Annotated in this window: 33 protein-coding genes and 2 pseudogenes (1 of these 35 running past the window's edge); 10 read left to right on the top strand and 25 right to left on the bottom strand. The window is 34.4% G+C overall.

The annotated features are described in order from the left end of the window. Positions 1-182: 182 nt before the first annotated feature. The 7 genes from FQU23_RS08415 to FQU23_RS08385 all read right to left on the bottom strand — a co-directional run bounded on the left by FQU23_RS08415 (position 183) and on the right by FQU23_RS08385 (position 11669). Positions 183-1544, bottom strand: a complete 1362-nt coding sequence (locus tag FQU23_RS08415) for an amidohydrolase (protein ID WP_147673473.1) — start codon at positions 1542-1544, stop codon at positions 183-185. A gap of 13 nt (positions 1545-1557) precedes the next feature. Continuing rightward, positions 1558-2157, bottom strand: coding sequence for an ankyrin repeat domain-containing protein (locus FQU23_RS08410; protein ID WP_245181088.1), 600 nt, complete (start codon positions 2155-2157; stop codon positions 1558-1560). A gap of 241 nt (positions 2158-2398) precedes the next feature. Further along, on the bottom strand, positions 2399-3271 hold the full coding sequence (locus tag FQU23_RS08405; protein ID WP_147673471.1) for a helix-turn-helix domain-containing protein: 873 nt from the start codon (positions 3269-3271) through the stop codon (positions 2399-2401). A 528-nt stretch (positions 3272-3799) separates the two neighbouring features. Beyond that, on the bottom strand, positions 3800-6427 hold the full coding sequence (locus FQU23_RS08400) for a LamG-like jellyroll fold domain-containing protein (protein WP_165425746.1): 2628 nt from the start codon (positions 6425-6427) through the stop codon (positions 3800-3802). Between the two features lie 183 nt (positions 6428-6610). Beyond that, a complete protein-coding gene (locus FQU23_RS08395) occupies positions 6611-8161 on the bottom strand; it encodes a sulfatase (protein WP_147673469.1) in 1551 nt (516 codons plus the stop codon). Positions 8162-8167: 6 nt separating this feature from the next. Beyond that, a complete protein-coding gene (gene galA, locus FQU23_RS08390; RefSeq protein ID WP_147673468.1) occupies positions 8168-10615 on the bottom strand; it encodes a beta-galactosidase GalA in 2448 nt (815 codons plus the stop codon). A 226-nt stretch (positions 10616-10841) separates the two neighbouring features. Next, entirely contained in the window at positions 10842-11669 is an 828-nt protein-coding gene (locus FQU23_RS08385; protein ID WP_147673467.1) for a glycoside hydrolase family 16 protein, read from the bottom strand. Between the two features lie 532 nt (positions 11670-12201). Here FQU23_RS08385 and FQU23_RS08380 point away from each other — a divergent pair. Continuing rightward, a complete protein-coding gene (locus tag FQU23_RS08380) occupies positions 12202-13854 on the top strand; it encodes a beta-N-acetylhexosaminidase (protein WP_147673466.1) in 1653 nt (550 codons plus the stop codon). Positions 13855-14012: 158 nt separating this feature from the next. Here FQU23_RS08380 and FQU23_RS08375 read toward each other — a convergent pair whose 3' ends face one another. After that, complete coding sequence (locus FQU23_RS08375; protein ID WP_165425745.1) at positions 14013-17018, bottom strand: two-component regulator propeller domain-containing protein; 3006 nt, start codon at positions 17016-17018, stop codon at positions 14013-14015. A 413-nt stretch (positions 17019-17431) separates the two neighbouring features. Between FQU23_RS08375 and FQU23_RS08370 the strand changes: the two genes are divergently transcribed. From FQU23_RS08370 to FQU23_RS16185, 3 genes and pseudogenes are all read left to right on the top strand, one after another. Next, positions 17432-20590 (top strand): SusC/RagA family TonB-linked outer membrane protein, encoded by a 3159-nt coding sequence (locus FQU23_RS08370; RefSeq protein WP_147673464.1) that lies wholly within the window; start codon positions 17432-17434, stop codon positions 20588-20590. 11 nt (positions 20591-20601) lie between these two features. Next, positions 20602-22377 carry a RagB/SusD family nutrient uptake outer membrane protein gene (locus FQU23_RS08365; protein WP_147673463.1) on the top strand — a complete coding sequence of 592 codons (1776 nt, stop codon included), beginning with the start codon at positions 20602-20604 and terminating at the stop codon, positions 22375-22377. Positions 22378-23066: 689 nt separating this feature from the next. Then, positions 23067-23195 (top strand): annotated as a pseudogene (locus tag FQU23_RS16185) (hydroxyisourate hydrolase); the annotation flags it as partial. Positions 23196-23461: 266 nt separating this feature from the next. Here the strand turns inward: FQU23_RS16185 and ppdK are convergent. The 11 genes and pseudogenes from ppdK to FQU23_RS08310 all read right to left on the bottom strand — a co-directional run bounded on the left by ppdK (position 23462) and on the right by FQU23_RS08310 (position 43236). After that, positions 23462-26284, bottom strand: a complete 2823-nt coding sequence (gene ppdK, locus FQU23_RS08355) for a pyruvate, phosphate dikinase (RefSeq protein ID WP_147673462.1) — start codon at positions 26282-26284, stop codon at positions 23462-23464. A gap of 669 nt (positions 26285-26953) precedes the next feature. Further along, on the bottom strand, positions 26954-27901 hold the full coding sequence (gene trxB / locus FQU23_RS08350) for a thioredoxin-disulfide reductase (RefSeq protein ID WP_147673461.1): 948 nt from the start codon (positions 27899-27901) through the stop codon (positions 26954-26956). Between the two features lie 2 nt (positions 27902-27903). After that, on the bottom strand, positions 27904-29439 hold the full coding sequence (locus FQU23_RS08345) for an aminotransferase class V-fold PLP-dependent enzyme (protein ID WP_147673460.1): 1536 nt from the start codon (positions 29437-29439) through the stop codon (positions 27904-27906). An 85-nt stretch (positions 29440-29524) separates the two neighbouring features. Further along, positions 29525-30538 carry a TlpA family protein disulfide reductase gene (locus FQU23_RS08340; protein WP_147673459.1) on the bottom strand — a complete coding sequence of 338 codons (1014 nt, stop codon included), beginning with the start codon at positions 30536-30538 and terminating at the stop codon, positions 29525-29527. A 2-nt stretch (positions 30539-30540) separates the two neighbouring features. Next, a complete protein-coding gene (locus FQU23_RS08335; protein WP_147673458.1) occupies positions 30541-32619 on the bottom strand; it encodes a protein-disulfide reductase DsbD family protein in 2079 nt (692 codons plus the stop codon). 133 nt (positions 32620-32752) lie between these two features. Then, on the bottom strand, positions 32753-35569 hold the full coding sequence (locus tag FQU23_RS08330) for a M16 family metallopeptidase (RefSeq protein WP_147673457.1): 2817 nt from the start codon (positions 35567-35569) through the stop codon (positions 32753-32755). 279 nt (positions 35570-35848) lie between these two features. Continuing rightward, positions 35849-36880: a TlpA family protein disulfide reductase gene (locus FQU23_RS08325; protein ID WP_147673456.1), complete on the bottom strand. Its 1032-nt coding sequence runs from the start codon at positions 36878-36880 to the stop codon at positions 35849-35851. Positions 36881-36991: 111 nt separating this feature from the next. After that, positions 36992-38410, bottom strand: coding sequence for a RagB/SusD family nutrient uptake outer membrane protein (locus FQU23_RS08320; protein WP_147673455.1), 1419 nt, complete (start codon positions 38408-38410; stop codon positions 36992-36994). Positions 38411-38422: 12 nt separating this feature from the next. Next, positions 38423-41425, bottom strand: a pseudogene (locus tag FQU23_RS08315) (SusC/RagA family TonB-linked outer membrane protein); the annotation flags it as partial. A gap of 12 nt (positions 41426-41437) precedes the next feature. After that, a complete protein-coding gene (locus FQU23_RS16180; RefSeq protein ID WP_245181086.1) occupies positions 41438-41926 on the bottom strand; it encodes an STN domain-containing protein in 489 nt (162 codons plus the stop codon). 152 nt (positions 41927-42078) lie between these two features. Next, the gene (locus tag FQU23_RS08310; RefSeq protein ID WP_147673454.1) at positions 42079-43236 is read right to left on the bottom strand and encodes a FecR family protein; all 1158 of its coding nucleotides are present in this window, start codon (positions 43234-43236) and stop codon (positions 42079-42081) included. 109 nt (positions 43237-43345) lie between these two features. Here FQU23_RS08310 and FQU23_RS08305 point away from each other — a divergent pair, with 109 nt between their 5' ends. From FQU23_RS08305 to rluF, 5 genes are all read left to right on the top strand, one after another. Further along, positions 43346-43975, top strand: coding sequence for an RNA polymerase sigma factor (locus FQU23_RS08305; RefSeq protein WP_147673453.1), 630 nt, complete (start codon positions 43346-43348; stop codon positions 43973-43975). A gap of 157 nt (positions 43976-44132) precedes the next feature. Continuing rightward, complete coding sequence (locus FQU23_RS08300; RefSeq protein ID WP_147673452.1) at positions 44133-45227, top strand: Nif3-like dinuclear metal center hexameric protein; 1095 nt, start codon at positions 44133-44135, stop codon at positions 45225-45227. 3 nt (positions 45228-45230) lie between these two features. Next, the gene (locus FQU23_RS08295) at positions 45231-46010 is read left to right on the top strand and encodes a zinc ribbon domain-containing protein (protein WP_132110355.1); all 780 of its coding nucleotides are present in this window, start codon (positions 45231-45233) and stop codon (positions 46008-46010) included. Positions 46011-46183: 173 nt separating this feature from the next. Further along, positions 46184-47026 carry an alpha/beta fold hydrolase gene (locus FQU23_RS08290; RefSeq protein ID WP_147673451.1) on the top strand — a complete coding sequence of 281 codons (843 nt, stop codon included), beginning with the start codon at positions 46184-46186 and terminating at the stop codon, positions 47024-47026. Positions 47027-47209: 183 nt separating this feature from the next. Further along, positions 47210-48022 carry a 23S rRNA pseudouridine(2604) synthase RluF gene (gene rluF, locus FQU23_RS08285; protein WP_147673450.1) on the top strand — a complete coding sequence of 271 codons (813 nt, stop codon included), beginning with the start codon at positions 47210-47212 and terminating at the stop codon, positions 48020-48022. Here the strand turns inward: rluF and FQU23_RS08280 are convergent. The 5 genes from FQU23_RS08280 to argS all read right to left on the bottom strand — a co-directional run bounded on the left by FQU23_RS08280 (position 48019) and on the right by argS (position 54500). Next, positions 48019-49359 carry a TlpA disulfide reductase family protein gene (locus FQU23_RS08280; protein WP_147673449.1) on the bottom strand — a complete coding sequence of 447 codons (1341 nt, stop codon included), beginning with the start codon at positions 49357-49359 and terminating at the stop codon, positions 48019-48021. The genes rluF and FQU23_RS08280 overlap by 4 nt on opposite strands. Positions 49360-49588: 229 nt before the next feature. After that, positions 49589-49996, bottom strand: coding sequence for a DUF1801 domain-containing protein (locus FQU23_RS08275; RefSeq protein ID WP_147673448.1), 408 nt, complete (start codon positions 49994-49996; stop codon positions 49589-49591). Positions 49997-50040: 44 nt separating this feature from the next. Next, on the bottom strand, positions 50041-50922 hold the full coding sequence (locus FQU23_RS08270; RefSeq protein ID WP_147673447.1) for a bifunctional 5,10-methylenetetrahydrofolate dehydrogenase/5,10-methenyltetrahydrofolate cyclohydrolase: 882 nt from the start codon (positions 50920-50922) through the stop codon (positions 50041-50043). A gap of 96 nt (positions 50923-51018) precedes the next feature. After that, positions 51019-52380, bottom strand: a complete 1362-nt coding sequence (gene ffh / locus FQU23_RS08265; RefSeq protein WP_147673446.1) for a signal recognition particle protein — start codon at positions 52378-52380, stop codon at positions 51019-51021. Positions 52381-52721: 341 nt separating this feature from the next. Next, entirely contained in the window at positions 52722-54500 is a 1779-nt protein-coding gene (gene argS / locus FQU23_RS08260; protein WP_147673445.1) for an arginine--tRNA ligase, read from the bottom strand. Between the two features lie 288 nt (positions 54501-54788). On the opposite strand from argS, the gene FQU23_RS08255 reads away from it, so the two are divergent. Continuing rightward, complete coding sequence (locus tag FQU23_RS08255; RefSeq protein ID WP_147673444.1) at positions 54789-57203, top strand: outer membrane beta-barrel family protein; 2415 nt, start codon at positions 54789-54791, stop codon at positions 57201-57203. Positions 57204-57298: 95 nt separating this feature from the next. On the opposite strand, the gene FQU23_RS08250 is transcribed toward FQU23_RS08255, so the two are convergent. Further along, positions 57299-57671, bottom strand: partial view of a 3-oxoacyl-ACP synthase III family protein gene (locus tag FQU23_RS08250; RefSeq protein ID WP_147673443.1) — the 3' end only. The gene runs 635 nt beyond the window's last position; only the last 373 of its 1008 coding nucleotides appear in the window; its start codon lies beyond the right edge, outside the window — the gene reads right to left on this strand; it ends in the stop codon at positions 57299-57301.

Genomic DNA, 57671 nt, shown 5'->3' with positions numbered 1-57671 from the left:
CTCTAAAGAATTGAATAAGAAATGTAATTTCGAAAAAGTATTACATTTTAAAATAGTTCGCTACCTTAAAAACCTTCTTTAAAAAAACAAAACAAGTTTAAATTCAGAAAACTATACTTTGTATTCTGAATTTAAACTTGTTTTTTTAATCTTGAAAACCAACTAATAGATCGAATTTGAATCTATGCATTCATTTCCCCAGCTATTAGTTTTCCTTTAAAGAAAACGCCTTCTCTTTTAGGTAGACGCGCAACTGCTTCTGCAGAACAACTGGCTTTTACCAAAATAAAATTGGCTTCAGCATCCACCGTAGGCCATACCCGAGCACCAGCATCATTAAGTGGCAATATCTCGTTAGTAGTAGCAATATGTAAGGCGCGACTTAGACTATACTCGTCTGTCCAACCGTAAAGTTGGGCACATAATTTTGCTTTTTCAAGCATATCACAATTTCCAAAAGGTTGCCAATGATCTACGATACTATCAGTACCAGTCATTAATTTTACACCGTGCTTTTTTAAAGTTGGAATTGGCATTATTGTGCGGCCAATAGGCACTGTAGAAACCACTCCAATACCAAGTACCCCCATTTGTTCAGCCATTTTTTCTAATTCGTTTGCTTCCATTCTGGCAAGAGCAAAGCCGTGACTTATGTATGTTTTTCCCTGTAGCTGTTTATTCTCTTCTGTTTTTTTAATGATGTATTCTATGGCGGCTTTACCTGTTGGTAACCCTTCATGCAAGTGAATATCAATTCCTTTATTGTTGTCAATTGCAATTTGAAACATGGCATCAAGAGATTTCTCAAGATTACCATCGACAGTCGTTGGATCTAGGCCACCAATAAAGTCAACACCCATTTTTGCAGCTTCGCGCAACAGCGACTCTGACTGGGAATACAAAATTCCATGTTGTGGAAAAGCGACAATTTCCCAAGCAAAACTATCCTTATTTTTATCTAATGCTGCTAATAAATGCTCTAAACTTTTTAACCCGCTTACGGGATCAATATTAGTCTGGCAACGAGCAAAATAAGTACCTTGGCTTTTCATCAGTTCTATCGCTTCTTCGGCTTTGTGTTGGGAATCTGTCAATAACTGTGGAATAATTTTTTCCTCCAATACAATCATATCTTTCACTGTATACCCTTTTCTTGGTGCCGCATTCCATTTCCCACCATAAAATGTTTTATCAATATGAATGTGCATATCACGCAATCCCGGAAGCATTAAAAAACCTTTGGCATCGATTGTCTTCAGCTTTAAATCAAGTTTGCCTTTTACAATCTTTTTGATTTTGCCATCGGAAATATGCAGGTTATATAAGGCTGTATTTGTGGCTATGACTTCCTTTTTTTCGTTGTACTCAAACCCTTCTTCCAGTCTTACATTCGTTAAAATATAATCTTTTAAAGCAGCTGTGTTTGTATCCTCAGCTCCCTGTGGTGTCATTGCTGAAGTACCAATACCTGAGAATAATGCAGCTCCAGTAGCGGCTGCACTCAATCCTAAAAATCTTTTTCTACTAATATGATTCTGTTCCATTTTTATCTTTTAATTATTTTGCTCCCGCTTTTTCTAATAATTTCACCATCTCAGCGTATCCTTGCTTCTTTGCAAGTCTCAAAGGTGTCATTCCGTTTTTATCCGCTATGTTTATATCACAGCCGCCTTCGATCAAGGCAGCTACTATATCAATATGAACTTGACCTCCATCACTCAACAAAACAGCTTCTAATAAGGCAGTCCATCCAAGATTGTTTATATGATCTTTAGGAAAACCCGCAGTATTTACCAATAGTTTTACAATTTCTAAATGTCCTTTTTCAGCAGCAGGAATTAGTGCCGTACCTCCGTAGCGATTGTATATCTTGAAATTTGCACCATTATTCAATGCCATTTTTACAATCTCCAAGTTACCTTCGGCACCAGCGTATAAAAAAGGACTGTTTTTAATTCCATCCTGAGCATTGACGTCGGCTCCAGCGTTTATAAGCAATACGGCTATTTTGTTATCACTTTTATAAACTGCTTCCATCAGTGCTGTTCTCCCCTTATCATTTTTCAGTTCTAATGATGGCTTATCTTCTAAAATCTTTGCCAGCATTGTTGCATCGCCACGATCAACAGCTTCAAAAAGCGCTTTATTTAAATCCATATCCTCTAATTTTAATTCTGTTTGTTTTGATGAGCAACCCAAAATTAACACAATGACTAAAATCAACTTGCTTAATAAAACGCTCCTATTTCGTTTCCTTGTCATAACTCATTTCTTTTTGAATTAATAAAACTGATTCTTTACCAGAAAAGCAACTTGCACTTTCTTTTATGTGCACACATTTTTAGTAATTTTTATCAATTACAAAAATCGATTAGAAAATCAATATTGAATGGTATTATTAGTGGTAAGGATGGTAAAATTTATAACTTTCTCTAAAATCGCTCGGTGACTCCCCTGAAAGTTTTTTAAACACTTTGCTAAAATAGCCATTGTCATTAAAACCCAGTTGGTATGCGATTTCTTTCATGGATAAGTTAGTACTGGCAAGCAAGCGCTTAGCTTCCAGCATGCTTCTGTCTTTTATAAAATCTCCTGCAGCCGTTTTTAAATATTTTTGAGACAGGATGTTTAGATAGTTAGCTGTGATCTTTAGCTGCGTGGCATAAAACTTTACCGCGGGTTCTTGATGAAAATGCACTTCTACTAACTCAACGAATTTTTGTATTAATTTTTCAGGTCTGACAACACTATCGCGTTCTGGAAATTGAATTAGATAATTTTTTTCCAATAACTTAAGCAATAAATGCAGCTGAAGCGCTACAATTTCCTTTGTCACTATATCATTATTAGGAAGTAACCCTTCTATATCGTTAAGCTGTTTTATAAACTCTTGGAAAACTGTTTCTGTTAACGAAATACAGGATAAGGAACTGGGTTGAAAAAAAGAAAGTGGCGATAAATTATAAAAAATATTTACTATTTCGTTAGAAAGCATCAACTGAAACCCAGTAGTCCCCTCTTTAAGAGACCAATTGTGTATTTGTCCAGGTCGAACAAAATAAACCTGATTATCAGCAACTGTATAATGTGTGAAGTCGATGTCGTGAACTCCAGAGCCTCTTTCCACAAAAAAAACAAGAAAGAAATCGTGTTTATGGGGCTGCTCAAATTCATTTCGCCCCTTGACACTATGACGGAATAGGGTAACGCCCAAATTATCTTCGCCAAGTATATTACCAATAGATAAAGTAGGGAACGAAATTTTGCTCAACTGGTTTTATTTTTAATTATTTGCTTTCAAAAATAAAGAATTAAAGGAGACGGCACAAATAACCACGCTATCGATACATCTAAAAATGTAAAAACACTCTAGCATTATAAACTAGAGTGTTTGGGCAATAATTATAATAGGCATTTTTTTATAAGTCAGCCAGCAAAAACGATGTACCCTTATAGATCGATTAACGACGATTAATATTACAATATCTTTTATTCTGTATTCCTACAATAATTGGAAAAATCAGTTTTTGTCAAATATAGTTGTGTTCTTAATAACTCCTATCCTTCAACAGTTTACTGTGTTTATTGTGATCATTATTTCTCAACAGATTTATTCTTAATAGAAAAAATTATACTTGAAACACATCTTTCTTTTGAACAACTAATATTCAGCCGATAAAAGCAAATTTTCATCAACTTAATACAAAAGCCCCCCTTTTTCCACATAAAAATTTAGCTGCTGCATCATAGATGTGAAAAATAAGTTGAAAAATCTCCTTGTCTAAAAATTATATTAAAACTACTCGATCATTAGTTTAGTTGTTTTAGAGTTCCCTTTTTCATCAAAAAATTTAATTATATAAACGCCTGGCTTAAAGTTGCTGCTATTTATACTGACTTTTTCCTGATTACTTATGGGGTGGCTAAATAATTGCTGACCTGTTAAACTAAATATTTTAATATTTCCTTTTTGTTCTGTAGGAAGCGCAACAGTAAAAACATTTTTGGCCGGGTTTGGATACAGCCAAAAATCAGAATGCACTGGAGGAATACTATGTTCTAATTTTAAACTATTACTATTTTGATTTGTTAAAGCTTCCAGAGGAAATTCCTGGACGTTAGCATTCATTATGCTATTTAATGCTCTTAGAAGAGACAATTGGTTTGTATAATCGACATCAGTTGCCATATCCCAATACATCACACCAGCCAATTCCCTGTCTCTTACATATTTTGTTTTATTGATGATGGTTTGTTGACCATTATATGTGATGCTTTTAGACTGTAGCTGGCTAGTTGCTCCGCAACCGTTCCCAGTCGTTACGTTCACATCCATAGTTGCTTGATCTGATATAGGGTCAAGCGAGGGGAATTTATTTACAATCCCTTTATAACTGACCGTAATTTTGGAATTATCAGTAGTTACGCCATAAAATGGCAATCCCATGATGAGTTTTTGCGCAGGAAATCCATAAGCGAGCATGGCATCCACATTGTTTACAAATTCATTGTATGGATAACGATCGGGGCTTGGTCCATAAGACTGAATCGATACATAATCAAGAGCTGCTATTGCAGCCGGACTGATTTTATAGTACAAGGGATGTAGGGTTACACTAAAATTGGAAGTTGGACCTAAAATACTGTTCAAAGTCAATATAGTTGCGCTATAATCAGACCATTCCTGTGTGGTGGCACACCATTCAAAATCCAAATCTACCCCATCAAAACCATAGGTTTCTACAATGTTTTTCACTTTATTGGCAAAATTAATTCTAGCTGTCTCGGTCTTAATCATAGTTTTCCAATCCCCGCCGATAATTCCCAGACGAATTTCTACACCATCATATCCCGTCATTGTTTGTTTTAGGTCTTCTAAAACACTGATCCATGTTCTGGAATCCTTTGCTGGTTTTGAGGCATCATCGTATTTCCAGTAAGCAGCAGTTTTGGTTTCATTCCATGTATCTACTACTATTTGATTGTTCATCAGTGCATTAATCTCGCCGCTACTCAGACTAATTTGACTGACACTGGTTTCATCGAGTTTGCCGTCAAAGTTTACTCCTAATTCAAAATTTGATCTGATAAAGGGACCCGTTGTGGACAGTAAACCATCCCCATTTTTATAAGATATTGGTACAGCAAGCCCATCAACATATATTTTTACTTGTTGATAGGCGCAAGTATTTCCTGAATAAGTTACGGCAACGTGGTGCCATCCCCCTGTGGCAATTCCTGAATTATAGGCTGTTATATAATTAGCGGTCCCGTTTGAAAGGTGAAAGATCAATTGATTTGTGGCTGCCGCCCCTAACTGCAAATCAAAATTTTTAGTTGCCGATTCGTATTTTCTAAAAATACTGCTATTCTCCACCCATTGGTCAATATACACCCATGATGCAAAAGAAAAAGTTGCTGCCCCTCCATTCGCTTTATTGAGCAAATCTCTACCGCAATTCATTGAAGCCCCAATACCCAAAAAATCCATCACTCCATTTCTTGAATCAAAATTTGACATATAAGCGGCATTATTTAATACCCCATCATTGACGGGGAAATCAAAGAATAAATCCCCATTGGCATAAGGACTAGTTGCCATATATATTATATCATTATTGTTTCGAATATACTCCTCACTGATTTGGCCGCTTTCGTAAAAATTAGACCGTATATAACTACTGACAATCTTATACTTGAAGGTGTTATTATCCGTAACCGGAGAAAATGAAGCACTTGAGAGCGTACCATTATAATTGTTTTTTGTATTAATTACGGATGTAGCATTTTTGTCCATCTTCCAATAGGAAATCAGATTAGCATACAAAGGATGGTATTTATTAATCGTGTTCTTCCTATCAATATCTGATGCTGTTAGGGCATAATTCCACAGCCTAACCTCGTCAATCTTACCATTAAAGTTTTTTCCTAATTCAAAATCAGCTGTGGTGACAGGAGTTGTTGCAGCAAGCAATCCATTCCCGGAAGAATACCAAATGCCCGTGGTAGCTTGAGTACCGTTTATATAAATGCGGATCCTATTATAAGCGGACTTCGTACCATCATAAGCCATTACAATATGGTTCCATTGCCCCAGATTAATCGCTGAATTATCAAGAGCAGCATAAGTATTAGCACCGTTTGCCACATGAAAATACAATCTCTTAGTCGCTATAGGTCCTAACTGAAGATCAATTCTACTGGCTGTAGAAGCTGTTTTTCTAAAAATATAACTATTTTCATTCCATTGATTGATATATACCCAAGCTTCAAAAGAGAATTGATTGACTCCGTTTAATTCATTGATATTACCAAAGGAGGCCAGACTATTTGAAGTGCCCGAAAAGGAGATACTCTGGTTGATTGTCTGACTTTTTAGCAACTGATTAATCATCAGTAGGCAAGCAATAAGTAGCACTTTTTTCATCATTATAAATTTTATTTGTTAATAGTTCCATTATGGTATTTTTTGCCTATTGGGAACGAACTAATTTATTGGTGTTTGCAAAGGCAAGCTTGCTATTATAGTCCTTTTGGTAAATAATGTTTACTGGTTTATTATTCAGTCACAATTCATTTATGACACATTCTTTTCTGTAGATCATCAAACTTAATCCTCCGCCAAGATTTTTCTGGCATCCTGATCGTCATATTGGTCAATCAGCTTATGGAGTTCCAGTTTCATCTGGGCGGTGATTTTTTCATATTTCTTTTGCCCGTACAGATTATGCATCTCATTGGGGTCTTTCTTTAAATCATACAATTCCCAAGAACTAACTCTCTTGTAAAAACGAACCAATTTATAGCGCTTGGTTCTTACACCAAAATGGGGGGATACCGAATGTTCTCCATTTTCATAGTAGTGATAATAGATAGCATCACGTCCTTTGGCTTTTTTATCGGTAAACAAAGGCAACATCGATTTCCCTTGTTCGTCTTTTGGTATCGCAACACCCGCAGCATCAAGCATTGTAGGAGCAATATCTAAATTCATCACTAAATCATTAGAAACCGTTCCCGGCTTAATAACTCCCGGATAACGCATCACCATTGGAGTTCTAAAAGATTCTTCATAGATAAAACGTTTGTCAAACCAACCGTGCTCACCCAAATAAAACCCTTGATCCGACATGTAAATCACGATTGTATTTTCTGTTAGATTATTTTTGTCCAAATAATCCAAGGTGCGGCCAATATTTCTATCCAAAGAAACTGCGGTACTCAAATAATCGCGCATGTAGCGTTGAAATTTCCATTCTGTCAATTCTTTTCCCTTTAGATTACGAGCTTTGAAATCGGCTGCTATGGGCAAATAATAGTCGTCGAATTTTTTACGTTGTTCGGCGTTCATTCTACCTATTGTTCCTTCAAGAGTAGCTGCAGCATCGTCCTTAAAAACTTTAAGGTCGTATCCCATAACCATCGTTTCAGCTATTGACATATCCTGTACTTTGGCCGCTTCCCGGTTTTTATAATCATCATAAAAATTGTGAGGTAGAGGGAAGGTAACATTGTCAAAAGTTCCCATGTCTCTTGCATCTGGAATCCAAGTACGGTGTGTTGCTTTATGACCTATTACCAAACAAAAAGGTTTGTCTTTGTCACGGTTATCCAACCAATTTTCTGAAACATCTTCTACTATATCCGAAACGTAACCTTCAGTTCTCTTTTTGGTTCCGTCCATCATTTGGAAATCTGGATTGTAGTAGTGCCCTTGTCCAGGTAGAATTTGCCAATAATCAAAACCTTGTGGTTGGGATTCTAAGTGCCATTTTCCAATCCATGCCGTTGAATAACCTGAACCTTTTAGTTGTTTTATAAAGCTATCTTGACTTCCGTCAAAGTGAGAGTTCTCATTGTCCTTAAATCCATTTTTATGACTGTATTTCCCAGTTAAAATTACGGCACGACTTGGGCCGCAAATGGAATTGGTTACATAACCTTTATTAAATAGTACTCCTTCTTTAGCAATACGATCAATATTAGTGGTCTTTGCATATTTATTACCGTAAGCACTTATCGCCTGAAAAGCATGATCGTCAGAAATGATGATTACTATATTAGGTCTTTTTTTAGTTTCTGCTTTATTCTGCGCTAGTAATGGAGCAGAAAAAGAACATGCCAGTGCTAGAACTAGCGTTGATGTTTTAAATATTTTCATCTTTATTTATTTTTTCATTTGAATAGTTGCCATAGCATTTTGTAAACCTTCACTAGTTGCTGAAAGCGAAAAATCACCTTCCTTATCCATAGATTCTAAAATAATTTGGCATTTTCCGTTAAACAGGGAACGCTTCCAGTTACCATCTAAACATTTATCAGCCTCATGCGAACTTGGATCACCGTTTCCTACTCCTAAAATAGTTGCATTTCCATTTAATTTAAACTGAATCATATTCATTGCATCTGGAATTTCTCTTCCTTGTTTGTCAAGAACAGTTACATTGATTACAGAAACATCATTTCCGTCAGCAGTTATCGATTTGCGATCTGGTGTTAAAACAATTTGGTAAGGAGCAGTAGTAGTTTCGACAGCAGTGCGAATTGTTTTTCCATTTTTTGTACCGATAGCTTCTAATTTTCCAGGCTCATAAATAACATCCCATTCCAAATGTCCGTTGCGTGGCATAACTTTTTTACCAAGACTTTTTCCATTTAAAACTAGTTCGACTTCATCGGCATTACTGTTACACCATACATTTACTATGTCACCAGTTTTGTGACCGTTCCAATGTGGATAGATTTTAATAACGTCTTTATCCGTCCACCAGCTTTGGTAGTAATAGTAGGTGTTTTTAGGAAATCCGCAAACATCCATTATTCCAAAATGAGAATTTACATTTGGCCAGGTAAACGGTGTTGGTTCTCCACGATAATCAAAACCAGTCCAGACAAAACCGCCCATTAACCACGGTCTGTCTACGGTAAATTTCCACCATTCTTCGGCATTTTGTCCCCATCCTGGCTTATTCATGTCGTAATCTGGTAAATATCCTTTTTCTGGATCTTTTACATACATTCCTCTTGAACTTACCATACTTGAAACTTCGCTAAAAACGATTGGTTGTGTAGGATGTTCTTTGTGGTAATCATCTAATTCTTTAATGTGGTAGTTAAAACCTCTCACATCCATTTCCTGATTAATTCCTTTGAAATTAATTCCGTTATTTCCGCCATACGTACTCAAACGTGAAGGGTCTAATTCTCTTTGACGTTGTACTAAAGTATGCGCCATGCGTCGTCCTAAATCTGTGTTTTGAACCCCAGTTTCTTCGTTTCCTAAGCTCCAAAGCATAATGCTGGCATGGTTGCGGTCTCTTTTTACCAATCGCTCAAATTGGTCTAGATTTTCCTTACCCGTTCCGATCACACGAATCTCATCCATCACCATCATGCCCAGCTTGTCACAGGCTTCCAAAACTGATTTTGAAGGCGGATTATGGCTGCAACGGTACGCATTAACACCCATTTCCTTCAACAATTTAATTCTGTAATACACCAAAGCATCCGGCACTGCTGATCCTACGCCTGCGTGATCCTGATGCACACACATCCCTTTTATCTTCATCGATTCTCCGTTTAGAGAAAATCCTGTCGTAGCGTTATAATCAAAAGTTCGAACTCCAAATTCTGCTGAAATAGTATCAATTATTTTCCCGTCTTTTTTTACGATAGACACTAATCGATATAAATTAGGCGTGTTAAGACCCCACAATAGCGGATTTTTGATAGAAAAATTCTGTTCAACTTGTTGTGTTTCGTTGTTTTTTATCTTTAATTTCTCTGTTCTAGTTGGGGTAACTTGTGTTCCTTTGGCATCCATCACATAAGAAGATACCGTACATTCTGCAGTTTTACCTTCTTGATTTTTTACCGTTGTTTGAGCAACTACTTTTGCCTGTGATTTCTCTACTTTGGCATATACATAAACACCATATTCCGGTATGTGAACGGGAGTAAAAGTTTCTAAAGCTACATTTCTATAGATACCCGCTCCTTCATAAAACCAACCTTCATATTGAGTCGCATCAACGCGAAGAACGATTAAGTTTTCTTTGTCAAATTCGATAAAATCTGTGATATCGAAAGAGCTTTCGGTATAGCCACCAAAATTGCCTCCAATGTAATTATTGTTTACAAATAACTTAAAATCACGGTACACCCCTTCAAATCGAAGCACAAAACGTTGGCCTTCTTTTTCTTTATCTACATTAAAACGTTTTCTGTACCAACCCACGCTGTTCTCCGGGTAAAAACCACCAACAGGTCTGTAACCATGACTTTGAACGTCAAAATGCTTGTGGTATTCAAACGGTAGTTCAACTGCCCAATCATGAGGCACATTTACGCTGCGCCATTTGCTATCGTCAAATTTTGGAGATACTGCACCGCCACCGCCGCCAGCAATAGTAAAATTACGAACAATGCCGTAGCTGAAATCTTTTTCAGGATTACTAGCACTGCCTAAATGGAATTTCCAGTTTTTATTAAGGGATTCGGTTTGTCTCGATACAGCGGTTTCATACTTGTTCTGAGCAGAGGAGTCTTGTGCAAATAAGCATAAAATAACAATACAAATTCGCAATAAGTAGTTGTTTAAAAAAGAGATAGTCATATTTAAATAATTATAAGGTTCTTGTGTAATCTAACTTTAAAAAATTATCTGTTTCGTCCTGCGATACTCTTAAAACCTATACTGCCTGTTTGACATGAAAGTGTTACGTACCATTGTTTATTTGCCATATTCAATTTTAAAATTAATAGCAATCTTGTTTTTAAATTTATGTCCTCTTTTACGTGTATTAGAGCACTCAAACTAATTATAATCTTAGCTTATTAACTTACTCTACATACTTCCAAACCTTTACATAATCAATCCTCATTTCATAGGGGAAATTTTCTGTAGAAGTAACATTACCGGGCCAAAAATAAACGCCTGACTGCCCTTTATCTGCGCAAGCATAATTTAGAATAATATAAAAATCCGTTTCAAAGGGCCATCTTTTTGCAAACTCTCCTTTTGGCTCATGTACCATCGTTAATTCATTATTTACATAAAACTCTATTCGGTTAGGTAACTTTATTAAACTGTAGGTATTATATTCAGAAGGTGAAATTACAGGAGATTTAGCTGCTGAATTTTTTTTAGCTTCGCCATTAGTTTGATGCACAACCTGATGTATAAAAGCGTCATTATTCAAGCGTTCCATAATATCAATTTCACCAGCATTTGGCCATCCAGGATAGACTTCGTTTTGTGGCATTAGCCATATTGCAGGCCATCCACCTTGACCTGCCTTAGTAAATTTTGCTTTAACTTCAATTTTACCGTACTTAAAACTAAATTTGTCTTTAGTTTGTATAGCACCCGTTTCTGGATAATCAGTTTTGGAATTCCAACGCGCTCTAAGGTGTAGATTACCATCTTTAACTTCCGCCAATTTAGCATCGTCCATCACATACTTGTTCCAAGGAGATTTTCCATTTTTTGTTTGGTAGCTACTCCAATATTTTTTATTGTAGAATTTGCCATTAAATTGATCCTCAAAAACCAACTTATATTTTGGATCGATATTTTTTTCATCCAAATTTTTAGTGGACGAACAAGATATCAAACCACAATACAGAATCACTAGCCCTACTATTCTATCAAGGTATTTCAATTTCATATATTTTCATCTAATTTGCTTCATTTTGTAATTACCATTATAGTCCTTCCTATTTTGTGGGAATTTTGGTTAAAGCTTGCTAAATTAGGATACTGCAGCGGCTTTATAACACTCACTATATCAGAGTCCATAATTTTCAAAAATAGAAATTTTGAACATAACATTCCCTATTGAAAAGGCTAACTTTTAAGTTACAGCAGCGTTACATTAAGGTTACTAATGATCAATTTTAGATAAAAAACTTCCTAATTTATTTTGAAAACAAAGTTTAAATGTAACTTAGAAGTAGACCTCAACAATAGTAAAAAACGACTCTAATTAGATAAATTTGTAGGGTCAGCTATATTTAGAAGGTTAATATATTGTACTACCATCTAAAACAACTACTTCTAAAGATTTCCTCTCCATTCAAAATGAAGAAAGAATGCGTATAAGTCTAAAAAATGTAAACGCTAAAACATGTAATTAGTTTATTACACCCAAAGGTAAGAAGCTATGCTACTGCAATAAATTTAAATCTTTATATATAATCATGAAAAAAAACTTTCTTCTCTTAACGACTTTCTTATGTAGCTTGTTTATACAGGCACAGTTGATTCCAGCACCAGAACAGCTAACGTTTCAAAAAGGACAATTTATATTAGATAATTCAGTAGGAAGCATTGTCCTTGCAAAAAATAAAGTGGAAATAGCTAAACTTAGTAAATATCTTATTGAAAAAATTGAAACCGAAACAGCTGTTGTCGTTTCTTCAAAAAAAGAAAACAACAAAAATATTTTGTTTGAAATATTAAGTCAACCCAATGAAAATTTAAAAGAGGAAGGTTACATCTTGACTATTTCCTCAAAAGAAGTCCGTATCGCTGCCAATACCAAAGCGGGACTTTTTTATGGCATACAATCCCTATTGCAATATGTTATAGCAAATAATAAACAAACACCAATACAACTACCAAACCTCAGCATTTCTGATAAGCCCAATGTGGCATGGAGAGGAATGGTATTGGATGTAAGTAGGCATTTTTTCAATGTGAACACCATCAAAGAGACCTTAGATCTGATGGCATTTTACAAATTAAATGTGTTCCATTGGCATTTGACTGATAATGAAGGATGGCGTATAGAGATTAAAAAATACCCTAAACTTACTTCAGTTGGAGCTTGGCGAACAGAGATTCCTGGTAGTGTATTTTACAAAAAAGATGCTACTTACAGTAAAAAATTAGATGGCACGCCCTATCAATATGGAGGGTTTTATACACAAAAGCAAATTAAGGAAATTGTTGCTTATGCAAAAGAGAGAAATATTAATGTGGTTCCAGAAATTGATGTTCCTGGCCATTCTGGTGCGGCTTTAACGGCCTATCCCGAATTTTCTTGTGAAAAGCACCAACAAGATAGCCCAAATTCAACTTTGTGGAATGGAGCTGTAAACGTGGAAAATATAAACTTAAACTACTGTGCAGGACAAGAAGAAACTTTTCACTTTTTAGAGGATGTTTTTACCGAAGTTATGGCCTTGTTTCCATCAAAATACATTCATATTGGTGGCGATGAAGTTGATACCTCTTATTGGAAAAAATGTGATAAATGCCAAAAAAGAATGAAGGACAATAATCTAAAAGATGAACATGAATTGCAAAGCTATTTTATAAAACGCGTCGCTAATTTTTTAGAAAAGAACGACCGTCAACTCATTGGTTGGGACGAAATATTAGAAGGTGGATTAGCCGAAAATGCTACCGTAATGTCATGGCGTGGTGAAAAAGGAGGTATTAAAGCTGCAAAAATGAAACATGATGTTATTATGGCACCAAGTGATCCCTTTTATTTTAACAGATACCAGGATAAGCCAGAAAACGAACCCTTTGCGGCAGCTTATAGTATTAATACCTTAGAAAAAGTATATCAATACAATTTAATTCCTAGTCAGCTGTCTAAGGAAGAGCAAAAATACATTTTGGGGGGAGAATTTGGTGTTTGGACCGAATTTATTTCTTCGGTCGAGCATCTTGAATATATTTTGCTTCCTCGAATGCCGGCTTTTTCAGAAAATTTATGGTCTGTTAAAAAGCAAAAAGACTATACTAATTTTGTAGAACGCTTGAACCTTATGCATTTTGATTATTGGAAAGCAAACGGGAAGCGATTTCATCCAAAATTATACACAAAATCGAATTATTAATTCTTTATATTATAATATTAAAAAAAAATAAGATAGCTCAAGGTGAAGCCTAGAGGTAGTACTACCTAATTTTCAAATTTTATTTTTCACATTGAAAATCAATATAAGGGAAGGTTTCGATTATATATTCGAAGTCTTCCCTTTTATTATACATTTTTTCAAACCATCGATATGTCCAGCATAAACTCTTTGGCAGATTTACTAGTATCTATATTTAATTTTTTTCGCAATCTATGTCGTGCCACTTTTACAGAGGTTAATGAAATTCCAAAAAGTGTTGCTATATGCTGAGAAGAAAAATCGATTAAAATTAGAGCACACAATCTAATTTCACGTTCGCTTAATAAAGGATATTGTTGCTTTAAACTTTTAATGAATCGAGGATGAACCTGATTAAAAAGAGTATAAAAACTTTCCCAATCTGCATCAAGTATGAAGCTATCATTTATATGATCTACTATATCCACCAAATTCTTTTTATCAATAATTTTATTTTTTAATTCCACTTTCAGTTTATCTTTTATATCGGTAAGCAAATTATTTTTATGCATGGCTCGTAATGTATTATTAGTAAGCTCATCTATTTTAAAATGCAATTCGTCTTCTAATTTTTTCTGTTTTAGCACTTGATTTTGTTTTTCAATCTCTAACATCGAAATCTTGCTTTGAGAAATACTTTGCTCCTGCTCTTTCACTTCAATCGTTTTCAAATCAAGAAGCTTCTGAAGCTTTTCTTTTTGCTTTTTTATAGATGATGTCCTTAAGCGATACACAAAAATTAGCATCGAAATAAAGCCTACACCTAGAAAGAATTTAACTAACGATCTTTGCAAAAAAGAAGGTCTAATATTCAAGTTTAGTGTAGAGTATTTGTCGCTCCACAATCTTGCATTATTAGAAGCCCTAACTCTAACCTGGTATTTACCTGGATCTAAATTAGAGAAGGAAATTTTATTTTGACCTCCTAGGTATTGCCATTCCTTATCTAAGCCAACAATGAGATATTGATAGTTAACACTGCTTTTTGAATACAATTCTGAAGAAGCAAAGTTTATATTCAGTAGTTTATTGTTAGGTTCTAGCACCACGGTATCGCTTGATAATTCTGAATAAGAATAATTTACTTCCGTTGTTTCATTTACTGCTTTAACTGAAGAAAAGTAAACATTTGGAAAATAATTTTTGTACTGAAATTTTGAAGGATTAAAATACGACAATCCGAATACACCTGCCATTAATATTTTTCCCGAGGAGTCCAAACTTGCAGCACCGCCATTAAATGGAAAGATACCATCTACAAGCCCAAAATTAGTTACATTATTTTTCAAATTTATTCTCGTCAATCCCACATTTGTACTTAGCCAAGTATTCTTTTGATGATCTTGTAAAATGCCACGTATTATTCCTCCATTAATTTTATCTCCATTAATAACCTTTTCAAATTTACCGGTTTTTCTATCATATTTACTTAGTCCATGCCCATGGGTTCCTATCAAAACAGAATAATCGTAGGTTTCTCCTATTGACAATATGTCACTACTAGATAAGGAATTAACATCATTCTTATTTTGTTTATAAATACTCCTTACAAAACCATTTCCCTTCTTATCGTATTTAAATAGACCGTTAGTCGTTCCAATCCACATAGAATTAGCAATATCTTTATAAATACAAGTTACATGATTTGAATTTGAAGAAGTTTGCTTTGATAAATTAATTTTGTTAATTAATTCCAACTTTTTATTATAAATAGTGATCCCATTTCTATGACCCACCCATATATTTCTATCACCATCTTCTGCTATGGCAAAAACACCTTTTAGATCTTTACTTTGAGGCAAGTCTATAAATTTATCCTTTGTTAAATCATAAACGTTCACCCCTTCTCTAAGTGTTCCCACCCAAAGTCTTTTAGTATTATCCTCAAAAAGTGAAAGGACAATATTTCCTTTAAAGCTAGAATTAGATGTTTTGCTTGAAAATATAGTTACAGTCTTTGTAATTGGGTTATATCTACGAAGACCTGCTCTACCTGCTGACAACCAAATATTCTTAAAGCTATCTTCGATTACTCTCGATCCTTGAGGGTCTTGAGCTAAAAATTTAAAATTTTTGGCGGGTATATTTTTTACTCTATAATTATTACGAAAAATAGATACTCCACCATGTACTGTCCCTAATAAAATAACATCATTTAGCCCTGGCTGTATGTCAGTAACTGAGTTATCAGAAATAGAAAACTCATTACCAAAATCATACATATAATAGTTAAAACTATTCTTAGCTTGATCATATAGATTAAGCCCTCCTCCATCAGTACCAATCCAAACATTTTTTCCTTCGGTATATACTTTTGTAGTGACATTATTATTGATGGTTTGTCCATCTATACTTTCGTCTTTATAAAAATGTTTACTAGTGTTATTTTTAGTATCGTATCGAAAGAGTCCATCACCGTTTGTTGCAATCCATAAATGACCAAAATTATCACTTGCAATATCATTTATAAATAGGCTACTACTCAATTTTAAAAAGCTAGAACTCTTAATAATATTATTTTCTATGTTCAAAATTTCACCTCTATTTGTAGCCAACCAAAACCTCGAATTAGAATCTTTTACTATCTTAATAACATTTCCATACTTACTATCTTTCTTTAAAAATTTAATTGATTTCTCAAAAATCCGCCCTTTTTCATCTACCTTAAACTTAATCAAATAATCTCCCTGCCCACTTATTAAAAGTTCATTTTTTTGCACTTGTAAAACACACAAAACATTAGAATCAAATAATTTATTTACCTTTTTAATATCGGATTTAATTTTAACAAAACCATCTTTTTCTTTATTAAAAAGATAAAGCCCAAACTCTGTAGCGACCCAAATATTGTTATATGAATCTTCAAAAAACTGATTAATACCATTATTTTGATCTAAATGATACGCTTTAGTATTCTCTCCATCAAACCTATTTATTGCAATTTTATTCCCAACCCAAAGAGCTCCCTCAGAATCCTGAATTACTGCAGTAACCTTATTCTCTGATAAACCATGATGGGAAGTAATGCGTTTAAATCTTACAACATCTGTTTGAGAATGTAAAATAGTTCCTGGCATGAGAAAAACACAAAAAATAATACTTAATAACCTTAATTGTAACACCATAACTTGACTCATTTAAACCTTCTGCGAATTAACAACTATATATTTAAAACTTAAAGATGTAACCTGAAAGTTTAAGATATGTAACCTTTATGTATACCTACAATATTAACAATAATTTAGTATATCATATAAATTTGTAATCAATAATTTTTATTGCATTAATAATTATTCTGTTAAAATTATAGTAAATAGATTCTGTTTTCATTTGATATAACACCACAATTGTGTTTAAAGTCAGACTGAAAATTCACTTTTTTAAAAAAGTAAAATAACAATTCAAAACAAGTAGATAAATGATCCCTTCAAATACATAAGATAATAATACCGAGAAAATTTAGGTAAGACTGAATAACTATTAAACTTTAAAACAACCAAATTCAATTCATTTTTTAAACCAACTTAAAATCAAATTTATGAGCAAAAGAATTTTGATACTATCATTTCTTTTTATTATTATGGCTAGCAGTACTTTGTTGGCACAAATAAAAGAGGTAACCGGGAAGGTTACAGATGAGAAGGGATCGCCTATACCTGGCGTAAATGTTCAGATTAAAAATACCTCCAAAGGGACGTCAACTGATTTTGACGGGAAATACAAATTAGAAGCCAAAAAAGGTGATGTATTGTTTTTTGCTTATTTAGGCTTTAGCAATCAACAAAAGACAGTGGGTACAGATCAGGTGATCAACGTATCTCTTAGGGAGGATGCCCAACAATTAGATGATGTTGTTGTGGTGGGCTATGGTTCTATGCGTAAAAAAGATCTTACCGGGGCTATTGTTTCGTTAAAACCAAACCGAGATGAAGCTGCAATTGCCACGTCTATTGATGACTTACTGCAAGGGAAAGTGGCTGGTGTCAGCATATCTACAGGAGGTTCTACTCCTGGATCGGCTGGTTCAATCACTATTCGTGGCGCTAATTCCTTGCAAGGAGACAGTCAACCTCTATATGTCATTGATAATGTTCCGCAATCTTCTACTTCACAAGGCATGCGTAATTCAAGTGGAGATTATCAACCTCCGCTAGATCCTTTGGCTGGTATAAACCCTAATGACATTGAAGACATTCAAATCTTAAAGGATGCCTCTGCAACAGCTATTTATGGTTCACGTGGTGCTAATGGTGTTATTCTAATTACTACCAAAAAGGGCAAAGCAGGTAAAGCAACTATTCGTGTAAGTGCAAATTTTTCTATGGCAGAAGCAACAAAATTTTTAGATCTTATGAATCTTAGAGAATATGCAACTTTCTGGAATACTAAATACCCAACTGACCAACGATTTATTATTGGTGACCAGATAATATACTCATATGTTGGTGCGAACACAGATGGACCAAATACTCTCAAGCAAACTCTACTTACCGATAGAGATTGGCAAAGAGAAGTAACAAGAGCAGCTTTATCTCAAGATTACAATTTGAATATAAATGGAGGATCTGAAAAAACTAAATATAGCTTTTCTACTTCATATAAAAACGTAGAAGGTATTGTTAAAAATACTGGATTGAGACATGGAGATTTCCGCCTAAATTTAAATTCTGATATCTCAGATAAACTATCAGTAGGTTTTCAACTTAGTGGATTCCTAAGACAAAACAGCATGATGTCTGGAGGAAATACCACTGGTAGAGTTTCTGGAGCAATTATACCTACAGCGATAAATACTGCTCCTTATTTCAGACCTACTGATGATGTGACTTTTGGAAACGACGTAGATACTAGAGCTACTGTATTAAGTTGGCTTACAGATTATGATGATATTAACAATGAACACCGTTTTTCGGGATCTTTCAATGCTGATTATAAAATTACAAAGGGCCTAAAATATACTTTTAGAACTGGAGGTAACCTAAACAATGTGGAAAAAACAAATTGGTATGATTTAGGATTGTATACTGGTTTTAACTACAATGGTCAATTGACCGTGGACAGATTAAAACGTAACAACTATAATGTTGAAAACCTTTTGTTCTATAATAAATCTTTTGGTGCAGTAAATATAGACGCCACTGCAGGTGTAACTTACGATGTTTACAATTTGTCAAGTACAGCTGAACTAGGAAGAAATTTTCCTTATAAAAATTTACGTACCAATGGAATTCACACTGCTACCACTCAACAAATTTTAAGTCCAGGACAAAGCGACTACCAATTGTTATCCTATTTGGCCAGATTTAATGCTTCGTTTTTTAATGGAAAATATGTTCTTACTGGTACTATGCGTGCCGATGGAACAAGTAAATTTAGCCCCGAAAATAGATGGGGATATTTCCCATCATTTGCCTTAGCATGGAACGTAGCTCAAGAGAACTTTATAGCAAACAACGCCGATTGGTTGTCCCAGTTTAAACTACGTGCTGGATATGGAGAAACAGGAAGTCAAAATATAAGTCCTTATTCAACTGTATTTGGATACGGAGCTATAGGTTCAGGTTATGCAACAGTTGCAGGAGCCCAACTACAAGGTTTAGGCGTTAATGGAATAAGTAACCCTGATATAAAATGGGAAAGCACAGCATCTTTAAATGGAGGAGTTGACTTTGGATTTTTTAATAGTAGAATTTCCGGATCGGTGGATGTTTATAACAAAACAACTAAAGATTTGCTAGTAAATATTTCTTTGCCAGGTTCTACAGCTTTCTCTTCAATTACAGTTAACAGAGGAGAAATCGAAAACAAAGGGATTGAAGCTCTATTAAATGTAGATATTATCCGTAAAAAAGATTTGAAATGGACTGTTGGCGGTAATATTGGATTCAACAAATCTACCATTAATAAAATAGGAAACACCCCGGGTGTATATGGTTCTTTAGGCACTGTAACAGCATTTCTAGGTAACACTGCAGGAGATCACTTTGGTCAAGCTAATATCTTTATGGAAGGTGAAGCTCCTGGTCTTTTCTACGGATTTAAAACCAATGGTATTGTACAACAAGCTGACACTTACGCAGTAGGTGCTCCTTTTGGAACTTCAGCAGCTCCAGGAAATCTTAAAGTGGTAGATGTGAATGGTGATGGTGTTGTAAATTTATCTGATAAAACCATTATTGGTGATCCAAACCCTGACTACACTTATGGATTCCAATCAAGTGTAAATTACAAGCAATTACGATTCTCAACTTCGTTTTCAGGTGTACAAGGAGGTGATATATTTAATGCCAACAACCGTTACAATAACTTAGCTAATTTTCAAAGTGGAGATAGAAACATGAACCCTGCAGCTATTGCAAATGCTTGGACAACTACAAACCCTTCAAATGTATATCCAGCTATTAATAGTAATATAGTTAATGGACATATCTATGATCGATATCTTGAAGATGGAAGCTACTTAAGATGTACAGATATTACTTTAGGTTATAGTTTCAAACAAGATATAGCTGGTCAATTAGGATTAAGTAGTATAGATCTATTTGCATCTGCAAAAAATCCTTTCACAATAAGTAATTACAGTGGTTATGACCCTACAAGTAGATCTTTCAACTTTGATCCATTAAGAAGAGGATTTGATCTTTATTCTTTCCCTGTACAAAGACAAATTATTCTAGGTGTAAATTTAACGTTTTAATAAAATAAATCATGAAAATAAAATTCAATATAATCAGCTTGATGATTGTTTTGGTATCAATCATCAGCACCACATCGTGTTCTTTAGAAGAAGATCCTAAATATAGTTTAAATTCTGAAACTGTTTTTAACAGTGAAAGCACAGCCGAGGCTGTTATAATGCAAAATTATGGTTGGCTAGGTGCTCAACCACTTTATGGTCAGTTTATACATGAAATAAACATAGCTAACGGAGTTTTTTGGTCTAAAACCGATGGGGATCGTCTAGAAAGATCAATAAAGTATGATTATTACCAAGAACATCCCCTTTTAAATTCTATGTGGACAGGGTTTTACAGGGTTATTTCAGAAGGTACTTACTTAGCAAAAGGATTGGAAGGATCTAGCCTTTCTCAAGCCTATAAAACCAGAGGTATTGCACATGCTCGATTTTTAAGAGGATTTGCATATTTTCAATTAGCTAATTTGTTTGGGAAGGCAGCTATAATAACAGAACCGCTCTCATCAACCAACTTACACACTCCTTTAAGTGAAAGAGCCCAAGTATATGAGCAAGCACTTAATGATTTAATATTTGCAGCAGAAAACTTACCAGCAACTGAAAGTATGAAAGGTTTGGCAACAAAAGATGCTGCTAATGCCTTTGTTGCTAAATGTTATTGGATGATGGCGAACCAATCTCAAGCAGATGGTAAAGATGCAACTGCATTATACACTTTGGCAAAAACGTACGGAGATAAGGCAATTGGAAAGTTTACATTATCACCTAAATTTTCTGATTTATGGCTTACCCATACTAACAATTTAGAATCTATATTCCAAATTAATTTTACTGACGCTATCGGTATCAATCTACGTACTTCATTTAATTTTGGTCCTACTGCTGGATCCTACGGTAGAATAGCGGCAGCTCAGCCATCTTTTGGAAATATCAAAATTGACAGAGCATTCTATGACTTGCATCGTGGTACTTACTCTGACGATCCTCGTTTGGCATCAACCTATTTATCGAAATGGGTTAACAACACTTCAGCTGCAACTCAAAATCAAACTTATTATGCATACCCGTTATATAATACTGGTACTGCAATTGCACCTGTTGTTTATGATATGTATGCTTCAGCACCTCGTAATGCTGGAAACACAGCAACGAATCCAGATTATAACTTTGCTGCTGGTACTACTATGCCTAATGGTCTTAGAAATCTTTGGAATAACACAAGTGTTGGTGATAGAAATATACATCCATTGAACAATAAAATGCTCTCTACAGTAATGGCTAATGCCCAATATGACCCTAAAAACTTGATCGTCTTTCGTTACGCAGATTTACTGCTATTAATGGCTGATGTCGAAAACGAATTAGGAAATGGTGGTCAGGCACTAACATACTTAAACCAAGTTTTAACCCGTGCAAGAACTTCAGTTGCAGGAGCTGTCTATCCACAAGTTCAAACTGCATTAAGCAAAGACGCGATGCGTGATAAAATCTTTTTTGAAAGAATGTTTGAATTGGCTGGAGAACCAAATTTGTTTGAAGATATCCGCCGTAGAGGAACAACTTACTTGAAAAAAGTAATGGAACTTCATAACAATAGTAAAAATATTCAATACAGAATCAATATTGAAGTTACCAATAATGTTGGAGGACAATACAAGGATTATCTCATTAATAATGGTAATCTTACTGAAGATTTCTTGAAAAAGAACTTACTGCTTCCTATACCTTTAGATGAGATCAACAATAATGACAAAGTATTTCCGGAGGATCAAAACTTTGGGTATTAATTCCGTATTTTAAACTTAATCTCCAAAAACGAAATGCTGGTAATAAGATGAGATGGATAAAATCAACACCATGGACATACAGTTATTTTTATCAGGGTATTGGTAGCTCTTTCTCTCATTTAAAAAGCTTCTTTTCCATGGTTACTTTACGATTAGGATTTTCAAAAAAACTGTCTATAACTTTACATAAAACTTACTATTGGTTCGTATTTTCTAAAATGGATTCCACAAAGCTATTTTCTTTAAATATGACTTAAAATGGTTTGTAAATTGTTCGGTCAAGGTTGCTTTACGGGATAAAGAGAAAAAATTCTCTTTATCCCGTTTTTTTTGTACATCTTAACTTGCGATTAATAATTTACAGTCAATTACCTAGTTGATTCTTATAGGTTGTACTTACTCTTTACGATTTGTGATATTTTCAGAATAAACTAAACCATTTAAGTTCCTTGTCTCTGCTAAGCTTGCATCTGTAAAGTTACTACCTTTCGAGTCGTATTTTATAAGTTTCTAAAGTAACAGCTGCAACTGGTGTTTCTATGAAATTAGAAAAGTGTAATGAACTAACGAAAATTTGGTCATTTGTAGACGAGAAAAAAACTGATTTAAACGGAAGAATAACTGATTTTTTAAGTTCAGCCAATTCAAATTTAGGTACTTATAAATTAACTTAATTCACAAGCGATTATTTTAAAAGAGATAATATGGAGAGTTTTTACCCTTTTATAGAAGTTGTTTTCCAAATTAAAAACCAACACCATTATCACGTTCCAATTACACTTTCTGCATTTGGTTATTCAACATATAGAGGAAATTAAATTACAAAAAAACAGTCGAGTAGACGGCTCCGCTAGAAACTAACGGAGCTCGACTCTCATACTACCTTACGTAAGGTTTTTATAATCTTTGAATAGCAAATTGATGGATATTAATTTGCTTGGAATTTACATCATTAATTGAAAGACTTTCTTCATAAACGTCAGTAAGTTCAATTGGCTACGACCTAAAATGATGTCGCATAAAGATCAATAAACTAAGATAAATCTTGGAACACCTTTATTTAGCGATCTTTTATTTTACCTACTTAGACACTCGCAAATTCGAGGGTTTTTTCATGCTCATTTTTTATTGATTCTTTTTTACTATCCTCTCTCCTTGTCCTCTTCTTTTCAATAGCTAACGATTCTTTAATAGCAGCCTGGGCAGCCGCTAAACGAGCAATTGGAACACGGAATGGAGAACAGCTTACATAATGCATCCCTACAGAATGGCAAAATTCAACAGAGGATGGTTCGCCTCCATGTTCTCCACAAATACCAATTTTAAGATTGGGACGGCTAGAAAGCCCTTTTTGAGTTGCCAAATGTATCAGTTTTCCTACCCCTTCTTGATCTAACACTTGGAATGGGTCCTGTTTTAGAATTCCTTTTTTTAGATAAAATGGCAGGAATTTACCTGTATCATCACGGGAATAACCAAAAGTCATTTGGGTAAGATCATTGGTACCAAACGAAAAGAATTCAGCAGATTCAGCAATTTTATCAGCCATTAGAGCTGCACGTGGAACTTCAATCATACTTCCAATCAAATATTCGATACGATCATTACGTTCGGTAAAAATTTTTTCAGCTGTTGCAATAACGATCTGTTTCTGCATTTCCATTTCAGTAAGAGTTCCTGTAAGGGGAATCATAATTTCAGGATAGGTTTTAATGCCTTCTTTTTTCAAATTAATAGCTGCTTCAATAATAGCTCGTGTCTGCATTTCCGAAATTTCAGGATAGGTATTCCCTAAACGGCATCCACGGTGCCCTAACATTGGGTTGAATTCATGCAATGACTCAATTTTTTCTCTAACGGCTTTAATTGAAACTCCCATTTCTTCGGCCATTTGCTTTTGACTTTCTTCAGTATGTGGAACAAATTCATGCAATGGTGGATCCAATAAACGAACAGTTACTGGGAGACCTTCCATAGCCTTAAAAATTCCTTCTAAGTCATCACGCTGCATCGGTAAAAGTTTTGCAAGCGCAGTGCGGCGGCCAGCTTCATCATCAGCAAGAATCATTTCTCGCATGGCTTTTATTTTAATATCTTCAAAGAACATGTGTTCGGTGCGGCAAAGACCTATTCCTTTTGCTCCAAAATTACGTGCAATCTGTGCGTCTTGAGGGGTGTCAGCATTAGTACGAACCTCCAGACGAGCGTGTTTGTCTGCCAATGCCATTAGTTTGTCAAAGTCTTCATTGAGCACGGCCTCTGTGGTTGCTATTTTTCCTTGGTAAACTTCTCCTGTAGAACCGTTAAGTGAAATCCAGTCTCCTTCTTTCAAAGTAAGCCCGTTAATTTCAACTGTACGGGTCTTATAATCAATTTTTAAACTATCAGCTCCCGACACACAACATTTCCCCATTCCTCGGGCAACAACTGCAGCATGAGATGTCATTCCGCCTCTGGCGGTAAGAATCCCTTCGGCAACCACCATTCCTTTCAGGTCTTCAGGCGATGTTTCCATACGCACTAATATAATTTTATGGCCCTTTTTAGTCCATTCTTCTGCATCCTCAGCAAAGAAAACTATTTGGCCAGTTGCTGCACCTGGTGAAGCTGGTAAGCCCTGAGCAAGAACTTTTGCTGTTTTTAAAGCTTTTTTATCAAAAATAGGATGCAGCAGTTCGTCTAGCTTGTTAGGCTCAACGCGCAAAATTGCTGTTTTTTCATCTAGAAGATTTTCCTCATACATATCAACAGCCATTTTTACCATAGCAGCACCCGTGCGCTTCCCGCTACGAGTTTGTAGCATCCAGAGTTTTCCATCTTGAATGGTGAACTCAATATCCTGCATGTCCTTATAATGCACTTCCAGTTTTGTTTCAATTTCCATAAGCTCCTTGAAGATTTCGGGCATTGTTTCTTCAAGTGAAGGAAAATTACACACGCGGTCTTCTTCGCTCACAGCGGCCAATTTAGCCCAGCGTTTAGAACCCTCAAGGGTAATTTGTTGTGGTGTGCGAATCCCCGCAACAACATCCTCTCCTTGGGCATTAATAAGGTATTCGCCATTGAAAAGATCTTCGCCTGTACTAGCATCACGCGTAAAAGCAACTCCAGTAGCTGAGTTTATTCCCATATTCCCAAAGACCATGGCTTGGATATTAACTGCTGTACCCCATTCTTCAGGAATATTGTTAAGTTCTCTATAGTAAATAGCACGCTCATTCATCCAACTATTAAAAACGGAGGTAATTGCACCCCAAAGTTGTTCCCATGGATCAGAAGGGAAATCTTTATTTGTTACTTTTTTTACAACTTTTTTAAAACGAACAACCATTTCTTTCAAATCATCGGCAGTAAATTCGTTGTCGAGTTTCACTCCTTTTTCTTCTTTTAGCTGATCTATAATTTCTTCAAACGGATCCTGATCTTCCTTTGAGAAAGCTTTTACTCCCAGTACTACACTTCCGTACATTTGAACAAACCTACGGTAGGAATCCCACACAAAACGGGCATTAGCTGTTTTTTGGATTAATCCCTCAACTGCTTCGTCATTCAAGCCTAAGTTTAAAATGGTGTCCATCATTCCGGGCATCGAAGCTCGTGAACCGGAACGAACTGATACAAGGCAAGGATTTGAACTATTAGCAAATTGAGACCCCATTTGATTTTCAATATGGACAATAGCTTCTTCAACTTCGGTTTTGATCATTTTCAAAACAGTCTCTCTGCCTTCTTTAATGTATACTTTACACATCTCAGTTGTAATAGTAAATCCAGGAGGAACTGGTACTCCAATAAGATTCATTTCACATAGATTGGCTCCTTTGCCGCCAAGCAGATTCTTCATAGAAGCGTCACCCTCAGCACTTTTATTGCCAAAAGTATAAACGTTTTTTTTAAAATTAGTCATAAAAAATAATTATTAATAGGTGGTTAATTTGTTATTATAATATTTTACGCAATCGATATAGTAAAATAGATACAGTCCTTTATTGAATTGCAATTATTGAAAATGTTTATGTTGAAATAAAGAGGGCCGACTAACTAATACATCCAACCCTCAATAAATCCTACAAAAGAAAAAATAAAAAAAACTTTAATAATAGTATAACATAGTGTCTTAATACTGGATGAGAGAATATAATGAAACGAGCTCTTATAGTGCTTTTAGCATATAAAAAGCGTAATATCCATAACGCCATTAGAGAAATAGTTTAAACATTTTTTTTACACATAGTAATAGAAAATTAGTAAAATCTAAGTTTTTAATTCATCTTACAAAATTTACGCAATCGATATAGTAAAATTTAAAAGCAGTTTTATCAAATTGCGATTTTGAACAATGTTCATCTTGAAATAAAGAGGGCAGGCTAACTAATACTTTCAGCCCTCAATAAATCCTAAGTAAAAAAACTAAACTTTAAATACTATAAAATAGCAATCTATTTCTGAATACTGAGATGATTAAATGTCACTAAACTGTGCTTTTGGTATAAAAAAAAGCTGTTTTTTTCTATCACAAAAGCCAATTCCAACATACGCAGCAATAGCACTAATTTTCATGAGTTGCATAAATTGACTATTCCTTTGCTGCTAAATAGCGTTCCGCATCAAGTGCTGCCATACATCCTGTTCCAGCTGCTGTTATTGCTTGGCGATATACATGATCTGCAGCATCACCAGCTACAAAAACACCTGCTATATTAGTTTTTGAAGACCCTGCTATATTTTTAATGTATCCCGTTTCGTCAAGTGAAATGGAATCTTTAAAAATAGCTGTATTGGGTGTATGTCCAATAGCTACAAAGAAACCTGTAGCCCCAATCTCAATAGTTGTTCCTGTGGACTTGTTTAATGCTTTAACTCCGGTAACCATTTGTTCGTCTCCTAAAACTTCAACCGTATCATGATTCATTAAAATAGAGATATTCTCCGTTTTTCTAACGCGTTCTTCCATTATTTTAGAAGCTCTGAATTTCTCACTTCTTACTAACATGGTTACTTTCTTGCACAGTTTAGATAAATAATGTGCTTCTTCACAGGCCGAGTCGCCAGCTCCTACTATGACTACTTCTTGATTTCTATAGAAGAACCCATCACAAACTGCACAAGCAGAAACACCGCCTCCCATTTTTAAATAATGCTGTTCCGATGGTAATCCTAAATATTTCGCTGAAGCGCCAGTGGAAATAATTACTGTTTCACAATGTAATTCTTTAGTATCATTTATCCATACTTTATGCATCGGTTCAGAAAAATCAACTTTTGTTACCCAACCGTCACGGACATCAGTTCCAAAACGCTGCGCTTGCTCTTGCAACTGAACCATCATCTCTGGTCCCGTAACTCCATTTACATATCCAGGAAAATTTTCTACTTCATTTGTGGTGGTTAATTGGCCTCCTGGCTGGATCCCTTGGTATAAAACAGGATTCATGTTGGCTCTGGCAGCGTAAATAGCAGCAGTATAACCCGCAGGCCCAGAGCCAATTATTAAACATTTTACTTTTTCTATGGTGTTTGACATCTTTATAAATTAAACCAATCTTTGGTTATTTCTTTTTCTATATTAATATTGTTGTTATGTACGTAGTCATTCTTAACAGCATCATAGCGATAGTCTATTTTCCATTTTTCAAAGTTTTCTGCAACTTCACTGATAGCGTCACATACAAAAATAATTTCAGCATTAGTCATTGTTGGATGAATAGACATGCGGATCCATCCTGGTCTTTCGACCATACAACCTTCTAATATTTTCATTTCGATGCTTTTTGAAGTTTGCCGATCTACGTTTAATAAAAAATGACCATAAGTACCAGCGCAAGAGCAACCACCACGAGTTTGAACACCAAACCTGTCATTCAATAATTTTACAATTAAATTAAAATGAGCATCACTGATATAGAACGAGAAAATTCCTAATCTATCTTTGTGTTCTGATGCTAGAATTGTAAGATTTGGTACTTTAGATAGTTTATCGAAAATGATTTCATTCAATTCATGTTCGCGTTCCAAGATATTTTTAATCCCCATTTTTTCTTTCAATTGAATTGAAAGCGCAATTTTTATCGTTTGCAAAAATCCAGGTGTTCCGCCATCTTCTCTAGTTTCAATATCGTCAACATAATCGTGGTCTCCCCAAGGATTAGTATAACTTACGGTACCTCCTCCTGGATTATCAGGAACTATGTTTTTATATAACTTTTTATTAAAAATTAAAACCCCTGAAGTTCCAGGACCTCCCAAAAATTTATGTGGCGAAAAGAAAATCGCATCTAAATAAGCTCCTTTCTCTTCTGGATGCATATTGATCTCAACATAAGGAGCCGAACAAGCAAAATCAACAAAACAAAGCCCGTCATGTCCATGAATGATAGTGGCAATTTTATGATAGTCGGTTCTAATACCAGTTACGTTAGAGCAAGCCGTTACCGACGCAATTTTAACGGGTCTGTTTTTATATTGAAGTAAAAGCTTTTCAAAACTTTCAAAGCAAATTAAACCCGAATCATGGCAAGGAATAATCTCAACATCGGCAATGGTTTCTAACCAAGACGTCTGATTAGAATGGTGCTCCATGTGGGTAATAAAAACAATGGGTCTTAACTCATCAGGTATAATGGTATGCCCTTTCAAATTTTCGGACACTTTTAATCCTAATATTCGTTGCAGTTTATTGACAACTCCTGTCATACCAGAACCTTCGGTGATTAAAACATCATCTGAATTGGCATTTACATGCTTTTTAATTATTTCTCTTGCATCATGGTAAGCCATCGTCATAACAGAACCCGTTATTGACGTTTCTGTATGCGTATTGGCCACAAATGGACCAAATTGATTCAGTAATTTATCCTCAATAGGATGATATAATCTACCGCTTGCGGTCCAGTCAGCATAAATAATTTCTTTTTCACCGTACGGTGATTTAAATTTCTGCTGAAGTCCAACAATTTCTTCTCGGAATTGTTGAAAATAAAGTTCTAATTCAGAAACCTTGTTGTTTTTTTCAATTGTAAGCGGAGCCAACTCTTTTGAAAAAATATTTTTTAAAAAACTCATAATCAATACGTTAATTTCAATATCTTCTAAATAAACACTCTAGCTTTTAAACTAGAGTGTTCTATAAACAGTACTCATTTAGCTATTATTTTATTAGTTCATCCAATAGCGCTTTCAATTCTTTGGACGAAGGTCTGGGAGCATCTGCCGAAACAATATTCCCAACTGGATCAATCAAGATAAATCGTGGAATACCGCTGATTTTATAGTCTTTAACAAATTGAGAAGACCAGTTTTTATCAGAATACAACTGCACTCCTGATAATTCATTTTCTTTCACCATTTGCTTCCATTTACCATGATCTTTTAATTCATCGACTGAAATACTTACAAATTCAATATTTTTTGAATGATATGTTTTTTCTATTTCCTTCAAAAATGGGATTTCTCCTTTACATGGACCGCACCAGGTAGCCCATACATCAATATACACGTACTTGCCATTTAAATCCTCTAACGAGGTTTTGCCTCCGTTATAGTTTTCATATCCAATGAATTTTGGAGCCTTGGCACCTTTAACCAAAACTGTTTTTAAGTAATGATTATCATTATAACTTTCTGAATAATATTTTACGATAGCGCTAACATCCTTTTTCTCTTTTTCGATAAAAATAGAGTCTAGTGTTTTTGCCTTAGTTAAAGAAGTCGTTAGGATTTGACTTCCTTCACTCACTTTTTTATCAAAACCAATCTTATCTAATTCAAATAAAGAATCATCAGCAAAAAACGTATTCAATAAAAGGTTTTTTGATGCCAAATAATTATTGGCCTCAGCCCCCATTCCTTGAAAAACAATAGATCCATCAAACTCTTTGGTGTCTAGTGTAAGCTCTAATTCATATCCATTCTTTAAATAAAGATTAAGTGCTTCGGTGCCATCTGACAAGCGATAATAGCCCGCTTCTACTTTTAATGTATCTGAGAAAGTACCATCCTGTTTAACCTGAATTTTTTTTGAAAATGATCGCGACTGTATCATCAAAAAATCAGAAGTAGGATTCGTGATTTTACCGGTAACTGCTACATAATCCTTTACCGGAACTACATTGAATGCCAACCCTATAAATGCAATACTTAGTATATAAAATATTTTTTTCATTTCTACTTTTCATTAAAGTTAGCTACTCCTGTTTTTAACCAGTTGTGGTATTCTTCAGCGTCTGGAGTGTAACCCACAGGATCAATTAAATTTTTACCTTCGTGATCTGTCAACACATAAAATGGCTGAGCATTTGCCTTGTATTTTATGGTTTGGAATTCACTCCATTTTTGCCCCACGTATTTTAATTTTTTTCCTGGTCTTAGCTTAGAATCTATTTCTTCACCTGCAGGAAGTGGTCTTTTGTCATCTACATATAAAGAAATAAGCACTACCTCGTTTTTTAGGATTGCTAAAATCTGGTCTTTTGGCCAAACTTGTTGCTCCATTTTTCGACAGTTTACACAAGCATATCCAGTGAAATCTAGCATAACTGGTTTGTTTACTTTTTTTGCGTAAGCCATCCCTAAATCATAATCATTAAAAGCGATAATATTATGTGGTGCCATTAGATGTGCGCCTTCTGGAATTTCGGCAACGGCTGCTGTACCACCACCACCTTGCGAAGAACCTACTCCATAAGGGGATTCACTATAATGCTGGGCTGGTGGAAAAGCACTTATCAAGTTTAGAGGTGCACCCCATAAACCTGGAATCATATAAATAGTAAACGTTAATGTTAGTAAACCTAAACATAGTCTTCCTACTGAGATGTGCGTTAAAGGAGAATCGTGTGGTAATTGTATTTTTCCAAAAAGGTAAAATGACAAAGCTCCAAAAATAGCAATCCAAATCGCTAAGAAAACTTCGCGCTCTATCAAGTGCAATTGTAGAACTAAATCAGCATTCGATAAAAATTTAAATGCCAAAGCCAATTCTAAAAATCCTAATACCACTTTTACGGTATTCAACCAGCCACCAGATTTTGGCAATGAATTCAACCATCCTGGAAAGGCTGCAAATAATGCAAACGGTATGGCTAAGGCCAAAGAAAAACCTAGCATTCCAACGATAGGTCCAACTTGATTTCCGCCCGCTGCTGCTTGAACTAATAAAGTACCAACGATAGGTCCTGTACATGAAAAAGAAACAATTGCTAAGGCCAAGGCCATAAAGAAAATCCCAATTAATCCACCTTTATCTGCTTTTGTATCTACTTTATTTGCCCATGAATTAGGAAGCATGATTTCGAAAGCTCCTAAAAAGGAAACCGCAAAAACAACTAACAGCACAAAGAAAATAACATTAAACCATACATTAGTAGAAAGTGCATTCAAAGCATCAGCTCCGAAAACAGCACTGACGATTGAACCTAATAATACATATATAATCACAATTGACAATCCATAAATGATTGCGTTTTTGATTCCAGTAGCTCTGTTTTTACTTTGTTTAGTGAAGAAACTCACCGTCATAGGAATCATAGGAAACACGCAAGGCGTTAATAAGGCTGCAAATCCAGAAAAGAAAGCGATAACAAATATGGCTAACAAGCTTCTATCTGACGATTTTTTCTCTTTACCATCAACCGTTTTGTCAGCAACATCACCTTTAACTACTGTTTCTGCAATAGTATCAGTAGCAATTTCTTCTTGTATAATCGTGTCAGTTACCACTACTTTTTCTACAACAGGAGCTACTATTTTTTCCGTTTTGTCAACTTCGACTGGTATTTCAGCAACCACTATTTTAGTTTCAGGAATCTGAAAATTAAGATCTGCGTAGGTAGGCGGTAAACAATTTGCATCATCGCAAACCATAAATTCTACTTCTCCCGAGATTTTAAAAGCTTTATTTGAAAGTACTTTGATACGCTGTTTAAAAACGGCTTTGTTTTCAAAATATTTAATTTTCATATTAAATATAGGATCATTAACAGTATGCCCTTTTTCTTCTGAAGGTTTTCCAACCAACTCAAAACTAGGATTTTTAGGAAAAGTAAAAGCTGTTGGAATCGGACCACCGTCGGGAACGTTTTGAGAATACAAATGCCAGCTATCATCTATGGTAGCCTGGATTACTAAATCATAAGTAGTACCTGAGACAGCCACAACCGAAGTCGCCCATTTCACGGGCTTGTGTATTTGAGAAAAAGTAGTAGCACTTAAGATAAAGGCTAACAGTATTAATAATTTCTTCATTAGATTATAATTTAAGGGATAGATTTAATAAAATAGGGCCATTATTCAATGACCCTAAATTTACTTTCGTTGTTTGTGTACTAATTCAAAATACTTAATAGAAACTAAGTAATAACGAAAGATGCTTTTACTATTACTTTGCGGGTTTAAATACGATTTCAAAACTTTGTGAATCATTCATCATTTGCTTCACAAACTTTTGAATGTCCTTTGGCGTAATTGTATTTATTAGATCTACATTGTTTTTAGTGTCGTTTCTATTATATCCTTCAATAAGGTAATCATAAAGCACGTCCAACTCGTAATTAGTATATTCTTTTTCTTCTTTTAGATCTTTTAGATCTTTTAGATAACTAGTAAGTGCTTTGTTTAAATCTTCTTTATCGATTGTACCATTTTTAATTTTATCAATTTCTTGATGAACGATAGAAATTAATTTATCTGCTTTCTCAGGATCACAATCAAAATAAACATAAAAACTAGCTAACTCTGTAGGTCTTTTACTTAAAATACTATACACACTCGCTCCATAAGTTCCGCCTTCTTGCTCTCTTAATGTTGCCATTAATCTAAGTTCAAGAATGTCTTGAAAAGCCTTTATGATGTATTTGTTTTTTAAACTGTATTTAAATGGTTTTTTAAAAGCAATACGTACTGTAGCTTTAGGATCTTCCATGGTCATGAAAACATCCTTTTTATTGGTATCTTTTAACCACTCAACTGAATTATCCTGCCATTTTTCCTTTTTCGTAGTGGTAGGCAAACTTGCTATGTACTTTTCCAATAAAGGTTTTAAAGTCTCTTTTGGGATATCTCCAACAATAAGAAATGCAAAATCAGAAGGATTGTTAAAACGATCCAGATATATTGATTTTATTTTTTCAAAAGAAACTTCTTTTAAATATTTTTCATCGAATAGACGTTTTTTAGGATTGTTATATCCGTACAAAGTTGTGGTAATGCTATCTTCCATTTTATAAGCAATTCCACCTTTTCTTTGAATCAAAGTATTGTCTAGATTGTTTTGTAACACTTTAAAACTACTTTGATCAAAACGTGGTTTTACAAACTGTAAATGCACCATTTGCAACAAGGATTCAATATCCTTAGTTGTGGTCATACCTGAGATGTTTTCTTCTAATTCAGAAATACCTACTCTTGCATTCACATTTTTTCCTGCCAAAACCTTTGCCAAATCGGTTGCGCTGTATTCTCCTAAACCAGACATTCTCACTAAACCACCTACCATTGCTGCTGACGGGAGATCAGCATCTTTTATAACAGAATTTCCTCCAAAGCTAACTGCTTCAAAAAGCACATTGTTTTTTTCGACATCACTAAATTTATAATCCACAACTACTCCGTTGCTTAAAACAAATCTCGTTGAACCTAATTCTTTGATATTTTTTTCAGAAACAATTTTCCCAGCTTTGATCTCAAGACCTGAAATCAGTGTTTTTCCAACAAATTCATCAGTATATGCAACAAGAGTAGTGTCATTCTCTACTTCGTTAACAATTTTAAGAGCTTCATCTTGAGAAAGATTATTTTCACCCTCTACTCCTGTAACGTCTAAAACGCGATTTTCGGCAGTATAAAGCTTTTTGATGAAGTCTTGTAAATCTGAAGCTTTCAATTGATCAAACATCAGCTTAACAAGCTCATATTCTTTTGCCATATCAGTCATTGCCTCATTTTCTAAATAGTTTTTCTGAATGGTATTAACTATTTCTGCGTGCGGTGTCTGATCTATTTTAGTAATTTTAGTTTGGTAAAAATTATTATAAATAGCAATAGTTCTGTCAATTTCAGCTTGGCTGAAGCCAAATTTAACTGCTCTATTTAATTCTTCTAAAGCTACTTTGAAAGCTTGGTGTTGCATATTAGGTTTTGGCGAAATCATCAATCCAAAATTATTTTTTGCTCTAGCAAAACTTTGAAAACTAGCGCTTGCCGAAACAAAAGGCGCATCTGGTTTTTGAGAGATTTCTCTAAGTCTTGAAGACAACATTCTACCCACCATTCCGCTGTACAAAGATTCTCTTAAGTCGGCAACCGTTTCATCTTTCAATGATTTTGGGTGATTAATAGTGAAAGAGATATTTGAAGTCGCTACTTCCTTATCAGTCCCTAAGTTATAAAGCATTGCTTTGTTATCAGGAATTTGTACATTAAACCTTTCCAATGGATTTTTTATTGCAGGAATTGGCGAAAACAATTTTACTATCTTTTGTTCCATTTCGGCAATATCAAAATCACCAACCACCGCTATAGCTTGTAGGTCTGTTCTATACCAATCGTGGTAGAAATCTCTTAATGTTTTGTATTTAAAAGTATCAATAACGCTCATTAAACCTATCGGCATACGATCAGCATATATGCTATTGTTAAACATCGTAGGCAATGAATTTTTAAAAAGTCGCATATATCCATTTTGCCTCGTTCTCCACTCTTCTTTTATCACGCCGCGTTCCGCATCAATTTCAGCATCAGTAAGTAATAATCCATCTGCCCAATCATGTAAAATCAATAATGACGTATCTACTAGACCAGGAACATTTGTTGGAATATTGTCCATATTATATACTGTTTCGTCAAAAGCAGTATAAGCGTTGATGTCTTTTGCAAAGACAGCTCCATGTTTTTGAAGTGTATTTAGAACACCTTTACCAGGAAAATTTTTAGTTCCGTTGAAAGCCATATGTTCTAGAAAATGCGCCAGACCTTCTTGTCCATCCTTTTCTAAAACTGAACCTACATTTTGAATGATATAATAGCTCGCTACATTTTTTACTACATCAGTTTTATAAATATAATACGTCATCCCGTTTTTAAGGACTCCTTTTTTTATTCTAGAATTCTCCGGAAGCGGATCATTCAAATTAAGTTCTTGTGCGTTAACAGTGCATGCGACAAGAAAAAAAGAAAAAATAGTTAATAGATTTTTCATGTTTAATTTAATAGTTATGGTTGTATATCTTATTTAGAAGTTTCCTTCCTTTGGTTGATAAGTGGTTTTGGTAGCGAAACAAGATTTAATGATACAAATGATTCATTTACCATCTTCTTTTAAAATAAATTTTTAAGAGAAAAGGTATTCGAAACACTTCAGGGTAACCAATGAAAATTTTTTTGATTTAATTTGAAATGTAATTTAAAACTAGAGAACTTAAATACTCTAGTTTTAAATCAACATTTTATAAAAAGCTAGTTTTTTACTTTCAAAAAACTACATATCTAATGAGTTCAATAGATCTGTTAATTCAGGTTCAGAAGGTCTAGGTGCATCAGAATTGATAATTTTACCTTGTTTGTCTAATATGATAAAACGAGGAATTGCTTGAATATAATACCCTGCAATAAATGAAGATTCAATTTCTTTATCAGCCAGAAGATGAATTCCTGATAAGCCTTCGGCTATAATCATATCACGCCATTTTTGTTCATCTTTCAAACGGTCTATTGATATGCTGACAAATTTTATGTTTTTGCCATGAAATTCTTTTTCTACTTTTCCTATAAAAGGGAACTCATATTTGCAAGGCCCACACCATGTTGCCCAAACATCAATAAAAACATAACTACCTCTAAAATCCGAAAGCGAAGACTTTCCTCCATCATAATTGATATAATTTTTAAAATCTGGCGATTGCTTACCAGCTCCTAACTCACTTTTGTTTCTCTGTGCGTCAGCATATTGCTGTATAATACCTTTTTTTAACTCTTCGAACATTTTTAGTTGAGAATTAACAAATGAAGGATCAAGCTCTGATTTTTTTTGCTCGAGCGCTGTCTTAAAATCAGTAGTAAACTTATTAATTTTAGCATCAAATACTTCTTTATCTACATTTAAAAAAGCAATGTAATCAGCTCCATACAATTCGCCTTCTAGTTTAGATTTGGTTCTTAAGAAAGCATTTTCTTTTTCTCCTTTTCCTTTAATAGTAAGACTTTTAGAAACATTTTTAGCATCAAAATTAATTTCTAAATCCATATCATTAGCAAGGTAAAGACCGAAAAATTTGTCATAAAAGGTATTAAAAAAAGCAGGTTTATCTAATTTAATGGTGTCTCTATAAGTTCCGTCAGCGGCAACTTTAATGGTAATTGCTTTTGAACTAACTGGATCAAAAAGTCTTACGCCTAGTCCTTCAATTGGATTTTCAATTTTTCCGTGAACGACTACATAGTCTTTTTGTGGTATTACTTCTTGGCAGGAAAGCAAAACAAATAGTAATGCTAACAATGATAAATTTTTCATTTTGTGGTATTTTAAAATTAATAGTTAAAACAGGAACGGTGTACAATTCTTATGAATATTATATAATCACAGCTATATATTACACCGCTCCTTTTAGAATTTGTCACTGGCTTAATAACCTTTATTTTGAATAATTGTATTATTACCTGTAATAACATCCAGAGGCATAGGTAACACAAACTGATTTTCGGATACTAATGAAGCTTTTACAGCTGAGGCAGTTAGATTTCCTTGTGAATGATAACGAACAATATCAAACCAACCTTCACCGTTTTCGAAGAAAAGTTCCAATAATTTTTCGTTGCGTATGTCTTCTAATAAAGTTGCCTTAGTAGTAAGAACTTTTGCAGTAACTCCGGCACGATCTCTAATTTCGTTAAGTCGTCCCAATGCGTCTGCTAAATCCCCACCTGTTCTACGTGCTTCTGCTTCTGCCTTAACTAAATATATTTCAGCAAGGCGTAAATGATACAATGTATTTCCCTGAGAAGATATTTGATCTAGAAATGGATATTTTCCATTACCGTTAGATTTTTTTGTAGTGTTACTGTAAGCAAACGAGAAACGTGGGTCATAACCCGAGCCAGCACCAGATAAACTACCATTAGTTGAAGTTCCTACTTGAGCATCGGCTAAAGTTCGCAATGACTGACTGTAAGTCGTTCTGTTTACTTGGCTCATTTGCGTTTTCCCTTCATTATCAGGACCAGTAAATGGTGCGAAAATAACTTCTGACGAGTTAAAACTATTGCTAAAGATATCAGCATAGTTGTCTTCTAAAGCATAACCTTCACTATTGTTGATCACTTCTTCTGCTAATGTTGCTGCCTCAGTAAATTTCTTTTCGTACAAATATACTTTAGACAATAATGCTTTGGCCGCAAGGCTTCCTGAGTAGAAATGCTCCACATAAACAGGTCCATTTGCTGCAGCAAAAATCAAGTCATCTTCGATTTGCTTGTACACCTCTGCAACGGTATTTCTAGGTTTAGCTTCAAGTTTTGTTGAAAAAGTTGTTTTTAAAACTATTCCGTAAGTTGAGTTTAAATTATAAAACTCTCCAAAATAACGCAGTAAATTAAAATGTGTAAAAGCACGTTGAAACTTAGCCTCAGCAAGCATCTCTCCTTTTTTCGTTTCAGAAATACCAATAGCCTTACCTGCTTCTAACTCCTGAATTAAAAAATTACAGGAATTAATAATCTTATAATGACCGTTATACAAATTTCCTAAAAAGACATTATCAACAGGAACTTCATTAACATTGAAGCCTTTACTACCGCTCAAAACTCCTGAAATTGTACCTTCATTACCCAAAGCTGCTAAATGCAATGGAAAAAAACTAACATCAAACTCTCTTCCTAAATCGTAAACACCATTAAGAACCATCTGAGCCGAAGCTTCATCTCTTACTGTGTTTTCTGTTGTTAATTTATTTTGTGGTTTTATGTCGTCAATGTTACAGCTAGTAATTGTTGCTGCAATTGCAAAAATTAAAACAGTATTTATTTTTCTTATATGTTGTTTCATCTGTACTTAAATTTAAAATTGAACTTGAATTCCTAACGAGAATGACTTAGCTAATGGATATGGATCTTCATTGTTTATTTGATCTGTAATTGTACCTCTTTCTGAAAAAGTTTCAGGGTCTATTCCAGGCCATTTTGTCCATGTTACTAAATTTGTTCCTGTCAACGTAAGTGTCGCTCTATCAACACCAATTTTATCTAACAATTGTTGTTCAAAATTGTAGCTAAACTGTAGGCTTCTTAAACGCAAGTAAGATGTGTCATATATATATCTATCTGAAACTCTACCATTAGCAGACGGATCTGAATAAAGTGCTTTTGCATAACGAGCATTTGGATTTTCTGGAGTCCAAGTATTTAATGCATACTCACTGTATTTATTTTCACCCAATGAATTGTAAACTCCCGTAGGAATTGCATTCCAAATCGATTTTGCTCCTACAGAATACTGTAACAAGGCATTAAGGCTAAAATTTTTGTAAGCAAATGTATTTGAAATTCCACCAAAAAAGTCTGGTTGGATATTCCCGATTATAGCTCTGTCATCAATTGTGATTTGACCGTCTCCATTTACGTCTTCCATCATGAAATCTCCCACACTAGTTGACATTTTATCATAAATCCCTGTTGGTGAAGCATTATTCAACGCATCTACTTCGTCTTGAGTTTGAAAAATCTTAGCCACTTTATATCCTTTAATCGTACCTACTGGCTGACCTTCAATATAGTAGTCCAACTGAAATGGGTTGATACTAGCACCGTTTAATTTCACCAATTTATTTCTGTTAAACGACCAGTTTACATTTGTAGACCAAACAAAGTCTTCACTTCTCACGATATCACCGCCTAAGCTTACTTCAACTCCTCTATTAGTTACATCCATAAAGTTTGAATAATAAGTAGCAGGACCTAACTCCTTTGGACTAGGTGTTCTAGTTAAAGCGTCAGTAGTTTTTCTATCGTAGATATCAAAACTTCCTTTCAAACGGTTATTGAAGAATCCAAAGTCTAAACCTAAATTCACCTCATCAGTTGTCTCCCAACCTATGTTAGGGTTTGGAAAATTATCATCTGGAACAACAGCTGAATTACCATTGTAAATATTACCAGATTGAGTTTGAAAAAACTGTAAATAAGCAAAATCAGAAACATTCGTAGAACCTACTCTACCAATACTCGCTCTTAATTTCAATACATTTACTTTCTCACTATCCAATAAAAACTCTTCATTAGAAACATTCCAACTTGCAGATAAGGAGGGGAAATATCCTCTTTTATTACCTGGACCAAATTTTGAAGAAGTATCTGTTCTAAAATTTAAAGTTGCATTGTATAAGTTTTTATAACCATAGTTCAAACGAGAAAACAAAGAATACAATCCTGTTTCTACTCTATTACTAGAATAACCTATTACAGTTCTTGCTGCAGAAGCATTGATTAAAACCTCATCATCTGGAAAACCGGCATAAAAATTACTCTTACTATTAAAGTTGGTATTGTCCCAAGCAGCTCCTGCTAATAAACCTATTTTATGATCTGAAATATTAAACTCATAATTAGCAGTAAGATTCGTTGTAACATTTGAAACCAAACCATCATCTTCACTTAAGTAAGAATCGTTAGGAAAAAACAGAAAATCTGTCTCTGAAATTTTTGGAATAAAAGAGCTGTTTCTATTGTAAAATACCGAAGCATTTACATCTGTTTTAATCTTTAAATCTTTTAATGGCTCTACTTCTAGATAAGCACTACTAATAAAGTTATAAGACTTATTATTTGTCTTGTTACTTAGACGCATTAATGGATTCGGCTCCAATGTTGGGAAAAATGCATATTGCCAATCCATTTGCCCTAATAATTTTCCATTCTCATCTCTCACAGGTAAATCAGGACGAGCACGGGCGATAGAAGTGTTAACTGTGAACTGATTTAAAATATCATTCTCACCTGAATTTGCCTCAGTATGTCCTACATTTATCGAACTTCCTAATCTTACATAGTCACTCAACTCTGTATCTACAGAAAGTCCTAAATTATATTGTTTAAATTCATCATTAACTGTTAAACCTTCCTGATCTATAAATGAAGAACTGAAATTGTAATTGGTTTTATCGCTACCGCCACTCAAACTTAAATTAGCTTGTCTTGTTATTGCCATACTTCTAAAAACTTCTTTGTTCCAATCCGTATCGGCAGTACCAAAATAATCGTCTTTTATACCATCATAATTTACCATGAAGGTATCCCAGTCAATTGCTACATTAGCAATACCCTCTAAATCAAAAGAAACAAAAGGATCTAATTGACCGCTATTCATAGCTCCTACTGTATTAGATAACAATAAGTTGTAGTAATTTTTATATTGACTAGCATTTAATACTCCAACCGTTTTTACAGGTTGAGCTAAAGTAGTTGCGTATGAAAAATTCACTCTTGGCGCTTGCCCTTTTTTACCTCTTTTTGTTTTGATGATTATTACACCATTTGCTCCGCGTGAACCATAGATAGCGGTTGCTCCAGCATCTTTCAACACATCAAAGCTTTCAATATCATTAGGATTCAATGTCGACAATGGATTTGCTCCTTGCATTGCATCAATATTAAATGGCACTCCATCAATAACAAATAATGGCTGATTCAATCCTCCCGCAGATAATGGTGAAGTAATTCCTCTAATGTTGATACGAACTGGCGCACCCGGACGACCCGTATTTTGAGATACTTGTAATCCTTTTACTAAACCACCTAAGGCTCTGTCAAATCCTATAGCTCCAGTTGCAGCCTGCACAATATCTTTAGTACTTACAGATGAAACAGCTCCCGAAAACTCAGTGCGTTTTTGATTACCATAACCTACTAGCACTACTTCCTCAAGCTCATTAACTTCTGCCTCAAGAACTATATTTACATCAGTTTGATTCGTGATTTTTACACTTGCTGGCTTATAACCCAAATGTGAAAAGACTAAAATTTTTCCTTTTTCAGTTAGTGCTAATTCAAATTTACCATCAAAGTTTGTAAATGTTCCTTAAGAAGTACCTCTAACAGCGATAGAAACACCCACTAAAGGAAGTCCCATTTCATCCGTCACCGTTCCTCTTATAACAATATCCGCATTTGCCTTAGAATTGCTAAATTGATTCGAAATCGGTTCTTGTTTTGAAGTTAAAACAATATGCGTTCCAGTTACTTTGTAATCTGTGCTTGTTCCTTTAAATAAAATATTCAAGACTGAATTAATATTTTCGTCTTTTACTTTAATATCTATTGTACGATCTAGATTAACAGATCTATTGTTGAAAATAAATTTATAGTCAGTATCACTTTCAATTTTTTCAATTACTTTGGCCACCTCAATATTATTGGCTATTAATGAAACCTTTGTTTTTTGGGAATAAAGTCCAGTGGCGTGAACTACGGACAAGGTAGTAAGTAATAATAAAGTGGTTAGTTTCATTTTTAAATCAAATTTAAAAAAAGGTTTATCAAACCTGGTACTCTTAGATAGTTTTTTCATACTTTCAAATGTTTTTTTTTTAATGCGGTTAGTTTAGTTAAATTATTACGCTTATTTACCGGCCAATATTCGAGCATTTACAATCTCTTTTACTTAGCGGTACAAACGACCTTAGTTCTTGGTTTTACATCATAGGCAACAGTATTGGATTTTTATTGAATTATAATTGTATTGTCTTTTATTTTATAATTGATAGCGTAGCTATCATTAAGAAACTTAAGTACTACGGCAATAGGCTCATTATCAAAACGCGCACTAAAAACTTCTTTTCCAAGCGTTTTATTTTTATTAATAAAAGTCACGTTATAATGGCGTTCTAATTTTTTGATAATGGCATCAAAAGGCATGTTCTTGAAAACTAAACTTCCTGTGACCCATGCAGTATAAATATCAGTGTTTACTTTTTCGGTAAAAATATTTTGTTGTCCTTTAGTATTCGAACCTTTTAAACCAGGAGTTAATTTCACTAAGTTATTAGTCGTTTTTTGATCTTTATAAAGTCCTACACTTCCTTCTACAAGTACAACTTCAGAGGTAACGTCTTCTGGATAGCTACTCATATTAAATTTAGTACCTAGAACTTCAACATTCATTTCTTGAGTATTTACAGTAAATGGATGTGCTTTGTCTTTGGCAACTTCAAAAAATGCTTCTCCAGTTAGAAAAACTTGTCGGTTTTGATTTTTCAAAAATCGAACAGGATACTTTAATGTAGTTCCAGAATTTAAGTGTACAATAGTCCCATCTGATAAGGCAACCTGAAATCGTTTCCCGTAAGGTATCTTTATTGTATTGTATGCTAAAACTCCATCAGATTCTTCATCTGAATACATAATCTTATTTTTATCTTGCTTCCCTACGATCTGTCCAAACTTATTAGTAATGCTTGCAGAAGTTGCTGGATTAATGACTTGCACTTCGCCGTTATCAGATTGTAGCGTAATCAACTCTTCTCTGGGAATTAAAACTTCGTCATTTTGACTTAAAACACTATTATTTTGATAAAAATAAAATGCACTTAAACCTATTACAAGTACAGCTGCATATTTCAAATAAGATTGAAATCTACGTCTTAAAAACACATTGTTTTCCTCCCTAATTTTTTGCAATAGATCCTTTTTTGTCGCCTCAGAATCAAATGTGTTCATAGCATAGTCAATCGCATAATTTGTTTTTACGAAATCCTTAAACACCATTTGATTATCCATATTCCCGTCGAGCCATTCAGTAAGAGCTTGAATCTCTTCTAAATTTGCTTGATTTGTAATGAATTTTACAATTAGTCGTTCTGCTTTTTTCAATGTCATCATGGACTTTCTTTTTTACTACTACGAAGCCCAAATCCAATACCCTAATAATTAGTTCATCTTTTTTTTATTTCGAATGAATTTTATCTGATAATTTCTTTCCTTTGCTTCCATGAATAGCGCTGATTTTAATAATAATGACTTTCTCATAGAACGCCTGAGCAAAGGCGACGAAAAAGCATATGAGTACTTGATGAATACCTATCATCACAAACTTTGTGTTTATGCAAATAGTCTTATTAGGAATATTTATGCCGCCGAAGACATCGTTCAAAATGTTTTTGTTAAAGTATGGGAACAACGCACAAGATTAAAACAGAGCCATTCCATCCAAAGTTTTTTGTATAAACTAGTATATAATGAGTTTATCGATCAATACCGTAAAAACCAATCGCTGTTTACGCTCGAAAAAACTTTTTTTGAAGCTTTAAATACAGCCGCTCAAGAAAACAATGCCGAAGACATGGAACGAATAGTGACCGTTCTAAACAAGGAAATTAAAAATCTTCCTCCAAAATGCAAAGAGGTTTTTATTTTAAGTAAGCAAGAAGGCTTAACAAATGTCGAAATTGCAGAACATCTTAATGTTTCGATTAAAACAGTCGAAGCCCAAATAACAAAGGCCTTTACTTTACTACGCTTAACTTTACAAGAAAAAGTAAAAACGATTTTATTTCATTTATTTGGCAAAGGACTGTCAATTTTTAAAAGAAAGAAAAAACAACAGGAAACCTATATATAGTACTCTTATATAAATTAAATTTTAACATCCCTTTTCAAAGTTGTACTTTAGTACTGTCTTGCTTTAATTTAGCTTCAAGTCTTAGCTTTATAATATAAATTTTGTTTCAACTGTTTAACGTATGAAGTTGTCCAAGTTTGAACTTTAAACTACAAAAATGAAAATAAAAGAAATACTATCCGTTCTCGAAGAAATGGCTCCGCTGGCTTATGCCGAAGATTTTGACAATGTTGGTCTATTAGTCGGTGACCAAAACAGCGAAGCGACTGGAGTTCTAGTGTGTCACGACGCCTTAGAAAATGTGATTGACGAGGCAATTGAAAAAAATTGCAACCTAGTCGTTTGTTTTCACCCTATTTTATTCTCAGGTCTAAAGAAAATAACGGGTAAAAATTATGTAGAACGTTCCATTATAAAAGCCATAAAAAATGACATTGCCATATATGCCGTTCACACTGCCTTAGACAATCATCAACACGGAGTTAATAAAATATTTTGTGACGCAATTGGCTTAGTTAATACTTCGGTTTTAGTACCAAAGCAAAATTTTATTCGAAAACTAATTACCTACACTATTCCAGAGAACGCTGAAAAAGTACGCAACGCACTCTTTGAAGCTGGCGCCGGAAAAATTGGTAATTATGAAGACTGCAGTTTCAACTCTAAAGGAATTGGCACTTATATGGGCAATGAAAATAGCGATCCACAATTAGGCGAGCGATTTGAATTTGTGGAAACTCCCGAAATTAAAATCGAAGTAACATTCGAAAAACATTTAGAATCTAAAATTCTTAAAGCCCTTTTTAGTAATCATGTGTATGAAGAAGTCGCTTACGAAATTTATGAATTGCAAAACCAACATCAAAATATAGGATTAGGAATGATTGGAGAATTTAATACTCCAATGGAAGAGAAAGACTTTTTAGCACTGGTCAAGGACAAAATGAAATCGGATGGAATTCGTCATTCGGCATTTTTAGGAAAACCAATAAAAAAGGTGGCCGTCTTGGGAGGTTCCGGAAGTTATGCTATAAAAAATGCAATTTTGGCTGGAGCCGATGCTTTTTTAACCGCTGATTTAAAGTATCATCAGTTTTATGAGGCCGAAAACCAGCTTCTTTTGGCCGATATTGGACATTTTGAAAGCGAACGCTATACAAAAAATTATATTGTTGATTATCTTCGGAAAAAAATCCTTAATTTTGCCATCATTTTATCAGAAGAAAATACAAATCCAGTTAAGTACTTATAGAATATGGCGAATACGAAAGAATTAAGTGTTGAGGACAAGTTAAGAGCAATTTACGATTTACAACTTATTGACTCTAGAATTGACGAAATTAGAAATGTAAGAGGAGAACTTCCTTTAGAAGTGGAAGATTTAGAAGATGAAGTTGCAGGCTTGAGCACACGTTCTGAAAAATTGAAAAGCGAACTTGAAGTTATCGAGGATCTTATCAAAGGAAAAAAGAATGCAATTGATGAGCACAAAGAAGCTATCAAAAAGTACACAAAACAACAAGAAAGTGTTCGTAACAATAGAGAATTCAACTCTTTGACAAAAGAAGTTGAGTTTCAAGAGCTTGAAATTCAATTAGCTGAAAAGCAAATGAAAGAAATGAAAGCTTCTATTGAGCACAAGAAAGAAGTTATTTCTCAATCTAAAGAAAGATTAGAAGTAAAATCAAATCACTTGAAACATAAAAAATCAGAATTAGACGCAATTATGTCTGAAACTGCTAAGGAAGAGGAATATTTAACAGAGCAATCTGCTGAATACCAAACTCAAATCGACGCAAGATTACTAGCTGCTTACACTAGAATTAGAACAAGTGTTCGTAATGGTTTAGCTGTTGTTTCTATCGAAAGAGGTGCATCTGCAGGATCTTTCTTTACAATTCCACCTCAAACTCAGGTTGAGATTGCTTCTAGAAAGAAAATTATAATCGACGAGCATTCAGGAAGAATTTTAGTTGACAGCGTTTTAGCTGATGAAGAAAAAGAAAAAATGGAAAAATTATTTTCTAAATTCTAAATATAATTCAGTCCCGATTCACATCGGGACTTTTTTTTTACTAAATGAGCATGACCGTAATTTCTTCGCAAACACCAATAATCATATGCGAAACGAAGTTCGATGACACAAAAAAAACAACTTGAAAGATCATCAATTACACATGACCGATAAAAATCAATAAATATCTACATGTGAAAAAATCAATCTACTTCCTTTTTACTAAGTCTGTCGGATTTTACATTAATTTCCTGAGTTTTATACTCCCCAAAAAAGCGACTCAACTTGCTTATACTTTATTTAGCGAACCTAGAGACGGAAAATTATCTAAGAACAAGCTTCCGGCAATCCTTCAAGAAACAGAGCAAGAAACCTATCATCACAACGGAGCCCATTTTCAAACCTATACTTGGAAAGGGAATGATACAATTGTTCTTTTAGCCCACGGCTGGGAAAGTAATGCCTCGCGCTGGGAAAAAATATTGCCTTATTTAAGAAAATCCGGTAGCACCATTATCGCTATCGACGCTCCAGCTCACGGACTTTCGAGCGGAAAGGAATTCAACATCCCGCAATATGCCGCCTTTATTGATATTTTAGTGAGTAAATTTAAACCACAGTACCTCATCGGACATTCTCTAGGTGGAAAGACTTGTTTATACTATCAATCTACCTATCAGAATAATAGTATTGAAAAAACGGTATTATTAGGTTCGCCGAGCGATTTCAATATTATACTTAATAATTATATCGCAATGCTTAGTTTAAATTCTATAATCTCCAGAGGCTTAGAAGCGCATTATCTCAATCATTTCAAATTGAAATTAGAGAATTTTTCTGGAAAAGTTTTTGCCGCAGCAATACCAACAAAAGGATTTATCGCCCACGATACGGAGGACACTGTTGTTTTATTCGAAGAAGGGAAAAAAATAGCTAGCACTTGGAAAAATGCTGTTTTTATTGAAACCAGTGGTCTAGGTCACAGCATGCACAGCGACGAATTATATAAAAAAGTCTCCCGTTTCTTATTTGACTAATTTAAAAAAAACTATTTCGCAAAGATTCACAAAGGAAACACAAAACTTCACGGAGAATTTTATAATTTTTTTAAAAAAAACTTTGAGCATCTCTGCGTTTTAATTTTAAGAACCTTTGTGTAACAATACTTTTCAAATCAATTTTAAATAGTATCTAATTATCAAATTCATTACTTTTGCAGTATGGAAGAAAATCTAAAACGCCTTAATAAATTCATAGGAGAAACTGGGTATTGCTCCCGTCGAGAAGCTGATAAACTAATCGATGAAGGACGTGTTACGCTTAACGGAGTTATCCCCGAATTAGGTACTAAGGTTGCACCGCATGACGAAGTGCGTATTGACGGTAAATTGATACGTGAAAAAAACGAGAGACCCGTTTACCTCGCTTTCTACAAACCAGTAGGAATTGAATGTACCACAAACTTAGAAGTTCACAACAACATTGTAGATTACATCAACTATCCTACCCGTATTTTCCCCATTGGCCGACTAGATAAAGCCAGTGAAGGATTAATTTTCATGACTAATGACGGTGATATTGTAAATAAGATTTTACGCGCTAGAAACAATCACGAAAAAGAATATACGGTAACGGTAAACAAACCTATTACAGATCGTTTCATTGAAAGAATGGGAAATGGAATTCCTATTTTGGACACTGTTACTAAAAAATGTAAGGTCGAACAAATAAGCAAATATATCTTCAAAATCATCTTGACGCAGGGCCTAAACCGCCAAATTCGTAGAATGACAGAATACTTGGGTTATGAAGTGACAGCGCTAAAACGCATCCGAATCATCAATATATCACTAGATGTTCCTATGGGAAGATACCGTGATTTGACTGATGCCGAGATGAAGGAAATGAACGAGCTTATTGAGCCTTCCAGTAAAACAGAAGAAGCTAGTTTACAAGGCACAGATAAGCCTCAAAGAAGAACTGAATTCATCAAAAAAGACGACCCGAGATTTAAGAAAAGGGGGGATTACTAATGAAACAATCCCTCTAGAATTTTATCTAACGCTGCCGCATCAGGATTAACAGCTAAAATCACGCCTTTAGCATCAACTAGAAAAGTAGAACCTCCAGAATTAGAGATGTTGTATTTGTCCCAAATTCTATTTGTATTTTCCAGTTCAATAAGATTCAACCAAGGATATTTATCTTTTTCAACGGCTTTCTTAAAAGCATTTGTGTTTTTAAATTCGTTAGCCACACCTAAAATTACAAAACCTTTCTCTTTGTATTTCTCATAAATGGGAATATAACTTTTGCTGGTTACCCGACATGGGCCACACCAAGAAGCCCACATATCTAATAAAGCTACTTTTCCTGCAACAATATCCGAAGCTCTTATAATTTCTCCATCAATAGTGGGAGCATAAAAATCAATATACATGCCTCCTACTGTTGCTGTTTTAATGCCTTCCAAAATAGTATTCATTTGTTTGGTATAGGGATGCAAAGGAAACTTCTTTGAATATAGTGCAGCTAAATTTGACAATACATTTAAATCAGTCGTTTTTTGGTTTTGTTTATACCATCTCACATTATATAACAAAAGAGAATAGGAAAAAATATCTTGATTTGTTTTTATGTACTTTGTTTCCCAATCAAATTTTAATTTTCGAATAGAATCCATCTTATTATTCAGAAACCAAACTCTAGGAGTAAAACCTTTTTCTGTTTCTAATAATTCATCTCGCGACTTAAAAAGTTCATTCAATTCTTCATCTTTTTCATGACCTCTAATCTTATCCATAATAACATTTACTGCTGCACTAAAATATTTATTGGAGCCCCAAAGTGAGTCTATTTCATGGCTAAAAGGTTTTTCGATAGGATCAAATATTTTCTCTTGCTCTATTTTATAAGCAATCATTTTCTTAGTCAATTTCTCTCCTGAAATTGTATTATTATTAAAATCTTTTCCTGCATATAAATTAAAGTTAACTGCTCCATTTTCTGCAAAGAACGAAATGGACCTAAAAGCACCATTCTCCAATTCTTCTCCTAAAATCAAAGTATATTTTTCAGCAACATTTGTTTTTAAATCATATTCAAAATATCCATCCACAATGGGAATTTTCACTCCACTTTTAAAGGGATCATCTTTCTCCGTAACCAACATCAAATAGGTTGAAGTTCCATCTGTAAGCGTCCCTTTTAATTTACAAGCAATTATTGCTGTTGATTTGATCCCTAAATCAGTATTTGTACTGTTTATTGAAACTGATTTTAAACTAGAATCTGGTTTTAAGTTGGTTGTTTGACAAAAACCAGTATAGCTAACAAAAAGAAAACTGAGGATAAAAAAAGATTTTTTCATGTATTTATTGATTTAAAAAAAGCCGTTTTACTTGCTTGCTAGTTTTGCACTAAATATAGAAAATATCTTGAGTAAAATATGTATTAATGAAATAAACAATATAAGTCTAAACTTCAAAAGACAACTCAATGCGCAGGAACATTAACGGGAGTAGTGTAATTTTAAAAAAAACTAATTACAAACACCAACCCTTGAAGAGTAAAAACGGCTTGGAAGCAAATGAAAAACACTACTGTATCCTTCTTCTCCTAGCTTTAACGATTTGTTCGTCAATTAAAATAGCTTCGTTGATCTGTTGTTTTAAAGAAACAACATCAATAGCTTCGATAGAAGAAAATAGGGTGTTTGAAGTAAAAATAGACGTCTCAAAAGTTTCATCTCTAAACGAGCTGTTTTTACAGAAACCTATAGCGACACCTTTCTCAACTTTCCCCCAAGGAATAGAAGCTGGCCAAATATAACAAATTCTTGAATGACGGTAATAAAACGGGACATTATGAGCTAATTTCTCTTTGCAATCCGGCATGCATTCTAGAATAATTTTACGAAGAAAAAGGACAATTGCCAGTTCTTCTGCAGGCAAATAATCCAGAAACTCCTCTATAGAATTAAAATCTAATGTGTGTGGTTCTTCCATAACTAAAAAAGCCTATTCGAAATGGAATAGGCCTTGTTTATATTTTATTTTCTACTTCTAATTTTTCGAGCCAAAAGTGTATTTTTCAATAACATGGCAATGGTCATAGGCCCTACTCCTCCAGGAACCGGAGTAATAAAAGATGATTTTTTACTAACTTCTTCAAAATCAACGTCTCCTGTGATAATGTATCCTTTTGGGTGTGAGGCATCTTCTACTCTTGTAATTCCTACATCGATTACCACAACACCATCCTTCACCATATCTGCTTTCAAATAATTAGGAACTCCAAGTGCTGTAATGATAATGTCGGCAGTCTTAGTGTATTCTTCAATATTTTTGGTTCTGCTGTGCGTCAGTGTAACCGTTGAATCACCAGGATATCCTTTGCGACTCATTAAGATACTCATAGGACGTCCTACAATATGACTGCGACCAATAACAACAGTATGTTTCCCTGCCGTCTCAACTTTATAACGCTCTAACAACTCCATAATTCCATAAGGAGTAGCAGGTAAAAAAGTATCCATTTCTAACGCCATTTTTCCAAAATTTGCAGGGTGAAAACCATCTACATCTTTATCAGGATCAATTGCCATCAGTATTTTTTGCTCGTCGATATGCTTAGGCAAAGGCAACTGAACGATATAACCATCTAAATTATCATTGTCGTTAAGTTCTTTGATTTTGTCTAATAATTCAGCCTCAGTAATCGTTTCTGGCAAAGCCACTAGCGTTGATTCAAAACCGATTTGCTCACAAGAGCGTACTTTACTCCCAACATAAGTTAAACTTGCTCCATTGCTTCCAACTATAACAGCTGCTAAATGAGGTACTTTTTCCCCATTGTCTTTCATCATTTGTACTTCGACTGCGATTTCATTTTTAATATCCGCTGCTGTTTTCTTTCCGTCTAGTAGTTGCATTTTCTATTGCTTTTGGCTTTTGGCACAATTAATTGTTTACTATTTTCTATATTTCAAAACTGATTACTCCAGCTCTAAATACTGAACACTTATTTATTATCTCATTCCTGGCATACCTCCAGGCATTCCGCCTTTCATTCCACCCATCATTTTCATCAGGTTTTTTCCGCCCGGTCCTTGCATCATTTTCATCATTTTGCTCATTTGCTCAAACTGCTTCATCAATTGATTGACTTGCTCGATTTTTGTCCCTGAACCTTTTGATATTCTCGCTTTTCTCTTCACATCTATTAGTGAAGGTTTGCTTCTTTCCGCTGGAGTCATAGAATGAATTATAGCCTCAATATGCTTGAACGCATCGTCTTCTATCTCCACATCTTTCATGGCTTTTGAAGCACCTGGTATCATTCCTACCAAGTCTTTCATATTACCCATTTTCTTCACTTGTTGAATCTGAGTAAGGAAATCATCAAAACCGAATTCGTTTTTGGCAATTTTCTTCTGAATTTTTCTAGCTTCTTCTTCGTCAAACTGCTCTTGTGCTCTTTCTACCAAAGACACAACATCTCCCATTCCGAGGATACGTTCTGCCATACGAATAGGATAGAAGACATCAATCGCTTCCATTTTCTCCCCCGTACCTACAAACTTAATTGGCTTATTAACTACAGATTTTATCGAAAGTGCCGCTCCTCCACGAGTATCACCATCTAATTTGGTTAAGATAACTCCGTCGAAATTTAATATATCATTGAATGCTTTTGCTGTGTTTACGGCATCTTGTCCAGTCATTGCATCTACAACAAACAAAGTCTCTTGCGGCTGAATAGCTTTATGAACTCGGGATATTTCATCCATCATCTCAGTATCAACTGCTAGACGTCCGGCAGTATCCACGATAACAACATCAAAACCTTTCGCCTTTGCATGTTTAATTGCATTTTGGGCAATTTCAACTGGATTTTTATTCTCTGGCTCTGAATAAACCTCAACACCTATAGAATCTCCAACAACGTATAATTGCTGAATCGCTGCTGGACGGTAAATATCACAAGCAACCAAAAGCGGTTTTTTGTTCTTTTTGTTCAAAAGATAATTTGCTAGTTTTCCAGAAAAGGTAGTCTTACCTGAACCTTGTAAACCGGACATCAATATAACCGTAGGATTTCCAGAAAGATTGACTCCCGCAACATCACCACCCATTAATTCTGTCAGTTCATCTTTTACCAACTTTACTAAAAGTTGTCCCGGTTGAAGCGTAGTTAAAACATCTTGTCCCAGTGCTTTTTCTTTGACCTTAGTGGTAAAATCTTTGGCGATTTTAAAGTTCACATCGGCATCAAGTAAGGCGCGACGAACTTCTTTTAAAGTTTCGGCTACGTTTACTTCGGTGATTTTTCCGTGCCCTTTTAATATATGAAAGGCTTTATCTAGTTTATCGCTTAAATTATCGAACATGATTTTTTCTTTTATTGAAGTGCAAATATAAACTAAGTTAGATTATTAGGCAATTAGATTATTATATAATTGGCAGGCATTTTTGACACAAATTACACAAATTGACACTAATTTCAGTGATGTTAAAAAACTAATTTTACCAATTTTTATAATTATTCGGAAATCTATGCAATTTTAAATTATCCAAATTCGTGATTTTCGGCTAATAGGCGGCTAATTTTAAATCTTTTTAAAACTTAATCGTTTATAATGAGATTATTGGAAGCTTATTAATCCTATTCTTTTAACCAAAAAAAACGACCTCAAATTGAGGTCGTTTTTACTATAATTTTCGAGAAATATTACATTCTCTCTGGCACATTAATCCCTAACAAGCTAAAAGAAGATGCTATCACATCAGCTACTTTTTTGGATAATTGCACTCTGAATATTTTCTTTTGTAAATCTTCTTCCCCTAAAATAGGAACTGCTTGATAGAACGAATTGTACTCACGTACTAAATCATAAGTAAAGTTAGCAAGCAATGCTGGACTATGATGTTGTGCTGCATTTTGAATCACTTCTGGAAACAACTCTAGTTGTTTTACCAATTCTTTTTCTTTTGCATGAAGTTCCACCATTCCTGATTTATTCGAAAAGTCAAAATTCGATTTTCTAATAATAGATTGAATTCTCGCATAGGTATATTGAATAAACGGCCCTGTATTCCCAGCAAAATCAACTGATTCCTCTGGATTAAACAAGATGCGTTTTTTAGGATCTACCTTAAGTATGTAATATTTCAATGCACCTAAACCTATCGTATTGTATAATTTGGCTTTTTCTTCATCAGAATACGTATCTAATTTTCCTAAATACTCGGCGATTTTTTGAGCCGTATCTGTCATTTCTTGCATCAAATCATCTGCATCCACAACTGTTCCTTCACGACTTTTCATTTTCCCAGAAGGTAAATCTACCATTCCGTATGATAAATGATATAGATTTTTAGACCAGTCAAAGCCTAATTTTTTCAATATTAGAAACAATACTTTAAAATGGTAATCTTGTTCGTTACCCACAGTATAAACCATTCCGCCTACATCTGGAAAATCTTTCACACGTTGAATCGCAGTACCAATATCCTGTGTCATATAAACCGCAGTTCCATCTGAACGCAATACGATTTTTCGATCTAGTCCTTCATCAGTCAAGTCAATCCAAACAGAGCCATCAGAATCTTTTTCGAAAATCCCTTTTTCTAGACCAATATTTACAACATCTTTCCCTAACAAATAGGTATTACTTTCATAATAATAAGTATCGAAATCTACTCCAAGATTTTTGTAGCTAATAGCAAAACCGTTGTAAACCCATTGGTTCATTTTTTTCCAAAGCGCAATTACCTCTTCATCTCCAGCCTCCCATTTCAACAACATTTCTTGGGCTTCTAGAATGATTGGCGCTTGCTTTTTAGCTTCTTCTTCGGTTTTTCCATCGCTCATTAGTTGAGCAATTTCAACTTTATAAGCTTTATCGAAAGCAACATAATAGTTACCCACTAATTTATCTCCTTTTAAACCGGTTGATTCTGGAGTCTCTCCGTTTCCAAATTTCTGCCATGCCAGCATCGATTTACAAATATGAATTCCCCTATCGTTTATGATTTGGGTTTTGTATACTTTTTTACCCGAAGCCTTAATAATTTCAGCTACAGAATAGCCCAATAAATTATTACGAACGTGACCTAAATGCAAAGGTTTATTAGTGTTTGGCGAAGAGTATTCTACCATTACCGCTTTCTCTTCTGGATTCGGAGTTACGAAACCATATTTAACTTCATTCTTTATTCCATCAAAGAAATTCAAATAATATTCGTCGGAAATTACAATATTCAAAAAACCAGAAACCACATTAAATCGGCTCACTTCGGCTAGATTTTCCACTAAATAGTTTCCAATTTTATTCCCCAATTCAACAGGATTACTTTTGATCACTTTTAATAATGGAAAAATTACCATAGTAATATCTCCTTCAAATTCCTTCCGCGTAGTTTGAAATTCCACTTTGTCAATAGCAATATTAAATAAGGCTTGGACCGCTTTTTCAATTGAAGGGGTAAGGATTTGTGATAATGTCATTTTGAGTGTTTATTTTAAGCTTGCAAATATAGTTATAATGTGACAATTTGTAAATTGGAATGCAAGATAATTTCCTATTTAAAAATAAGAACCTTCCTCTTAAAAACTCAAAATGTTACGTTTTTTTATAAAAACTGTAACATTTTGAAAACTTGATAGTCTATTAAGCACCCCCCTTAATTTTTCTATTTTAATTCATGTATAAAACAGTACTATGTATTGCATATATTAAAATAAATACTATACCTTTACATCATCAATCAAATTTTTAATCAAAAATCATCAATCATGAAAATCAAATTAATCTTAGCATGCCTATTCGGGACCTTAGTTTCGATGCAAGCACAAACTTCAGTCAAAACACCTCTTCTAGAAAACCCTGGAAGTATTACCGGAAAAGTAGTCGATAAAAACAGTAACGAAACCCTTCCCTATGTCAATGTTATTGTAAAAGAAGGCGACAAATTTGTTACTGGCGGAATCACCTCTGAAAAAGGAATTTTTTATATCAAAAACCTAGACTTAAAAAATTACACTGTCGAAATACAATTTATGGGATACAAGACCATTTCAACAGCGGTCACATTATCTACTGACAAAAAGAACGCAGATTTGGGGACATTTGCACTAAAAGAAGATGCTATCGAACTTAAAGGTGTTGATGTCGTTAGTGAGAAATCGACAATTGAACAGAAAATCGATAGAAAAATCATCAACGTTGGCAAAGATTTAATTTCGGCAGGAGCCACGGCGAGTGAAATAATGAATAACATTCCCTCAGTAAGTGTTGATCCTCAAACCAACGCTATAAGTTTACGTGGAAATTCTAACGTTCGTGTGCTAATTGATGGAAAACCATCAAACATTGACGCTTCCCAGTTATTGCAGCAAATTCCATCTTCCTCTATCAAGCAAATCGAATTAATCACAAATCCGTCAGCAAAGTACAATCCAGAAGGAATGAGTGGTATCATCAATATCGTATTGAACAAAAACAGCAAAATAGGCCTTAACGGAAGTATCAACAACGGAGTTACCTTTGGAAAAACACCTAAAATCAATTCAGCATTCGACTTAAATTACCGAAATGGAAAATTTAATTTTTATGGAAATTATGGATTAAAGCACGGTAAAAACAATAATTATGGTTTTATAAAAAGCGAACAAGAAAACAAACAAAACACGCAACTGTTTCAATTTAATAATCTTACCACCTCGCATTTAGCTAAAGTTGGAGTAGATTACTACATCAATGACAACAATACGCTGTCTTTTTACACCAATCAAAGCTTCTTTAACGGAAAAGGATATGGAAGTACTGATGTGGACTATGTAAGCAATGCTTCTACTGACTTGTTGCAGCTTTTCACCAGTGATAGTAAGAATCATTCTCAAACCTACAATTTCGATTATAAAATTAAATTCAAAAAAGAAGGTCATAGCCTTGAATTAGAAGCGAATTACAATGAAAATGACGATCCCGAAAACGCAAGTTATACCAACTTAAACAGAGACAATAAATCGCTAATCAACTCCTTTACAAATGATGTAGCTACTCTTGGTAAAAACACTATCATCAATCTTGATTATGTAAATCCGTTGACTGAAACTACCAAGTTAGAGTTAGGATTAGAGGCACGAGATGAGACTACAGCTAATAATTTATTTAGAGATAATGCATACAGTTCTGATTTTACTTATGACCGAACAATCTACTCGGCTTACGCAACTCTTGGTAAACAATGGAAAAAATGGAGTTTTCAAGCGGGAGCCCGTCTAGAACAATACAATGTTGAAGCACTATTCAAACAAGCATCTTCCACAGACGGACAATTTAAAGATGACATTTTAAGTATTTATCCCTCAACATTTTTAAATTATAATCCAAGTGAAAATAACTCCTTTAACCTTAGCTTTTCAAGAAGAGTAGACAGGCCAAGTATTGGCCAAGTAAATCCTATTAGAGAATGGAGCACCGCTACTATAGATTCAGAAGGAAATCCAAATCTTATTCCGCAATTCACCAACTCATTTGAATTGAATTATACTAGAAAAACAAAAATAGGTTCTATCACTTCGGGTATTTTTTACCGAAGAATTGAAGATGAAATCACAAGAGTGATTTTTACCAATCCTGAAAATCCAAACAAACAAGTTTTATCCTTTGCTAATTTTGAAAATAACAATGCTTACGGCCTTGAAATATCGAGTAATTTAGACTTTGAGAAATGGTGGAGCGCTAATATTAGCCTAGATGCTTATCAGAAAAAAGTTAAAGGAACGGTAGAAACAGCACCTAGCACTTATGAATTTATCGAAGTAAATGCCACCACTTTCAACGCCAGAATCAACAATACCTTCAAAGCTACTAAAGATTTACGTTTTCAATTATTTGGTATGTACCAAGGAAGGGACCAAAGCCTTCAATTTGACAGAGCTACTATGTGGAAAATGGATATAGGCAGCAGCTACAATATTTTAAAAGGTAGCGGAACAATCAGCGCACGTTTCAGTGATATTTTCAACTCGATGAATTTTGCTTTTGCCGGAGACAGACCCTACAAATCAAACGGGCAGTTCAACTGGGAAAGTCAATCTGTTTATTTAGGATTCAATTATAAATTTGGAAGCGGAAAAAACAAAGCCATCCAAAGAAAAGAAAGAGATAAGAACGAAACCCAAAGTGGCGGTGGACTTTTATAAGAATTAGTTTTAAATTTTGTTACCAAATAAAAACCCGGAGTATGCCAACTCCGGGTTTTTTGATATAAATAAAAATAGTAGTTTCTAAAAGATTTTTACCACTTAATAATAGCGCTTCCCCAAGTAAAACCACTTCCAAAAGCGGCTAAAACAACAGTATCACCACTTTTAATCTTACCTTTTTCCCAAGCCTCAGTCAAAGCAATTGGAATAGAAGCGGCTGTAGTATTTCCGTATTTTTGAATATTATTATAAACTTGGTCATCATTCAGTCCAAATTTCTTTTGTATGAATTGTGAAATCCTAAGATTTGCTTGATGCGGAATCAACATGTCTATATTAGAAACGGATAAATTATTGGCTTCAAGCCCTTCATTAATTACCTCAGCAAAGCGAACGACTGCATTTTTAAATACAAATTGCCCATTCATATGAGGAAAGTAACTTTCATCATTAGGATCATTATCT

Origin of the sequence: Flavobacterium sp. XN-5 (genome assembly GCF_008033395.2) — a bacterium.
Lineage (GTDB): Bacteria > Bacteroidota > Bacteroidia > Flavobacteriales > Flavobacteriaceae > Flavobacterium > Flavobacterium hiemivividum.
This window is presented reverse-complemented; position numbering and strand designations above follow the sequence as displayed.

Coding starts and splice junctions, on each gene's coding strand:
- FQU23_RS08415 (WP_147673473.1), bottom strand. CDS start 1,544: ATGGAACAGAATCATATTAGTAGAAAAAGATTTTTAGGATTGAGTGCA.
- FQU23_RS08410 (WP_245181088.1), bottom strand. CDS start 2,157: ATGGATTTAAATAAAGCGCTTTTTGAAGCTGTTGATCGTGGCGATGCA.
- FQU23_RS08400 (WP_165425746.1), bottom strand. CDS start 6,427: ATGAAAAAAGTGCTACTTATTGCTTGCCTACTGATGATTAATCAGTTG.
- FQU23_RS08395 (WP_147673469.1), bottom strand. CDS start 8,161: ATGAAAATATTTAAAACATCAACGCTAGTTCTAGCACTGGCATGTTCT.
- galA (WP_147673468.1), bottom strand. CDS start 10,615: ATGACTATCTCTTTTTTAAACAACTACTTATTGCGAATTTGTATTGTT.
- FQU23_RS08385 (WP_147673467.1), bottom strand. CDS start 11,669: ATGAAATTGAAATACCTTGATAGAATAGTAGGGCTAGTGATTCTGTAT.
- FQU23_RS08380 (WP_147673466.1), top strand. CDS start 12,202: ATGAAAAAAAACTTTCTTCTCTTAACGACTTTCTTATGTAGCTTGTTT.
- FQU23_RS08375 (WP_165425745.1), bottom strand. CDS start 17,018: ATGGTGTTACAATTAAGGTTATTAAGTATTATTTTTTGTGTTTTTCTC.
- FQU23_RS08370 (WP_147673464.1), top strand. CDS start 17,432: ATGAGCAAAAGAATTTTGATACTATCATTTCTTTTTATTATTATGGCT.
- FQU23_RS08365 (WP_147673463.1), top strand. CDS start 20,602: ATGAAAATAAAATTCAATATAATCAGCTTGATGATTGTTTTGGTATCA.
- ppdK (WP_147673462.1), bottom strand. CDS start 26,284: ATGACTAATTTTAAAAAAAACGTTTATACTTTTGGCAATAAAAGTGCT.
- trxB (WP_147673461.1), bottom strand. CDS start 27,901: ATGTCAAACACCATAGAAAAAGTAAAATGTTTAATAATTGGCTCTGGG.
- FQU23_RS08345 (WP_147673460.1), bottom strand. CDS start 29,439: ATGAGTTTTTTAAAAAATATTTTTTCAAAAGAGTTGGCTCCGCTTACA.
- FQU23_RS08340 (WP_147673459.1), bottom strand. CDS start 30,538: ATGAAAAAAATATTTTATATACTAAGTATTGCATTTATAGGGTTGGCA.
- FQU23_RS08335 (WP_147673458.1), bottom strand. CDS start 32,619: ATGAAGAAATTATTAATACTGTTAGCCTTTATCTTAAGTGCTACTACT.
- FQU23_RS08330 (WP_147673457.1), bottom strand. CDS start 35,569: ATGAAAAATCTATTAACTATTTTTTCTTTTTTTCTTGTCGCATGCACT.
- FQU23_RS08325 (WP_147673456.1), bottom strand. CDS start 36,880: ATGAAAAATTTATCATTGTTAGCATTACTATTTGTTTTGCTTTCCTGC.
- FQU23_RS08320 (WP_147673455.1), bottom strand. CDS start 38,410: ATGAAACAACATATAAGAAAAATAAATACTGTTTTAATTTTTGCAATT.
- FQU23_RS16180 (WP_245181086.1), bottom strand. CDS start 41,926: ATGAAAAAACTATCTAAGAGTACCAGGTTTGATAAACCTTTTTTTAAA.
- FQU23_RS08310 (WP_147673454.1), bottom strand. CDS start 43,236: ATGATGACATTGAAAAAAGCAGAACGACTAATTGTAAAATTCATTACA.
- FQU23_RS08305 (WP_147673453.1), top strand. CDS start 43,346: ATGAATAGCGCTGATTTTAATAATAATGACTTTCTCATAGAACGCCTG.
- FQU23_RS08300 (WP_147673452.1), top strand. CDS start 44,133: ATGAAAATAAAAGAAATACTATCCGTTCTCGAAGAAATGGCTCCGCTG.
- FQU23_RS08295 (WP_132110355.1), top strand. CDS start 45,231: ATGGCGAATACGAAAGAATTAAGTGTTGAGGACAAGTTAAGAGCAATT.
- rluF (WP_147673450.1), top strand. CDS start 47,210: ATGGAAGAAAATCTAAAACGCCTTAATAAATTCATAGGAGAAACTGGG.
- FQU23_RS08280 (WP_147673449.1), bottom strand. CDS start 49,359: ATGAAAAAATCTTTTTTTATCCTCAGTTTTCTTTTTGTTAGCTATACT.
- FQU23_RS08275 (WP_147673448.1), bottom strand. CDS start 49,996: ATGGAAGAACCACACACATTAGATTTTAATTCTATAGAGGAGTTTCTG.
- FQU23_RS08270 (WP_147673447.1), bottom strand. CDS start 50,922: ATGCAACTACTAGACGGAAAGAAAACAGCAGCGGATATTAAAAATGAA.
- ffh (WP_147673446.1), bottom strand. CDS start 52,380: ATGTTCGATAATTTAAGCGATAAACTAGATAAAGCCTTTCATATATTA.
- argS (WP_147673445.1), bottom strand. CDS start 54,500: ATGACATTATCACAAATCCTTACCCCTTCAATTGAAAAAGCGGTCCAA.
- FQU23_RS08255 (WP_147673444.1), top strand. CDS start 54,789: ATGAAAATCAAATTAATCTTAGCATGCCTATTCGGGACCTTAGTTTCG.